This is a genomic window from Ruminiclostridium papyrosolvens DSM 2782 (assembly GCF_029318685.1).
GTDB classification, from domain to species: domain Bacteria; phylum Bacillota; class Clostridia; order Acetivibrionales; family DSM-1351; genus Ruminiclostridium; species Ruminiclostridium papyrosolvens.
Window position 1 is genome coordinate 2,400,343 of the sequence record NZ_CP119677.1, and the last position, 57,671, is coordinate 2,458,013.

The 57,671-nt window shown below is 36.3% G+C and carries 40 protein-coding genes, 2 pseudogenes and 1 riboswitch (2 of these 43 only partly in view); of the genes and pseudogenes, 20 read left to right on the forward strand and 22 right to left on the reverse strand.

Annotated elements, in window-relative coordinates:
• From P0092_RS11070 to P0092_RS11135, 14 genes are all read left to right on the forward strand, one after another.
• Window positions 1–6,391, forward strand: the 3' portion of a protein-coding gene (locus P0092_RS11070) for a non-ribosomal peptide synthetase (protein ID WP_004619488.1). Its footprint begins 1,379 nt before the window's first position; the window shows 6,391 of its 7,770 coding nt (coding positions 1,380–7,770); the start codon falls outside the window, past its left edge; its stop codon occupies window positions 6,389–6,391.
• 14 nt (window positions 6,392–6,405) lie between these two features.
• Window positions 6,406–7,491 carry a Gfo/Idh/MocA family oxidoreductase gene (locus P0092_RS11075; RefSeq protein ID WP_004619486.1) on the forward strand — a complete coding sequence of 362 codons (1,086 nt, stop codon included), beginning with the start codon at window positions 6,406–6,408 and terminating at the stop codon, window positions 7,489–7,491.
• Window position 7,492: 1 nt separating this feature from the next.
• Window positions 7,493–8,974 carry a condensation domain-containing protein gene (locus P0092_RS11080; RefSeq protein WP_004619483.1) on the forward strand — a complete coding sequence of 494 codons (1,482 nt, stop codon included), beginning with the start codon at window positions 7,493–7,495 and terminating at the stop codon, window positions 8,972–8,974.
• Window positions 8,975–8,991: 17 nt separating this feature from the next.
• Complete coding sequence (locus P0092_RS11085; protein WP_004619482.1) at window positions 8,992–11,868, forward strand: amino acid adenylation domain-containing protein; 2,877 nt, start codon at window positions 8,992–8,994, stop codon at window positions 11,866–11,868.
• Entirely contained in the window at window positions 11,865–12,965 is a 1,101-nt protein-coding gene (locus tag P0092_RS11090) for a saccharopine dehydrogenase NADP-binding domain-containing protein (RefSeq protein WP_004619479.1), read from the forward strand. Before P0092_RS11085 ends, P0092_RS11090 begins: the two co-directional genes overlap by 4 nt.
• A 21-nt stretch (window positions 12,966–12,986) precedes the next feature.
• Window positions 12,987–18,467 carry a non-ribosomal peptide synthetase gene (locus tag P0092_RS11095; RefSeq protein WP_004619478.1) on the forward strand — a complete coding sequence of 1,827 codons (5,481 nt, stop codon included), beginning with the start codon at window positions 12,987–12,989 and terminating at the stop codon, window positions 18,465–18,467.
• Between the two features lie 29 nt (window positions 18,468–18,496).
• A complete protein-coding gene (locus P0092_RS11100) occupies window positions 18,497–20,668 on the forward strand; it encodes a bifunctional Gfo/Idh/MocA family oxidoreductase/class I SAM-dependent methyltransferase (RefSeq protein WP_004619476.1) in 2,172 nt (723 codons plus the stop codon).
• Between the two features lie 87 nt (window positions 20,669–20,755).
• A complete protein-coding gene (locus P0092_RS11105; RefSeq protein ID WP_004619474.1) occupies window positions 20,756–21,373 on the forward strand; it encodes a TetR/AcrR family transcriptional regulator in 618 nt (205 codons plus the stop codon).
• 106 nt (window positions 21,374–21,479) lie between these two features.
• Complete coding sequence (locus tag P0092_RS11110; protein ID WP_004619473.1) at window positions 21,480–23,237, forward strand: ABC transporter ATP-binding protein; 1,758 nt, start codon at window positions 21,480–21,482, stop codon at window positions 23,235–23,237.
• Window positions 23,234–24,964 (forward strand): ABC transporter ATP-binding protein, encoded by a 1,731-nt coding sequence (locus tag P0092_RS11115; protein ID WP_004619471.1) that lies wholly within the window; start codon window positions 23,234–23,236, stop codon window positions 24,962–24,964. The genes P0092_RS11110 and P0092_RS11115 overlap by 4 nt, the downstream gene beginning before the upstream one ends.
• Before the next feature lie 39 nt (window positions 24,965–25,003).
• Window positions 25,004–25,585: an MptD family putative ECF transporter S component gene (locus P0092_RS11120; RefSeq protein ID WP_004619468.1), complete on the forward strand. Its 582-nt coding sequence runs from the start codon at window positions 25,004–25,006 to the stop codon at window positions 25,583–25,585.
• A complete protein-coding gene (locus tag P0092_RS11125) occupies window positions 25,585–26,319 on the forward strand; it encodes an energy-coupling factor transporter transmembrane component T (protein ID WP_004619467.1) in 735 nt (244 codons plus the stop codon). Before P0092_RS11120 ends, P0092_RS11125 begins: the two co-directional genes overlap by 1 nt.
• Window positions 26,320–26,334: 15 nt before the next feature.
• Window positions 26,335–27,816 (forward strand): ABC transporter ATP-binding protein, encoded by a 1,482-nt coding sequence (locus P0092_RS11130; protein ID WP_004619465.1) that lies wholly within the window; start codon window positions 26,335–26,337, stop codon window positions 27,814–27,816.
• A 44-nt stretch (window positions 27,817–27,860) separates the two neighbouring features.
• Complete coding sequence (locus P0092_RS11135) at window positions 27,861–29,276, forward strand: MATE family efflux transporter (RefSeq protein ID WP_004619463.1); 1,416 nt, start codon at window positions 27,861–27,863, stop codon at window positions 29,274–29,276.
• Between the two features lie 53 nt (window positions 29,277–29,329).
• Here the strand turns inward: P0092_RS11135 and P0092_RS11140 are convergent, their stop codons facing one another.
• Entirely contained in the window at window positions 29,330–30,343 is a 1,014-nt protein-coding gene (locus P0092_RS11140) for a helix-turn-helix domain-containing protein (RefSeq protein ID WP_004619461.1), read from the reverse strand.
• 189 nt (window positions 30,344–30,532) lie between these two features.
• Between P0092_RS11140 and P0092_RS11145 the strand changes: the two genes are divergently transcribed.
• On the forward strand, window positions 30,533–31,885 hold the full coding sequence (locus P0092_RS11145; protein WP_004619460.1) for a salicylate synthase: 1,353 nt from the start codon (window positions 30,533–30,535) through the stop codon (window positions 31,883–31,885).
• Window positions 31,886–31,893: 8 nt separating this feature from the next.
• On the opposite strand, the gene P0092_RS11150 is transcribed toward P0092_RS11145, so the two are convergent.
• Window positions 31,894–32,286 carry a metal-dependent transcriptional regulator gene (locus tag P0092_RS11150; RefSeq protein WP_004619458.1) on the reverse strand — a complete coding sequence of 131 codons (393 nt, stop codon included), beginning with the start codon at window positions 32,284–32,286 and terminating at the stop codon, window positions 31,894–31,896.
• Window positions 32,287–32,728: 442 nt separating this feature from the next.
• Between P0092_RS11150 and P0092_RS11155 the strand changes: the two genes are divergently transcribed.
• Window positions 32,729–33,442 (forward strand): NAD(P)/FAD-dependent oxidoreductase, encoded by a 714-nt coding sequence (locus P0092_RS11155; protein ID WP_004619456.1) that lies wholly within the window; start codon window positions 32,729–32,731, stop codon window positions 33,440–33,442.
• Window positions 33,417–33,773 (forward strand): hypothetical protein, encoded by a 357-nt coding sequence (locus P0092_RS11160; protein ID WP_131451625.1) that lies wholly within the window; start codon window positions 33,417–33,419, stop codon window positions 33,771–33,773. The genes P0092_RS11155 and P0092_RS11160 overlap by 26 nt, the downstream gene beginning before the upstream one ends.
• 239 nt (window positions 33,774–34,012) lie before the next feature.
• Here the strand turns inward: P0092_RS11160 and P0092_RS11165 are convergent, their stop codons facing one another.
• Window positions 34,013–35,137, reverse strand: coding sequence for a 4Fe-4S binding protein (locus P0092_RS11165; RefSeq protein ID WP_004619451.1), 1,125 nt, complete (start codon window positions 35,135–35,137; stop codon window positions 34,013–34,015).
• A 302-nt stretch (window positions 35,138–35,439) separates the two neighbouring features.
• On the opposite strand from P0092_RS11165, the gene P0092_RS11170 reads away from it, so the two are divergent.
• Entirely contained in the window at window positions 35,440–37,110 is a 1,671-nt protein-coding gene (locus tag P0092_RS11170; protein ID WP_051132012.1) for an S-layer homology domain-containing protein, read from the forward strand.
• A 2-nt stretch (window positions 37,111–37,112) separates the two neighbouring features.
• Here P0092_RS11170 and P0092_RS11175 read toward each other — a convergent pair whose 3' ends face one another.
• From P0092_RS11175 to P0092_RS11195, 5 genes are all read right to left on the reverse strand, one after another.
• Complete coding sequence (locus P0092_RS11175; protein ID WP_004619447.1) at window positions 37,113–37,832, reverse strand: response regulator; 720 nt, start codon at window positions 37,830–37,832, stop codon at window positions 37,113–37,115.
• A 9-nt stretch (window positions 37,833–37,841) separates the two neighbouring features.
• On the reverse strand, window positions 37,842–39,554 hold the full coding sequence (locus P0092_RS11180; RefSeq protein WP_004619445.1) for a methyl-accepting chemotaxis protein: 1,713 nt from the start codon (window positions 39,552–39,554) through the stop codon (window positions 37,842–37,844).
• Window positions 39,555–39,576: 22 nt separating this feature from the next.
• Window positions 39,577–40,470, reverse strand: a complete 894-nt coding sequence (pstA, locus tag P0092_RS11185) for a phosphate ABC transporter permease PstA (RefSeq protein WP_004619443.1) — start codon at window positions 40,468–40,470, stop codon at window positions 39,577–39,579.
• Window positions 40,470–41,387, reverse strand: coding sequence for a phosphate ABC transporter permease subunit PstC (gene pstC, locus P0092_RS11190; RefSeq protein ID WP_004619441.1), 918 nt, complete (start codon window positions 41,385–41,387; stop codon window positions 40,470–40,472). The genes pstA and pstC overlap by 1 nt, the downstream gene beginning before the upstream one ends.
• 78 nt (window positions 41,388–41,465) lie before the next feature.
• Complete coding sequence (locus P0092_RS11195) at window positions 41,466–42,341, reverse strand: phosphate ABC transporter substrate-binding protein (protein ID WP_004619439.1); 876 nt, start codon at window positions 42,339–42,341, stop codon at window positions 41,466–41,468.
• 149 nt (window positions 42,342–42,490) lie between these two features.
• Between P0092_RS11195 and P0092_RS22130 the strand changes: the two are divergent.
• Window positions 42,491–42,598, forward strand: a pseudogene (locus P0092_RS22130) (group II intron maturase-specific domain-containing protein); the annotation flags it as partial.
• A 149-nt stretch (window positions 42,599–42,747) separates the two neighbouring features.
• Here the strand turns inward: P0092_RS22130 and P0092_RS11205 are convergent.
• The 11 genes from P0092_RS11205 to P0092_RS11255 form a co-directional block, all read right to left on the reverse strand.
• Window positions 42,748–44,328: a ClC family H(+)/Cl(-) exchange transporter gene (locus tag P0092_RS11205; RefSeq protein ID WP_004619437.1), complete on the reverse strand. Its 1,581-nt coding sequence runs from the start codon at window positions 44,326–44,328 to the stop codon at window positions 42,748–42,750.
• 175 nt (window positions 44,329–44,503) lie between these two features.
• Entirely contained in the window at window positions 44,504–45,088 is a 585-nt protein-coding gene (locus P0092_RS11210) for a TetR/AcrR family transcriptional regulator (protein ID WP_004619435.1), read from the reverse strand.
• A 240-nt stretch (window positions 45,089–45,328) separates the two neighbouring features.
• Window positions 45,329–45,655, reverse strand: a complete 327-nt coding sequence (locus P0092_RS11215; RefSeq protein ID WP_004619433.1) for a cyclic-di-AMP receptor — start codon at window positions 45,653–45,655, stop codon at window positions 45,329–45,331.
• 11 nt (window positions 45,656–45,666) lie between these two features.
• The gene (ablB, locus tag P0092_RS11220) at window positions 45,667–46,527 is read right to left on the reverse strand and encodes a putative beta-lysine N-acetyltransferase (protein ID WP_004619431.1); all 861 of its coding nucleotides are present in this window, start codon (window positions 46,525–46,527) and stop codon (window positions 45,667–45,669) included.
• Window positions 46,508–47,785, reverse strand: coding sequence for a lysine 2,3-aminomutase (gene kamA, locus P0092_RS11225; RefSeq protein ID WP_004619429.1), 1,278 nt, complete (start codon window positions 47,783–47,785; stop codon window positions 46,508–46,510). The genes ablB and kamA overlap by 20 nt, the downstream gene beginning before the upstream one ends.
• A 34-nt stretch (window positions 47,786–47,819) precedes the next feature.
• Entirely contained in the window at window positions 47,820–48,542 is a 723-nt protein-coding gene (locus P0092_RS11230; protein ID WP_040758881.1) for an amino acid ABC transporter ATP-binding protein, read from the reverse strand.
• 16 nt (window positions 48,543–48,558) lie between these two features.
• The gene (locus tag P0092_RS11235) at window positions 48,559–49,215 is read right to left on the reverse strand and encodes an amino acid ABC transporter permease (RefSeq protein WP_004619425.1); all 657 of its coding nucleotides are present in this window, start codon (window positions 49,213–49,215) and stop codon (window positions 48,559–48,561) included.
• A gap of 16 nt (window positions 49,216–49,231) precedes the next feature.
• Window positions 49,232–50,059: a transporter substrate-binding domain-containing protein gene (locus P0092_RS11240; RefSeq protein WP_004619424.1), complete on the reverse strand. Its 828-nt coding sequence runs from the start codon at window positions 50,057–50,059 to the stop codon at window positions 49,232–49,234.
• A 113-nt stretch (window positions 50,060–50,172) separates the two neighbouring features.
• Window positions 50,173–50,303, reverse strand: a riboswitch (cyclic di-AMP (ydaO/yuaA leader).
• Between the two features lie 14 nt (window positions 50,304–50,317).
• A complete protein-coding gene (locus tag P0092_RS11245) occupies window positions 50,318–50,938 on the reverse strand; it encodes a GGDEF domain-containing protein (protein WP_004619422.1) in 621 nt (206 codons plus the stop codon).
• Between the two features lie 312 nt (window positions 50,939–51,250).
• A complete protein-coding gene (locus P0092_RS11250) occupies window positions 51,251–52,153 on the reverse strand; it encodes a permease (protein WP_004619420.1) in 903 nt (300 codons plus the stop codon).
• The gene (locus P0092_RS11255) at window positions 52,146–53,183 is read right to left on the reverse strand and encodes a DUF362 domain-containing protein (RefSeq protein ID WP_004619419.1); all 1,038 of its coding nucleotides are present in this window, start codon (window positions 53,181–53,183) and stop codon (window positions 52,146–52,148) included. The genes P0092_RS11250 and P0092_RS11255 overlap by 8 nt, the downstream gene beginning before the upstream one ends.
• 208 nt (window positions 53,184–53,391) lie before the next feature.
• Between P0092_RS11255 and P0092_RS22135 the strand changes: the two are divergent.
• Window positions 53,392–53,649: pseudogene (locus P0092_RS22135) on the forward strand (S-layer homology domain-containing protein); the annotation flags it as partial.
• A gap of 458 nt (window positions 53,650–54,107) precedes the next feature.
• On the opposite strand, the gene P0092_RS11260 reads toward P0092_RS22135, so the two are convergent.
• From P0092_RS11260 to P0092_RS11270, 3 genes are all read right to left on the reverse strand, one after another.
• Entirely contained in the window at window positions 54,108–55,073 is a 966-nt protein-coding gene (locus P0092_RS11260; RefSeq protein WP_004619418.1) for a helix-turn-helix transcriptional regulator, read from the reverse strand.
• A 118-nt stretch (window positions 55,074–55,191) separates the two neighbouring features.
• Window positions 55,192–56,610 (reverse strand): dockerin type I domain-containing protein, encoded by a 1,419-nt coding sequence (locus tag P0092_RS11265; protein ID WP_004619417.1) that lies wholly within the window; start codon window positions 56,608–56,610, stop codon window positions 55,192–55,194.
• 231 nt (window positions 56,611–56,841) lie between these two features.
• Window positions 56,842–57,671: the 3' portion of a TIR domain-containing protein gene (locus tag P0092_RS11270; RefSeq protein ID WP_004619415.1), read on the reverse strand. Its footprint extends 133 nt past the window's final position; only the last 830 of its 963 coding nucleotides appear in the window; the start codon falls outside the window, past its right edge; the stop codon is at window positions 56,842–56,844.

Sequence of the window (57,671 nt, forward strand, 5' to 3'; positions counted from 1 at the left end):
GAGTTTAGGCGCTTTTAGCTACATGGTTTCCCAAACTCCACAGGTTTATATAGATTTTCAGACCTATGAATGGGAAAATGGCTTGATGCTTATTTGGGATTCTGTAGACGAGTTATTTTCTGAGCATTTGTTGGAGGATATGTTTGAAGGCTTTGAGTCTTTAATTAAGAGCTTGATACACAGGGCTTCTTGGGAGGAGACAAGGGAATTACTTACAAACTGTCAGTTGCAACGCAGAGAAGAGGCTTTTAATATACCGATTATAGAAAACACACAATGCCTTCATACCGGATTTTTTATACAGGCATTAAAAAATCCCAACAATATTGCCTTGATAGACAGCGGGTCAAATAAAGAGCTTACATATGGAGAACTTGCTGAAAAAGCACTGTCCGTTGCAGCTTATTTGACGGAACATGGCATTAAAGACGGTGAAACGGTTGCAGTTACATTGCCCAGAGGTATAAATCAAGTAATAGCAATTATTGGAATACTGGCGGCAGGAAATTGCTATGTTCCCGTCAGCCTGGGTCAACCCCATAGCAGAAGAGTGTTAATTCACAATAAACTGGATATTACCTATATAATTACTGATACAGAAAATAAGCACCTGCTCCAATGGTCCGAGGACAGCAATTTAATGCAAATGGAAGAACTCCTTTCTTATAAGCCTTTGAATAATTGTATAAAAACCTCACCTGAACAAAGCGCATATATAATACTGACCTCCGGTACCACGGGAGAACCAAAGGGAGTAGAAATAAGTCACGCCAGCGCATGGAATACCATTTCAGATATTAATAATAAATATGAGGTGGGATGCAAGGATAGAGTACTTGCGGTATCTGCACTGGATTTTGATTTATCTGTATTTGATGTGTTCGGGCTTCTTGGGGCAGGGGGTGCTGTGGTACTGCTTCCAGAGGAAGAACAAAAAAATCCTTCTTATTGGTTGAAGCAACTGGAAAGATATAAAGTTACAATGTGGAATTCAGTTCCCGTTCTTTTTGATATGTTGTTGATTTCAGCCAAGAGTGAAGCTATAGGACTTTTGCCCTTGCGGTTGGTATTGCTTTCAGGAGACTGGATTGGGTTAGAACTCCCTGAAAGAATGGAGCAATATACAAAGAATTGCAGAATGGTAGCTATGGGAGGGGCAACGGAGGCTTCTATCTGGTCAAACTATTTTGATATAACCTTGCCAATACCTTCATCATGGGTATCAATCCCATACGGAAAAGCTTTATTACATCAGTCTTACAGGATTATTGACAAGAAAGGGCGAGACTGCCCGGATTGGGTGGAAGGTGAGCTGTGGATTGGCGGAGGTGGTGTTGCAAAAGGGTATAGAGGTGATTATCAGCTTACGCAAGAGCGTTTTGTTACGGATGGAGGTATTCGCTGGTATAAAACAGGCGATATGGGCAGGTTTTGGCCTGACGGAACAATTGAGTTTCTGGGGCGCAGAGACTTTCAGGTGAAAATCAGAGGACATCGTATTGAGCTGGAGGAAATCGAGACAGCGATAAAGCAGCATCCTGCCGTTCATAGTGCCGTAGTGGTTGCTGTAGGAGAGACACAAGGAACTAAATATCTAAAAGGATATTTGGTGCCCGATAGAGAGAAAAGGTCTTTATTATTTGAGAAAATCGGAAGCAGCACTTCAGGTAATACCTTATGGAAATCAATTCAACAGATACCTGTAGCAGTAGGGAGAGGTACGGAAAAAGTAAATATCAATGCTCTATACAGTGATATAGACAATCTTGCGGCACAAACAATGCTCAATATATTAACACATTTAGGAGCATGGAGGTGGGAGGGAGAAAGTCACAGCTTCAATTCTTTTTTTGACAAATTTAATATTGAACTCAGGTATAAAACCTTCCTTGAAAGCTGGCTGGATGCTTTAGTTACCGCAAAGCTAATCAGAATAGAAAACCGGCAGTACTTTTCTAATGTCAATAAGGAAACCTTTATGAAGCCCATGGATAATTCCGGCTGGTATAGTGAGATAGTTACGGTTACACAATATTTGAATGATTTGGAACACTATGGAGCAAAAATGCTGACAGGGAAAATCAGTCCTTTAGAGGTGTTTTATTCAAAACATATTCCGTTATCATTAACCGGGTTGACTGAAATATTACCCGGCAATATTGCAAATTCCGAAACTCTGGAAAGAGTGATAAAGGAAGTAATAAAAACAGGAGCAAAAGATAAGCCAGTAAAGGTATTGGAATTTGGGACAAGAAATATATCAGCAACAAAAATCCTTCTCAATTACTTGTATGGAGAAGCAGTCAGCTATACCTATGCCGACACCTCAAAATTTTTCTTGGAGGAAGCAGAAAATAGTTTATCAGATTATAAAGCAATTCAATATACTGTTGCAGACTTTAATAAGGACATTTCAGAACATGGATTATCAGAGCATTCCTTTGACTGTGTCATAGCAATTAATTCACTGCATCGAACAAAAAATCTGGATGATACCTTAATGAGAATATCAAAGCTGTTAGCACCAAACGGAATAGCTATTATTTCTGAAATGACTATAAACAGCTCTCTTCATCAGGTGACAGCAGGATTTTTGGAAGATGGCTTTACACATTTTGAAGATGAAAGAAGGCAGGAAAGAGTACCCTTTATATCTACTGAACAATGGCTTGAAAAGCTGAATAAAGGACACTTCAAAAATGTAGCTCTTTTTCCGGAAGCACAGAAGGAGAGGACTCACGGACTGCTGTTGGTGGCACAAGTCAGCAATGAGGCAGAAAGGTTTGCTCCTTGGAAACTGGAAAAATACTTGCAGGATAAGCTGCCTGAATATATGATTCCAAAAACATATGAGTTATTAACTGAAATGCCTTCAACAATGAATGGAAAGATAGATAGAAAGGCTCTGGCAGTACAGGAAAAATCAAGACAACATAAAAAGAATACGACAAAACCAACAACAGAAATACAAAGAAAAGTATCGGATTTTTGGAGTCAGATATTTTCAATAGAAGAAATTGATTTATATGATAATTATTTTGAACTGGGTGGCGATTCTTTAATCGCAACAAAGCTTGCAGCCATGCTTCGTGAGGAGTTTAAAATTGATATTTCTTTGGGAACCGTATTTAATAAGCCAACTGTATTCAAATTGGCAGAAGCCATTGAAAGCAGCTTAAAGGAAGCTAAAGACTTGAAACCTGTTGAAAGTTTGTTGCCGGATATTATTCCAAATCCCCAAGATACCTACCTTCCCTTTCCACTTACAGACGTTCAATATGCGTATTGGATTGGCAGAAGCGGTATATATGAACTGGGTGGAGTTGCCACACATTGCTATTTTGAACTTGAGGGACAAAACCTTGAAATGGATAGGTTAAATCAGTCTTTAAATAAGCTAATTAAATACCATGCTATGATGAGGGTTGTTATTCTTTCAGACGGAAGACAACAGATATTAGAAGATGTACCTCAGTATACAATTCAGGTAATGGATATAACCAAGGAAACAGGCAAGGTTGCAAGCATGTACATGGAAAAGTTGCGGGAGCATATGTCCCATCAGGTGTTATCAACAGAGAACTGGCCGCTTTTTGAGATTAAAGCAACCTGCTTTGAAGAAAATAAGGTACGTTTACATATAAGCTTTGATAACCTGATTTTTGACGGCTGGAGTATGTTCCATCTTTTAAGTGAATGGGCAAAATTATATAAGGACAGTGATAAGCTGCTTCCGGATTTACAACTGACCTTTCGTGATTATGTTTTAGGACTTGAGAATATAAAAAGCACCGAATTATATGAGAACTCAAAAAAATATTGGCAAGAACGTATTGAAACCTTGCCTTGTGCACCCGAACTGCCTTTGGCAAAGAATGCCGGAGAAATAGCAGAACAAAGATTCCACCGCCGTTCTTACAAATTGGAAAAGTCAGCTTGGGACAGCTTGAAAATTAAAGCAAAGGAATATGGCATAACACCCTCTGTTTTATTGATTTCTGCCTATGCGGAAACCTTGCGGCGCTGGAGCAAAAATTCAACTTTTAGTATTAATTTAACACAGTTCAGCAGAATTCCAATGCATAAAGAAGTTTATCAAGTGGTGGGTGATTTTACTACTCTAACCTTATTGGAGATTAATTCAGAAGGCTGTAATAATTTCCTTGAGAGGACTCAAAAACTCCAGAAGCAATTGCTGTCCGACCTTGATAATTCATATTTCAATGGAATAGAGGTGCAAAGGGAATTAGCAAAAAATAATGGTGGTACCAGAGTAGGTATGCCTGTGGTATTTACAAGCGGATTGGGTATAGACCAGTGGAATGAAGGGGAATGGCTTGGAAAGCTTGTCTATAACATCTCCCAGACACCACAGGTTTGGTTGGATCATCAAGTGGTGGAACAGGACGGAGCACTTTGCTTGTTCTGGGATTCAGTGGACGAGTTGTTTTATGAAGGAATGCTTGATGAAATGTTTGAAGCATATAGCAGCCTTGTTGAAAAGCTGGCAACAGAGGAGCAGCTTTGGACGGCTGCTGTAAAAAGCTGCATAGACATAAAAATATCAGATAAGAGAATCAAAGCAAATCAGACAGACTATGACATATCAAATGAGACCTTGGACAGCTTATTGCTCAAGTCTGCTGAAAAATTTCCTGAAAAAACTGCTGTAATTTCAGAAGCAAAATCTCTGAGTTATTCAGAATTAGTAAGATACGCCTCTATAGCGGCAGGTTGGCTGAAAAAGCAGAAAGCCAAAGGTACCAAGGTGGCAATTGTAATGGAAAAGGGCTGGGAGCAAATAGTAGCAGTATATGCAGCCCTATTTGCAGAAGCTGTCTATGTCCCCATTGATGCTGATAATCCCATAGAAAGAATTAAACAACTCTTAAATAACGCAGAAGCGAATATAATTCTCAGCCAATCCCGGATATTAGAAAAGCATCCGTCACTGCTGGGTAACAAATGCATGGCAATAGATACTATGGAAGAAACAAGCAACGTTGAAGTTATAAGGAAGTCCAGTAACAGACCGGATTCAATAGCTTATATTATTTATACTTCCGGCTCGACGGGTACTCCAAAGGGGGTTGTAATAGACCATAGGGGAGCCGTTAATACCATTCTTGATATAAACAGACGCTTTGCCATAGATAGTACGGATACAATTTTAGCACTTTCAAATCTCAATTTTGACCTTTCTGTTTATGATATATTCGGAGTTCTGGCAGTTGGCGGTACAGTGGTACTTCCAAACCCGGAGAAAGTTAAAGAACCCTCTCATTGGGTGGAGTTAATAAATAGAGAAAAAGTAACAGTTTGGAATACTGTTCCAATGTTTATGCAAATGCTGGTTGAGTTTATTGACAATCGAAGGCTTGTTGCAGAACAATCTTTGAGAGTTGTACTGCTGAGCGGTGATTGGATTCCCCTTGAGCTTCCGAATAAAATCAAAAAATGCTTCGCAAATGGAAAAGTTATTTGTCTTGGAGGAGCAACAGAAGCATCTATATGGTCAAACTATTTTGAAGTTAAGGAGCTTGAAGCTGATTGGAAAAGCATCCCTTATGGCTGGCCTTTAAGTAATCAGAAATATTATGTACTAAATGATGCCATGGAGGACTGTCCTACATGGGCAGTAGGAAAGCTTTATATTGGGGGAATGGGAGTAGCAAAAGAGTATTTAAATGATAGGGCAAAAACTGAGGAGAAATTTCCAAAGCATCCGGTAACAGGTGAGAGACTATATTGTACTGATGATTTAGGACGATATAAATCAGACGGCTCTATTGAGTTTCTGGGAAGAGAAGATTTTCAGGTGAAAATCAGCGGATATAGAATTGAGTTGGGAGAAATTGAGGCGGCAGCAAAAGAATATACCGGAATAAAAGAAGCCATTGCTACCACTGTGGTTAATTCTGACAAAAGCTTGAGATTAGTGCTTTTTGTCACATTGAACAGTGAGGGTAATACATCATATAAAGAGGAGGAATTGATTTCTTTACTTAGAGATAAAATCCCGAGTTATATGATACCGGCTTTAATTATTGAGACAGCTTCTATTCCTTTGACAAGTAACGGAAAGGTTGACGGTGCAAAGCTCAAAGCATTGGCAGCAGAAAAAATGGATAATAAAAATCCAACGAGTAAATTAATAATGCCCCAAACTGATTTCCAAAAAACCATATGGGAATTGTGGCGAAATATTTTGGACTGTGAAAGTCTGGGGATAGATGAAAGTTTTTTTGAATTAGGTGGAAATTCACTGCAAGTTATCCATCTGACCAATGACTTGAATGAAAAGTATAAAAAGGATGTAAGCATTGAAACAATTTTCCAAAATCCCACAGTCAGAACCTTGGCAGAGGCTATTCAAAAATCACTCGACTAAAATGAGGGCTTATAATGGAGAGAAAGTTACGTACGATTGTTTGCGGAAGTACCTTCGGACAGTTTTACCTTGAGGCACTGAAGCTGCAAGAAAATGAATTTGAGGTAGTAGGCTTGCTTGCAAAAGGCAGTGAACGCTCAAAAAAGTGTGCCTCAAACTATAATGTAAAACTATATTCAGAAGTTGATGAGCTTCCAGACGATATTGATTTGGCATGTGTGGTTCTAAGGTCAAGTGTTCTTGGGGGATGTGGCACAGACTTAACAATTAAGCTTATGGAGAGAGGGATTCATGTTATTCAGGAGCACCCTCTCCATCCTAAGGATTTGGAAAAATGTTATCGTCTGGCGAAAAAAAATAATGTATTTTTTCAGACAGGAAACTTATATGCCAATTTGCCCGAAGTAAAAAAATTTATTGAATGTGCAAAGGCTGTAAATCAAATCCAGAAGCCTGCCTACATTAATGCAGCTTTTGCCGCTCAGGTATCGTATCCTGCCGTTGAAATACTGATGTATGCAATGCCGTCCATACGTGATTGGGAGGTACATTGTGTTAATAAAGACAGTGGCCCCTTTCATATACTTACGGGCTTGCTTGGCTCAACTCCCGTTACGTTGGAAATACACAATGAAGTGTATCCCAAGGACCCTGATAACCATATGTATTTACTTCACAATATTGTTATTGTATACGAATGCGGAAGGCTTACTCTTGAGGATACCTTTGGCCCTACTCTCTGGAATCCCCGTTTGCACGTATCTGTAGATATGTATGAGCGTGGACAGTTACATGGTGAGTTCCCAGATTACATGCTTGAAAACACATCTGAAATACTGGGGGATTATGTACACCTGAGCTTTAAGGATACTCTTACAAAGCTCTGGCCAAAAGCAATACTTGAGGATTTAATGAGTATAAGAGAATGTATCTGCAAAGGAAAAAGCTCTGCCAAAAAAGCTCAGCAGGAAATACTGTGTGCAAAGCAATGGAGTGAAATTACCAAGAGCTTGGGCTATGCAGACATAATCAGTAATTGTGTCCACAATTCAGTACCGTCGGAGATGTTTAAGGAACTTGTATCAAAATATGGAGGATAATGTGATTAATGAAATACAAGATTTGCTGCAATTATGCAAAGACACCGGAATTACAATATGGGTAGAAAATAATAAATTGAAATACCGTGCTGAAAAGGACAAAATTGATAATGACTTATTAAAAAAGCTAAAAGAGGAAAAAGAAAATATAATACGACATTTGAAGGAGAATGATAACAAAACAGTTTTGGATGGTTTCAGACTGACACCAATACAAAATGCCTATCTGATAGGCCACTCCTCCGACTATGAGCTTGGCAATATAAACGCTCATTATTATACAGAATACAGCTGTAACAACATTGATGAAAAGAAGCTGCAGAGGTCAATCAATGAAGTCATAAAAAACAATGAAGCTCTGAGAACAGTAATACATCCATCAGGCGTCCAACAGGTAATTTCTGATGTACCTGAATTTGAGCTAAAGACAGTTAAGCTTGACAGTGAAGCAACATTAAATGAGGTTAGAAAAGCATGGTACCATCACAGGTACCAGTTGGGAAACTGGCCTATGTTTCATTTTCAGGTAAGCAAGAGAGACAATGACGCAGATATTTTACACTTTAGTTTTGACTGTATTATATTAGATGCCTGGAGCGCTCAAAAGCTGCTGTTTGATATATTTAAAATATACAAAGAAGAGACGGTATCGTGGCCCGCCTTTACCTTCAGAGAATATTTGCAGCAAGAAACAAGTTATTTAAAGGAAGATAAAAGTTGGGCTAAGGCGGAGGAATACTGGGAGGAGAAGTTAAAAATTATTCCCGAGTGTCCTAAGTTACCCTTCAAAAAGCAATTGAGTTTAATAGAAAAGCCACATTTCAATAGGATATCTTACAAATTTACTTTAAATGAAACCGAAAAGCTGTATGCAAAACTCAAAAAATATCAATTTACACCATCAGCATTGGTTTGCACCGTTTTTATGAAGGTATTGGCATATTTCAGCAGCAATAAGAACTTGACTGTAAACCTGACCCTGTTTAATCGCCTTCCTCTGAATAGGGAAATCTCAAAAGTACTTGGGGACTTTACCAATATTGGTCTCGCTTCGTATTTCCATAATGAGAATATACATTTTTTAGAGGAAGTTAAAATGATACAGCAGCAATTCTGGAAATTAATTCAATATAGGAACTATGACGGAACCAGATTACTGAAAAAGCTGTCTGCAAACAAGCTTGGAAAGGCTGTTATGCCTGTAGTATTTACAAGTATGCTGCAAGGTAAGCTTGAGTTTGACGAAGCTTCTGATTTCAGAGAAGTATATGCAATAAGCCAAACACCTCAGGTGGTATTGGACCATCAGGCAAGAGATGATAATGGAGGCTTGGCGTTATCCTGGGATTACGTTTCTGATGCCTTTGACTATGGAGAGCTTAAAAATATGTTTGAAATATATATTGAGCAAATAAAAGGACTGATAGAAAGCGACTGCTGGGATACGCCTGTATTTATCAAAGAAAACCGTGAACATTCATAAGTTGGAGGTATGAAGAAATGACAATAACCGATTTTCTTCCGGAATCGCAAAAAGAAATACGTGAGAGAATTAATGATACATATATTGATTTGGAATATAAGTGCTTACACGAGGAATTTTATGAAAATGCATTAAATAATAATACTTCAACAGCATTGATTTGGCGCCAAGACGGTAAAAGACATGAAATGTCCTATGGAGAATTAAAAGACAGTTCTTTGAAGGTAGCAAAAATGTTAATTTCTCAAGGAGTAAAAAAAGGAGATTTGGTTTCGGTAATTTTACCAAAAGGTATTGAGCAAATAATAGCGGTACTGGGGATTCTTTCTGCGGGTGCCGCCTATGTACCTGTGGGAATTAATCATCCTACAGAAAGAAAAAGGAAAATACTTGAATCGGGTAGGATACAATACATACTAACAAATAGAGATGAAAAAAAGAATTTGTCTCAAATTGAGGTTGTAAATCCTATAGCAATTGAGGACAGAGATAATTTTGAAAGCTTGGAATCACCTGTGCTAATGCCTGTAGAAGCAACCACTTATGTGATATTCACTTCAGGAACAACAGGAACGCCAAAGGGTGTAATTATTACTCACAAATCCGCCTACAACACCATCTATGACATAAATAGAAGATTTGAAATTTCAGATAAGGATTGCATTATTGCAGTATCCGAGTTGGATTTTGATTTGTCTGTATACGACATTTTTGGTTTGCTTAGCGCAGGTGGAAAGCTGGTAGTACTTAACGAAGAGAATAAGAAGGAAGCCTCGGAATGGAACAGGTTGGTACAGGACTATGGAGTTACCATATGGAATACTGTGCCTACGTTGTTTGATATGTTTTTAACAGCCAGTGAGTCGGAAGGTAAAAGCCTGCCATTTACAAAGGTTTTTCTTTCCGGTGACTGGATAAAAATAAATTTGTTTTCACGGCTAAAAGCTTTGAATGCTGATTGCAGATTCATTTCTCTTGGAGGAGCTACTGAGGCAGCAATATGGTCAAATTACTATGAAGTATTAGAGATAGAAGAAAACTGGAAATCAATTCCTTATGGAGCTCCCTTAAGCAATCAGTGCCTTCGTGTAGTGGACAAGAATGGTTTCGACTGTCCCGATTATGAAGGCGGAGAGCTATGGATAGGTGGATTGGGAGTTGCAGAAGGGTATTTAAACCAAGAAGCCTTAACAAAAGAGAAATTTTTAACAGAAGGCGGTACAAGGTGGTATAAAACAGGAGATATGGCCAGATATAGAAGTGACGGCGTACTTGAATTTTTAGGGCGAATGGATACTCAGGTAAAAATAAATGGCTTTAGAATTGAACTGGAAGAAATAGAAAAGGTATTAAATAAATATGATGGCATAAGTGAGGCAGTTATAGCACTTGCCGAAGATAATGGCAGTAAAAAGCTTGTGGCAGCAATAGTACCTGAGTTATACAAAAAAGAAAATGAGAACCAAAAGCAGCAAGTAATTCAGGAAGAGTATACGCACACTTTAGGGGATAACAAGCTAAAAGAACGTATTGAAACAGTGGAACGCTTTTTACTAAAAATCCTTGTGGCAGAGGATTTATTCATTAATGAGATTGATGAGAAAACAAGTAATGTAGTGAATATATGGACTGATTGGTTAATACAACGTGAAGTGTTTGAAAACCATGGAGATAAACTTATACAAGGAAAGAGATACAGTGAAGTACTTAGCAATGAAGAAGCAGAGCAAACAGAAGTTGGTGAACGATTATTTAAGCATATTGATTTATTTAAAGCAATTTTAAAGGGTGAAAAAGAAGTAGTTGTGCTTCTTGAATACGAGGATATTTTACCCGAAGCATTGGCAATGCAAGGAACTGAAACAATATTTTGTATTGAAAAAATTATTGAGGAAATAAAAAAGAAAGTAAATAGTAAGCAGCGGACAAAAGTTGCTGTTTTAGGAGCCAGAACCGGCATAGCAGCAGAGAGATTAATACATCGTTTGGGAGAAGGCATTGAAATTACCCTATTTGATACTTCGGCAGGAATGCTTTCGGCAGCTCAAAAAAGGCTGTGCAGTTACGGAAGACATATTGATTATGAATTAGTTACAGAAGGCTTTGTAAACAGGAAACACTTGTATGGTTATGATTTTGTTGTGGCTGTTAATACCTTACACCAATACCTAAATCCAATGCATGGAATATTGGAGGCTTCAATATTATTAACTACTAATGGAAGCTTATTAGCTGTTGAGTACGAGGATTTAGACCCTATGGCATTAGTTGTATCAACGCTGCTGGAAAATGGCTTTCCCGATTTTACAATGGGAAGAAGCAGAAAGAACAATCCTTTGTTGACAAAAGAAGAATGGCTAAAAGCGTTTTCTGTTTCAAAGTTTAGTGAAGTGTATGTCAGCACATTTTCAGATACGTCAGTAAAATATATTAATGCAAAAATGTTCGGTGAAAAAAACAATGTTTCTGAGGCTTTTATACAACAATATTTAAAGGAGCAGCTACCCCATTACATGGTGCCTGAAAAAGTTGAAGTATTACCGTGGCTTCCTTTAAGCCCCAATGGCAAGGTTGACAGGAAAAAAATCGCACAGCTTTTGAGTTCAAAAAAAGTCATTGAAAATACAGAGGTTTGCTATACGGGAATGGAAAAGGAAATAGCTGAAATATGGAGTGGCTTTTTCCGCTGTAACTGTATAGGAAGAGAACAAAGTTTTTTTGAACTTGGTGGGGACAGTTTACTGGCTACAAGATTTTTAACTGATATAAAGCAAAGCTATAAGATAGAAATCTCACTTAGGGATATGTTTAATAATCCAAAGCTTTGCCAAACAGCAGAGCTAATAAAGGATAAGCTCGAAGCAGTGTCCTCTATGGTGGAGGGAGAGTTATGATTGGTATCTTTGGCGGATATGGAGACATCGGATTAAACGCTGCTAAGCTGCTTTCAACGAGCCTAAAGGAAGAAATAAGAATTGGTGGAAGAAATGCAGATACGCTCCCCAAGGATATAAAAGAAGAATTTAAAAACACACATTGGGTTCAGGTAGACATAAATAATAACGAGAGTATAAAAGCATTTATTACAGGTTGCAGGATTATTGTAAATTGCACAGGTCAATCTGGCAGTGCTTCATTTAGTTTGGCGGAGTATGCCAAAAATATTAATTCTTCATATATAGATGTAGGGGCCAATGAGAAATTAAAGACACTTAAAAATATATCCGATGATGTCTCAATAATTTACGAAGCAGGAAGCATACCGGGACTGTCAAGAATAGTGCCGGGATATCTGGCAAAAGAATTTGATTCTGTAGAGGAATTGGAATTCTATTATGCAGCCTTGGGTAAATTTACTCCCACAGCTGCTAAAGAATATTTAGAGGGCTTATTTGATACAAGAAACAAACCTATGATGGAGTGGAAAAATGGAAAAGCTCAGCCCTATGATATCAATAATTCTGTTCTCAAGACCTTACCCTTCTCCAAGGAGGAGTTAAGAATACTTCCATACTTTGATAAAGAATCGGAGCTTATAGCAAAGGGATTAAACCTGAAGCAGGGACAGTGGTATATGAGTACAGCCGGTAATCAAACTATTAAGGTATTGGAAAAGGCAAGATTTAATTATTTACATAATACAAGTGATGTAATACAGAATTTATGTGCTGCTGCTCAAATTGATTGTCAAAGCAGGGAGCCATATGCCGGGTTTGTTATTCAGATGAAGGGATTAATTAATGGAGAGAGTACAACAAAAACACTTATTTTAAAATGTGACAGTCCTTCACAATTAACCGCCCTTGCTGTTGCCTCCACAGTGCTTGCTGTTTCAAAGGGATTATTCAAGTCAGGAGTGCAGGCCATGGGAGAATGCATGAAGGTGAAGGAGTATATAAAGCTTATGACAGAGCTGAATAAAGCTTTGACACTTGATATACAGACATCAGGCATTAATGAATTGTTTAAAGAAATAGAGGGGGAAATATAAATATTAATGGAGGACAAGCCAATGAAATTAATCAATGCAAAAGATATTTTGGATTATTATAAAAAAATAGGTATAGAGCTATGGAGTGAAGCCGGAAAGTTAAAATATAAAGCTCCCCAAATGTCCTTATCAGAGGAACATATTAAGGTGCTGAAAGAAAACAAGGAAGAGCTTCTTGATTATCTGGAAAATAAGAAAGAGGATATAGCAATAACTATAGACAGAAATTCCAGATACGAAGCCTTTCCTATGAACGATGTTCAAACGGCCTATCTCCTTGGGAGAAAGAATACCTTTGAGTATAGCGGAGTAGCCTGCCATGTTTATTTTGAGGTAAATTATGATAAATTAAATATAGAGAAAGTAAGAAAGACTTGGGATTTGTTAGTCTCAAGACATGATATGTTAAGAGCTGTTATGAATGAGAATGGATATCAGCAAATCTTAGAAGCAGTACCGGAGCTTGATATACCCTATATTGATATAACAGAAGATAGTTTAAAGGATAATGAAGAAATTCAATCTCTCAGAAAGGAAATGAGCCATAGAATATATGAATTAGGCAAGTGGCCAATGTTTGGCATTGCTGTTTCAAAGCATAATAGAGGGGCTACTCTGCATTTTTCAATGGAATTTTTAGTTGCTGACTGGACAAGCATATGGTTACTATTATCTGAGTTTGAAGCTTTGTATTTTAGTTTGGATAAAGTACTTCCTGATTTTCAATTGAGCTTTAGAGATTATATCTTAGCAGAGCGCAGGCTAAAAACTTCTGATGCTTATGAAACTGATAAAGCTTATTGGATAAAGCAGATTGAACAATTTCCTGCAGCGCCTGAACTTCCGCTGAAAATATCAATGGATATAAATGATAAGCCTGCTTTTAAAAGAATTCTTATGAAAATGGATATTGATAAATGGCTGTCCTTTAAAAGCAATGCGCAAAAATGCGGAATTACGCCTACAGTTGCCGTATTGGCGGTCTATGCCGAGGTTATTGAGCGTTGGAGCAATAATAAAGAATTTTTAATTAACTTAACAGTTCTAAATCGTATGCCCTTACATGAGGATATTAACAAGCTTGTGGGAGACTTCACAACGGTAAGCCTTCTTGCTGTTGATGCCGGTAAAAGCAATGAGTTTACCGAATTTGCCAAGAGCATAAACAGTAAATTATTTGAAGATCTTGATCATAGGCTGTATTCCGGTATTGAAGTTATTAGAGAGTTGGCAAGAAAACGAAACCAGCCTTCTTTAATGCCAATTGTTTTTACCAGTGCCATAGGATTAATTGACAGTAATAATCAATTATTGGGTAAGGTAGAGGGCTTTGGAATTTCTCAAACTCCACAGGTTTTTATAGATTGTCAGGCAATGGATGGTAACTTTGGATTACAGATAAATTGGGATATAAGAGAGGGCATTTTTCCTGATGGAATGATTGCAGATATGTTTCAAGCCTTTGAGGAAAAAATCTATAGGCTGTCAGCAGGGCTGGAGGAATGGAGCAATAACATGGGAATTGATATTCCACAATGGCAAGTACGGGAGAGGGCAGAAGCAAATGCTACAAAAACAGCTTTACCAAAAGGGTTTTTGTATTCAAAATTTTTAGAACAGGTTAAAATTAGGCCAAATGACATAGCGGTTGACGACGGAGAAGGTCAGTTTACATATAAAGAACTTGATAGCTTGGCAAAGGCTATCGCTTATGAGATTGTAAAGCACGGCGGGAATAAGCAGGATAAAATTGCGGTGGTTATGGATAAAAGCAGATATCAGGTAGCTGCTGTTTTAGGGATTCTATACATGGGAGGTGTATATGTTCCCGTTGATGCCAAGCAGGCTGGGTTACGAAGAAATACAATTCTGGATAACTTGGGGAGTAATATTGTGCTGACGTTATCTTGTAATAACAACATATACACCGAAAATATCTGTACTTTAGAGGTAGATAGGATTATTCGTCCAAATGATTTTGAAGTTGCAGAAAACCAAATTGAAAATCCTGCATATATTATATATACCTCGGGTTCAACAGGACTTCCCAAAGGAGTAGTGATTTCACATAAGGCTGCGGTAAATACAATTGAAGACATAAATAAAAAATTTCAGGTTAAGAGTTCAGACAAAATATTGGCATTATCTCAGTTGAATTTTGATTTATCTGTTTATGACATATTTGGTATGTTGTCAGTTGGCGGTACAATAATTTATCCAAAAAATGAACATTATTTAAACCCGTCCTACTGGGCTGATTTGATTGTAAAACATAATATTACAATTTGGAACAGTGTCCCTGCTCTTATGAAAATGCTGCTGACACAGTTGCAGACAGAGACTTCTAAAAGAGAAATGCCTTTGAGACTGGTACTGCTTTCGGGCGACTGGATACCCTTAAATATGCCTGAACAATTAGCGCAGCAGATATCCGAAATAGAAGTAATATGCTTAGGAGGCGCTACAGAAGCTTCCATATGGTCAATTTTTCACAGTTTCACGGAAATAAAGCCCCATTGGAGCAGTATTCCTTACGGAAAGCCTCTGTCTAATCAAAGCTTTCGAATATTAGATAAAAACTATAGAGATTGTCCCGTATGGGTAGCAGGATATATATATATTGCAGGTGCCGGTTTGGCAGAAGGCTACTATCAGGATACAGAATTGACTGAAGCAAAGTTTTTTAAGCATCCTTTTGATGGACAAAGAATATATAAAACAGGAGATATGGGAAGATATCTTCCGGGTGGAGAGATTGAGTTTCTAGGGAGAGCAGACTATCAAATAAAGCTCAATGGACACAGAATTGAATTAGGGGAAATTGAAAGTGCAATTAATAAGCATCCTTCTGTATCAGCAGCAGTAGCTTTTGTTGATGAAGGCAAAAATGAATTATGTGCCGTTATAGAGCCTGCTACAATTGAGGACTACAGTGAAGCCATGGCTGACCTGAAATTTAATGAACTGACCTCCAATATAGAGGCAGAAGTCGGTTATATAGCAGATAAACTGGAAAGTGTGAATCTGGAGGAGATAACGGAACTAAGAAATAAAGCCTCCTTGATTTCCTTGCTTTATGCTTTTCAAAACCTTGGCTTTTTGGATACAGATAAATACTATGATATAGAAGATTTTAAAAAACATAAAGATATTCAGGAGAAATACCACTGGTTGATTATGCCTTGGCTATCAAGCCTTACAGTTGCCGGACTTATAAGTCAGAATGAAAGAGGCTTATACAGAGCAGAGCTACAGGTTACGGAAGAACAGCAAAGAGAATTATGGGAAAGGCTTCACAGCAGTTGGAGTGAAGAGCTGGGCAGCATCGAAATAATAGATTACATAAGAATAAATGCTCAAAAGCTTGCAGAAATATTAAGGGGAAATGTAGACCCTTTAAGCTTGCTGTACACGGAAGTAGATACAAGCTATACAAGAGCCCTATATATTGATAATACTATGGCAACCTATTTGAATAAATGTATTGGCCAGTTTGCAAAAAAGATAGCAGCAGAAAACCCGGACAGAAAGCTCAGAATACTTGAGATAGGTGCAGGCTCCGGAGCTACCACCGAGCATGTCATAAGTAGCTTGGAGGGTTATGCTTTTGAATATTACTTTACCGATGTTACAAAGTATTTTTTTGCCAATGCAAAAAAGGAATTTGGTGAAAAAGAAGAAGTAATTATAAAGTCATTTGATATAGACCGGGATTATCTGGAGCAGGGTTTTGCACCAAACAGCTTTGATATAGTTATTGGTGCTTATGTCTTGGAAAATGCAAAGGATATTGAAGAAAGCCTTAAAAGAATTGAAGCTTTACTTATGCCTCAAGGCTACTTGCTGTTTTCTGCACCTTTTAGAGATGAAGAATGGCTTCTTGTTTCACAGGCATTAATGATGACACTTCCCGAGGATAATTTGAGAGATAAAGTTGCTTTCATGAAACAGGAGACTTGGTTGAACATATTGAAACAACATGGAGATAATGAAGCTGTGAAAGTAATCCCTGAAAAAAATTCAAGATTATCCTGTCTGGGACTTAATTTATTTATTAAACAATTTAAAAGAGAACGAGAAAAAATAAATACTGAGGATATAAAACAACATATTTCTTTATACCTGCCTGATTATATGAAGCCCAAATCAGTATACTTTCTGGACAATATTCCCCTGACTTCAAATGGTAAAATTGATAGAAATAAAGCCCAAAAAGCTATAAATATAGCTTCAAATCAAGATGTAGACATGGATAATACAGACTTAATTGATAACGAATTGGAGCGAGTATTAAGTAATGTATGGTGTGAGGCATTGAAACTTGAGAAAATAGGGAAAAACCAAAATTTTTATGACTTTGGTGCAGACTCTTTGATTATGGCTCAAGCAGCAACAAAAATCAGAAATAATATGAGTTTAGAAATTCCTTTTGAAGCAATATTACGTCAAATGCTGAATCAGCCGACAATATATGATTTGGTAAAATATATATCCCAAGAAAAAAATAAGACTACAACAGAAAATCCGGCAGATGTTAAGCTCGATGATACTAATAATAGGGAGGGTAGTTTTGCATATCTGCAACGCTACGGAGGAGCGGCAGATAAAAGAACACGTGTGATGCTTCATGGAGTATTGGGCTCTGTAGATTGTTACAGATTTCTTGCACCGGAGTTGGTTTCACAGGAGCAGGGTGAAGTACTTGGCATAGGAATATCAGATTTGGATAAATATTGCAGCTTGCTTCCTTCAGAAACAGTAGATTTTTTAGCTGACCACTATACTAAATTGTTGCTTGAAAGAAAGGTAAATAAGCTGCAGCTCATTGGTTACAGCTTCAGTGGAGTAATTGCCGTTGAAATGGCAAAACGTCTGACAGAAAATGGCGTTGAGGTTGAGGATGTAGTAATCATTGATGGCGGTTCTATGCCCGTGGATATTCAAGAGGAATTAATGTATGAATTGTTATTTATAGACAATATTCATGTAACATTATCAGATTTAGGCTTTAGCAACAATGAACTACTGGAAAAAGCATTCGAAAAAATCATGAAGGATGATAAAAAGACAATATCAATACATGATTTTGAGGTTGTTTTAAATGATACTTCAGCAGATTCTTCATTAAATATATTGAATAATTTGAAAAATAGTACCCAAAAAGAACGATTTGAAATATATGAAAAATTAACTGAAAAAAACACAGGTAATATAATACCTGCTCCTGTGATAGCTAAACTGTATCCAATCTTTAAACAATCATTTTGCGCTTTACAGGTTATACCTGATGCATATTTTGGTGATATCAGATACTTTTCTTCAAAAGAAAAAGAGGGGATTTTCAAATATTTCAAAGTATTATTAAAGGACTGGGAAAACGTGTGCCTTGGTGATTTCACCCTTGAGGAAATTGAAGGCAATCATTATACCTGTATTGAAGAAAGGGAGAATGCTATTGAATTAGCAAAATTAATCGGAAGTATATATGAAGTTCAGGATTAAATAGATAAGCAAAGAAAGGTAAATGTTTTATGAAGCAATTAAAAGTTATGGTTTGTGGAGCTGCTTCAGGGCAATGTTGTCTTGAAGCAGTGGCAAGCTGCTCTGAAAGGTTTGTCTTGGCGGGATTTTATCGACTAAAGGACAAAAGTGTAGAAAGGCACAGTGAGCTTTGTGAAGTCAGCCTCTATTCTGATGTTGACGAAGTACCTGAGGGTGTTGATATTACCTATATAGCTGACGAAGATAACTTTTCAAGTGAAGAAAAAGCAACCCTTGCAATAAAGCTGCTTGAGAAAGGAATTAGTGTAATACTTGAACAACCAATTCAATATAAGGATTTAGTTGCTTGCTTGCAAGCAGCAAAAACAAAGAAGCTGATTTTTATAGTAAATGACATAAACGACCATCTAAAGGCTACAAATGTTTTTATAGACAGCTGTAAGCAGCTTTTGGATAAACAAAAGCCGTTATATATAGATGCTGCGTTGGATAGGGACAACATATATTCATTTTTTCATATGTTACTAAAGGCGTTGCCGGTAACCAGACCCTTTGAAATTATTTCAGTAGCCAAAGAACTCAAGGAGATAACTGTTGTGTCGGCGAAAATAGCCCAGATACCTATGCTTTTGAGAATTTATAATCATGGCATTAATAATGCTGAAAAGCATTTCCTTCAACTGTCACAACGGGTTTCAATAGGAGTAGAAGGCGGGAATTTGCTGCTGGCAGGAGCTAATGGCCCTATTATTTGGGAAACAAGTATACCTGATATTAAAAAGGAAAGCAATTTAAAGGACAGTGGATGTTCGGGATATTTATTTGAGAATAACACAGAAGTTATATGGAAAAGCGATACTCAAAGCTATAAGCAAATATTTTTTAGTGCTTGGACAGCTTCACTTGTTCAAACTTTACATAATATGGGAAACCTAATACAAGAAAAATCAAATATAAATACTCAAATTCAGTCAGAGTTACTTTGTGCAAGCTACTGGAGCAAGTTAATATCACATATTGATGAGAAAAAAGAAACAATACACTTAAATTACCTCCAGTTTCCCGCAGCATTATTAAGAAAAACTACAGACCAAGATGCAAATAAATTAATGGATAGTATTGACGAAGAATATCTGACTTATTGTGTTTCAAAGCGTGATAATACAATTTATGAGACTATGTTAAATTTCTTTCAAAAAAATGATTTGTTTATAAGGCCTGAGGTAATGCACAGCAGTAAAGAAGTAATTGAAGCTCTAAATACAGAAGCGGGTCAGGAGCATGTTTTACTGCGTTGGCTAAAGGTTTTGACTGAAAAGAAGCTTCTTAAAAAGGTAGATGATAAATATTGTTGTGAGAAGAGAATTACTGATGAAATGTTAAATATGGCATGGAATGAGGTGGCATATCTATGGAACTATAAATTGGGTTCTCCGCAGACAACAGAGTATTTAATGCATAATATCGAGAAGCTTCCTTATTTAATCAACGGGGAACAAAAAGCAACCTTTCTTTTATTTCCCGAGGGGAATCTGGACTACGCAAATGCACTTTACAAAGAAACTCTTATACTGAAGCATTTAAACAGTATTATAGCAGAGACAGTAATCAGAATAGGAAATAATATTTTCAGCAAAGAAAACTCCCCTTCTCTAAAGATTTTAGAGATTGGAGCGGGTACAGGTGCAACAACAGATATAGTTTTAGAGCAGATGCATAAAATGTCCTGGAATAATAAGCGGGAATACATGTTTACCGACGTTTCCACCTTGTTTTTGCAAAATGCAAAGGAGCGTTATAGGAATTTTGAAGGAATGCAGTTCCAAACAATTAATATAGATAAAGATTTTAAAGCACAAGGTCTGGAAAGCGAAAGTACTAATATAATTATATCAGTAGGTGTTTTAAATAATGCATACAATACAGACAGAACGATAGCTCAATTGTTAAATCTCCTGTCTCAGGGAGGGTGGCTCTTGATTATTGAACCCGTTATCGAAGTTCCGGAAATATTGATATCTCAAGCTTTTATGATGACACCGCCGGAGGATGACAGAGTAAACAGTGATTCAACCTTTATGAGCAAAGAGCAGTGGAGAGAAGTGTTTAGCCGGGCAGGGGCAACAGAGATAATTGAGTTTCCCGAAGACGGCAACTATTTAAATTTACTGGGGCAAAAGCTTTTTATGGTAAAAAAATGAAAAAGTATTGACACTTTTATCCTTTTGGAATATACTCATAACAGTGTTATGAAACACTGTTATGAAATAACCGAAAGGAGTGTTTGCATGGCTAAGCAAATTGCAGGGGTATATGAAAGGGTTCTTGAATGTGCAAAAGTTGAGTTTTTAGAAAAAGGCTTTAAAGAAGCCTCCCTGCGGACAATTGCGAAAAACGCAAATACAAGTACAGGTTCAATATATACACGTTTTGAAGACAAAGGGAGCCTGTTTACCGATTTGGTTTCACCTGTTATTGAGGGGCTGAAAATATGGTTTTGGAAAGAGCAGGAGGAGTTTCATCAATGTACTGATTCAGCAAAGAAAGCGAATTCTTTTGAATATTCAAAAGACAAGATTAATGACTTTGTTGATTATATATATGACAATTTTGATGTATTTAAGCTTTTGATTACCTGCTCAGAGGGAACAGCTTTTTCAGACTTTGTTCATGATATTGTTGAGATAGATGTTGAATATACAATCAAATTCATTGAGTCAACAGGCAATGATGCTTTTACGTCAGGCAGGGCAACCACAGAGCTTTTGCATATTCTCTCCAGTTCTTTTTATTCAGGTGTATTTGAAACAGTTATTCATGATATGTCCAGAGAACATGCACATATTTACGTTATGTATTTACAGCAGATTTTTCAGTACGGATGGGCAAATATACTAAAATTTTAAGTGATTTTATGGGATTTATATAGTCCCATATTTTTATCATAAAAAGTTAGAATATACTAACACTTAAAGTTAGATTATTCTAACAAAGAAAGGAGAATATAATATTATGGAAACAGAGCAAAAGCAAAGCTCATTTTCCCGTCTTAAAGACTTAGCACAGCCCTATAAAGGGAAATATATCGCTTCAATCCTTTTAGCAATTGCAGGTATTGCAGCAGGTCTCGTTCCTTATTTTGCAGTGACACAAATTATAATAAATTTGGTGACTGGAAAAAGGGAATTGTCTATTTATCTAATGTACTCTATTGTTACTGCGGTTGGCTACATTGCAAAGACCGTTTTTTCAAACTGGTCTACATCACTATCCCATACAGCAACCTTTCTTACATTGAAGAGTATTCGTAAGAAGCTTATTTCAAAGCTTTCAAAAATGCCCATGGGTATATTATTAGATACGCCCTCCGGTCAATTCAAGGATACTATTGTTGACAGGGTAGAAAGCCTTGAAACTCCGTTGGCACATTTATTGCCTGAGATGACTGCGAACATACTTGTTCCTATACTTATGCTTGCATATCTTTTTATTCTTGACTGGCGTATGGCACTTGTTTCATTAATCACATTGCCAATAGGAATGCTCTTTATGATGAGAATTATGAAGACTTATCCCAAACAGTATGAAGGTTCTGTGAAAACCAGTAAAAACATGAGTAATGCTGTTGTAGAGTATGTAAACGGAATAGAGGTTATTAAAGCATTTAATCAAAGTGCTAATTCTTACAGGAAGTATACAGATGCTGTATGCCGTAATGCAGATTATTTTTACAAATGGATGAAAAGCTGTCAGTGGCCAATGGCGGCATACACAGCTATTTGTCCGGCAGTACTTATAACGGTATTGCCTGTGGGATTTATGTTTTTTTCAGGTGGAAGCATAGCTGTTCATGAATTAATTACAATCATCATACTGTCACTTGGAATAGTAGGCCCTATTCTAGCGGCTTCAAGTTTTACTGATAGTCTTGCCATGATTGGTACAGTTGTAGAACAGATAACGGATATACTGGAAAGCCCTGAGCTGCTGCGGCCAACTAAAAGGGTAAAGCTTAAAAATATGAGTATAACCTTAAAGAATGTATCCTTCTCATATCATGCTGAAATTAATAAGCAAGCACTGAAAAATATTAATCTTGCAATTCTCCCCGGAACAGTAACAGCTCTTGTAGGGCCTTCCGGCAGCGGAAAGTCAACCATTACAAAGCTGATTGCCGGATTTTGGGATGTAACCAAAGGGGAGATTGAGCTTGGAGGTTTCAACCTTGAAACTATTCCTCAATATCAGCTTTCAGAGCAAATTGCATATGTATCTCAGGATAATTACTTATTTGATGACACAATAAGGGAGAATATCCGAATGGGGTGCAAAACGGCTACTGATGAACAGGTAGAGAAGGCAGCAAAGGATGCAGGGTGTGATTCATTTATCAGAGGTCTTGAGCAGGGGTATGACACAAGGGTTGGCGGTGCAGGCGGTCATCTCTCGGGAGGAGAACGTCAGAGAATTGCAATTGCAAGGGCAATGCTAAAGAATGCTCCTATAGTTATTCTTGATGAAGCAACGGCTTACATTGACCCTGAAAATGAAGCTATAATTCAAAAGGCTGTGGGCAAGCTTGTAGCCGGGAAAACACTGATTATTATTGCTCACAGACTGTCTACTATTATAAATTCAGATCAAATTATCGTTATGAAGGATGGATGTGTTTCTGCAAAAGGCACACACGAAGAACTTTTGTATAAATCATCAATCTATCAGGAAATGTGGCAGGCCCACATTGGTGTTAAGGATGGTGAAGCAGTATGATTAGTGTATTTAAAAAAGTATGGCTGTTTTCAGGATGTGAACAAAGCAATATCAAGAAATCAGTTATTTTAGGCTTTTTCAATGCCATATTCAATACTTTACAGGTTGGCGCAATTTATGTTGTTTTGAAAGCACTAATAGAGAATAATTCTTCAGTAAGTGTAGCAGGGCAAGCCTTCGGTTTGATGTTTGCAAGTATTTTGGGAAAAATCGTTACCCAGTATTATTCACAGCTTCAGAGAACACATGCAGGTTATTTTATGGTTGCAGACAAACGGATATATATTGGCAATAAGTTGAAATTAGTTCCAATGGGATTTTTCAATAGAAACAGCCTTGGTAATATTACTGCAATAGCAACAACAATACTGAGTGATGTAGAAAATACTGCTCCGGTGGTTTTGGTTACAACACTTGGAGGTTTCTTAAATGCAATAGTATTTTCAATTGTAATACTATTATTTGACTGGAGAATCGGGTTAATAGTATTGGCAGGTATGTTAGTTTTTCTAGGTATTACTGCACTGATGGAAAAAAAATCACGTAAGGATGCTCCACAGCGTCAGGTTGCACAAGGGTTATTGGTAGAATCCGTTCTTGAAACCATACAGGGAATGAGTGTGGTGAAAGCCTTTAATCTTGACTCAGAGAAAAATAAAAAGGTTGATAAAGCAATTTATAAAAGCTGTGATAAAAATATGACCTTAGAAAAGGCTATGACACCTTATATTGCTTTACAGCAGACGGTTCTTAACCTATTTAGTGTCTTAATAATGCTGGCAGCTATTATGCTATACCTAAATGGAGCCATGTCTCTGGTAAATTGTCTTATGATGCAAATTGTTTCATTTATTGTATATGAACATTTAAAATCTGCCGGAAGCGGAACGGCAATGCTGCGTTTAACGGAAACTTCCATTGACCGCGCAAATGATATTGATTCTGTTCCGATTATGGATGAGGGAGGAAGGTCAATTACTCCAACTAAGCATGATATTGAATTTGAGAATGTCAGTTTTGCATATGAAAAACGCTTGGTGCTGAATAATATCAGCTTCAGGATACCTGAGAAGACTATGACTGCCATAGTAGGGCCTTCGGGTTCGGGAAAAACAACCCTGTGTAACCTGATTGCAAGGTTCTGGGATGCAGATACAGGTAAAGTTTTTATTGGTGAACATAATGTCAAGGAATATACGCTGAACAGCTTGCTGGCAAATGTAAGCATGGTATTTCAAAATGTATATTTATTTGCAGATACCATCGAGAATAATATTAAGTTCGGTAAACCGGATGCTACACATGAAGAAGTAGTTACTGCTGCCAAAAAAGCGTGCTGTGATGACTTTATATCAGCTTTGCCGGAGGGATACAATACAATGATTGGAGAAGGCGGGGCTTCTCTCTCAGGAGGCGAAAAGCAACGTATTTCAATAGCCAGAGCAATGCTTAAAGATGCTCCTATTGTAATATTTGATGAAGCAACTGCAAATGTAGATCCTGAAAATGAAGAACGGCTTCAATTGGCAATAGAAACACTTACACATAATAAGACTATTATTATGATTGCTCATCGCTTAAAAACAGTACGAAATGCGGATCAGATTCTTGTATTGAAGGATGGAGAAATTGTTCAAAACGGTGTTCACAATGAATTAATCCGCCAGAAGGGAATTTATGCAGACTTTGTCAGCGGACGAAAATCTGCAATCGGATGGAAAATCTAAACAAACAATCTGTAAATATAAAAAAGGAGTTAAATCAATATGGATAAAAAGTTAAATGTAAAAGACCTCATTAATATAGGAATTTTCTCAATATTATATTTTATTTTCTTCTTCATTTGCGGCATGTTAGGCTATATACCGGTATTTGTAATCTTACTTCCTCTGTTATTAGGCATATTTAATGGAATACCTTTTATACTTTTCGTAACAAAAACCGGAAAATTTGGTGCTATAACAATTATGGGTACCCTTGAAGGTCTATTATGCTTTTTCTGCGGGCAAAGCTGGATTTCAATTGTTTTTGGAGTAGTTTTCGGATTTCTTTCAGACTTGATTTTTAAGGCCGAAAATTACAATAGCTGGAGAAACACTGTGCTGGGGTATTGTGTATTTAATCTATGGATTATAGGTTCAATGCTTCCAATGTGGATTATGCGGGATGTTTTCTTTGAACATTCAAAGTCAATAAACAGTGAAGAGTATCTGTCCGCAGTTATGACACTGACTTCAAATTGGATGCTTCCCGTAGTAGTAATACTTAGTATTGTGGGTGCAATTATAGGGGCAAATCTTGGACGAAAAACCTTGAAGAAGCATTTCCAGAGAGCGGGGATTGTTTAATGCAGCCACAACTTTTTTCAAATTCATATGTACATACAGCCCTGAGACTTGATCCGCGTACAAAGCTATATCTGTTGGTAATATTCAGCATTGTTATGGTGGATGGCGGAACGACAGGCATTTTGTCTTACGCCAAACCAATTCTTGCTGCTATTCCGTTCCTTCTTTTGCTTACAGCGGGAAGAAGGAACGTGGCTTTGACATACGCTGCGATTTTTAGCTTGTCATGGTTGTTTAGCATATACGAAATTAATTTTTTAAACGGTATGATAAACATCCTGCTATCATTATTTGCACGGCTGGGTATCCGTTGGTTTCCCTGTGCTGTTATGGGCTATTACCTTTTGGTATCAACCCATGTAAGTGAATTTGTGGCAGCAATGGAAAGAATGCATGTAACTCAGAAAATTACAATTCCTCTATCGGTTATGTTTCGATTTTTTCCAACAGTACAAGAAGAATACCGTTCCATCAGAGATGCCATGAATATGCGTGGTATAGGCATTAGAAACTTTTTTAGTAATCCAACGGCTATGCTTGAATATCAAATGGTTCCGCTGATGATGTCAGTTGTTACTATTGGCAATGAACTATCTGCTGCAGCACTTACAAGAGGTCTTTATGGAACCGTCAAACGTACAAGTATATGCAAAATTGGTTTTGCCTTTTGGGACTTAATATTTTTTTTATTAGCAACATCAGTTTTTATAGCTTTTATCATTTCTAAGCTGTAGTAGAAGGAGGGCAAAATGATTGAACTAAAGAATATATCCTTCTCCTATTCACAGGGAGCACAGGAAAAAGGACTGAAAGATATTAATTTGACAATTGATACAGGTGAGGTGATTTTAATCTGCGGAGAGTCCGGCTGCGGAAAAACATCTCTGACCCGTCTTATAAATGGTTTGATTCCTCACTATTATGAAGGAAAGCTTACGGGGGAGATACTCATTGACGGAAAAAAAATCAATGAGTTACCCTTATATGAAACAGCAAAGCTTGTAGGTTCTGTTTTTCAGAATCCACGTACTCAGTTTTTTAATGTTGATACTACCAGCGAAATAGCTTTTGGTGCGGAAAACATGGGGATGTCTATAAATGAAATTGAAAACAGAATGGGAGCTATTATTGATGAATTTAATATTAGCAGCTTAATGGGAAGGAATATTTTTAAACTTTCGGGAGGTGAGAAGCAAAAAATTGCTTGCGCCTCCGTATCTGTATGTGATGCACCAATACTTGTACTGGATGAGCCGTCTTCTAATCTTGATACTGTTGCTATTGAAGATTTACGCAGGCTGATTCGTATTTGGAAGGAAAAAGGTAAAACCATTATCATTGCAGAGCATAGACTATATTTTTTGATGGAGCTTGCTGACCGCATTATATATATGAAAGAAGGGAGCATAAAAAAAGAGTTCAGAGTTGATGAATTGACTGCACTTTCTGCAGAGGAAACCACCAAAATGGGTCTTCGCTCCTTGACCATGGAATGCTTTTCTAAAATGAAACAAAAAAATCAGCTCCATCTGGAAAATCTTGCATTGTCTAAATTTACTTATTGCTATAAACATGCTAAAAATCCATCAATAGACATAAATAATCTTGTTGTTCCCAAGGGTGCCATAGTGGCGGTGATAGGCAATAATGGGGCAGGAAAATCTACCTTTGCCAGATGCTTATGCGGTTTGGAAAAACAGTGCAAAGGGACAATAAATGTTTGCGGGAAGGAGCTGAACTCTAAGAAGAGATTAAAGAATTGCTACATGGTAATGCAGGATGTAAATCATCAACTTTTTAGCGAAAGTGTTTTTGAAGAAGTATTGTTAAGTATGGAAAATGAGAACGAAACGCAAGCAGAACAGATTCTTGACAGCTTGGATTTGCTGTCTGTGAAGGAACTTCACCCCATGTCACTTTCCGGGGGACAAAAGCAACGAGTTGCTATAGCAAGTGCCGTTGCAAGTGATAAGGACATACTGCTTTTTGACGAACCAACAAGCGGACTTGATTTGCGTCATATGCATGAGGTATCGGAGAATCTGAAAAAGCTTAACCACCAAGGGAAAACACTGTTCATTATAACACATGACTTGGAATTAATTTTAGAGTGCTGCAATCATGTTCTGCATATTGAAAAAGGAAAAGTTATTAATAATTACTTATTAAATCATGAAGGGGAAAAGCAATTGAAAGAGTTTTTTCATAATGAAGTGGTTAGAAAGGATTAATTAATATAAAAAATTTTATCAAATAAATAAAAGGAGGCTTGTAAATGAATGAAAATCTAAATGAGCAGAATGACAGGCAGAAGCAATTCATACTTTCAGGCAATATGTGGAAGATTATGGTAAACCTTTCTTGGCCTGCTATCGTTGCAATGGTGCTTTATGGTCTGAACTCAGTTATAGATGCTATCTTTGTAGGACATTTTATAGGAGAGACTGCCATGGCAGGTGTCAGTGTTGCATATCCTCTTTCACAAATCAGTGTTGCATTGGGTTCTTTAGTAGGGGTAGGGGCAGGCTCAGTATTAAGTATAGCTTTGGGTGCTCAAGATAAAAAAACTCAAAGCAGATTATTTGGAAACATAAATCTGATATCTCTTGTTGTAACTGTATTTTATATAATAATTGGACTGGTATTTTCAACTGAGTTAATTAAGATAATGGGTGGAACCGGGGAAGCTCTTGCTTTAGGTGACAGATATTTTAGAGTTACCGTAATCGGTTCTTTTTTCTGGATATATGGGTTAGCGGGAAATATGGTTGTTCGTGCCGAAGGAAAAATGAAGACGGCAGCAGTAATGATGGGTGCCGGTCTGGTGGTTAATGTCATTGCAAACTACATTTTTATAGTAATTTTAGGTTTTGGAGTTGAGGGTTCAGCTTGGGGGGCAAACATAGGAATGTTTGTATATACCTTAGTAGGCTGGATATATTTTGGCAAAGGTTTTGCAACTTTTAAATCAAAGGTGTTTGCAGTTCATTGGGACAAAAAAATAGGTACCTCTATAATAAGGCTGGGAATGTCCTCCTTGATTATGAGCATAATGACTTTAGTTCAGGCTGTTTTTGTTTTTAATGCGTTGTCAAAATATGGAACAACAGCAGATATAGCATTCTATGGAGTGGTTTATAGAGTTTTCACCTTCTTGCTTACACCAATTTTTGGACTTATGCGTGCGCTGCAGCCGATAATAGGTATCAATTACGGTGCAAAACAGCATGGGCGTGTTATCCGCTCCTATAAGGTGTTTGCGTATGCGTCTATGCTATTAACCTTACCTTTCTGGATAATTTCAATGCTTTTCCCTGAAAGCATCTTAAAGCTGATGCTAAAATCGCCTGTGTTTACATCCGGAGAGATTAACAACTTTAGAATTTATATGGCTATATTGCCACTATTATCAGTTATTTTTATGGCAATGACCCTATTCCCATCTATAGATAAAGGAAAGCCTGCAGCAATTATAGGAATTGCCAGACAATTTGTTTTCTATGTGCCGGTTATGCTATTTCTGCCAAAGGCAATCGGAGTTAATGGAATTTATTACGGTTCATTTGCCATTGATGCAGTAATTGTACTATGGACTATGTTAATGGTAAAGAAGGAGTTTAGCAGGCTCAGGCAGATAGATAGCAATGATGATAAGAATTCCTTTACTTTTTTAAAGGCAAAAGATATTTAAAGAACTTTACATAAATAGGGGTCTAGCTTCCGGGTGAGATTCTAGACTCTTATTTATTGAAAATTAAGCTCATCTAATGGCTTATATGGGGAGTAACTGTTGTATGAAGATAATTTCCGATATTCATTAGGTAATAAGCCTGTATTTTTACGAAAAATTTCTGAAAAGCTGCCTGCTTTTTTGTAACCTATGCTTTGAGATATTTGGCTTATGCTCAAATCTGTACTAGAAAGAAGATATTCGGCCTTTTTTAAACGCTTATTCAGTATATAGTCTGAAATTGTACAGTTATAGACTGCTTTAAAGGTATATTTCAGCTTAGTGGTCCCCATACATGCGATTTTAGACAAAGCATCCAGCTTGATTTCAAGAGGGAAATGCTTGTCTATATATTTTGTGACAGATACTAAACTTTCAAAATCCTGTGGAGCTACTCTTTTTGCAGAGCTTGACGAAGCTGTTGCATTAATTTTTTGTACAATCATAGAGATTGCTTCCATAACTTTGCTTTCGTAGTATAGTTTTGCAGATATCCCGCTGAATCGGCAGTTTTTTATCTGATTTAATAAATATATTAATTCAGGAAAATCAGGTACACTATCAAGATTTGAAAAGGCTTTGGCTAAGTTTTTATATTGCTGAGAATTTTTTGCATGAATATATTCCTTGCAGTATTCAGGCGTGACTATGAGACTAATGCAGCGGACAGGAATATTTTTATGGAAGATGCATTTATAGGGGTTATTATTACAGAAGTGACCTTTTAAGCAGGGTGCAGCGAATTTGTAATATGGCTCAAATTCTGTACCTGATATGGATTCATAGTAGCTCAGACTTAAATAATTTCCGTTGGGGTATTCAATAAACAGGTCTTCGTACAACACAAAATCCAGAACAGATATCAAGAAAATATTCTTGTAGGAATAAAACCAATAATGTCCCTTTCCTTTATCCGGTAACAGGGTAAAACAGCTACCTTCACAATTAAAATAATAACTATTTAAATCTCGATAGAAACCATTCTTATTTAACAAAGCTTCGTGTATTTCATTTTTTATATGGCTCATTCAGTTACCTCCCATACCGTAAGTGGACAACAATATGCCCTTCAAGGACGAAATAGCAATTGCTCCATTGACTGAAAGTTTAATTAATGTGTAATATAAGATATAAGTTAGAGTATTCTAACAATCTTAGTTAATTATAGCAACGTTTTACTTATTATGCAAGTTGAATATTGGGAGGATAAAACAATAATGAAAAATAATAGTTATTTTGAAAGCACGATAGAATTTCATGGAGATACTTATTTTATTGCAGCACAGATAATTGACAAGGAACTTTTTGAAAACTATCTCTTTTATGAAAACAATGAAGATTTCTCTTTGGGTATCGGAATTTATAGTTTACTAACTGTTGATTCAGAATATACAACAATAAATATAAACGGTGATACACAATGTTTTAAAAATGCTGTTCTTAGTGAAACTATTCATAAGGCTTTTTCATTAGTTACGCTTAAAGACTGGCGTGCCTATGGAGTTGCGAATTTCGGACTTGCAAGATATAATCACAATTTGCCTCTTTTATCAGAGGATAAGAATCTATTAAAACTATTTATACCTGAAATAGAAGTGAGATTTAGCAAAAGCAAAATCATTTTAAGGGCAATAAGTGAAGATAAACTTCAAGAGATTGATGTTTTAATCAGAAATATATTGAATGATACCAATAGCGAAAGTAGTCTGGCTAAAAGAGTTGCAGCTCAGAAGCTGGAAGTACCTGAAGCTGATACATATAATTCCCATGTGTATATGGAATTAGTAGCTAAGGCAGTGAAAGAAATTAATGAAAGAAGATATCAAAAAGTAATTTTATCCAGAAAAATACCTCTTAATCAGGAAATAGATATGGTTGCCAGTTTTATTGCAGGAAGAAAAGTCAACTCTCCTGCAAGGTCATTTATACTTAGCATAGATGGTCTAACTGCAACAGGCTTTAGCCCCGAAACAGTGGTTGAAGTTGATGCTAACGGATGGGTAAGTACTCTGCCTCTTGCAGGAACTCGTTCTTGCGGATGCAGCGGGGAAGAGCAGAAGAAGCTAAAAGAAGAACTGATTAATGATACAAAAGAAATTGCTGAACATGCTGTTTCGGTTAAGCTGGCTTTTGAAGAAATGAGCTGTGCTTGCGAACCTGAAACCATTGCAGTAAGTGATTTTATGTCCATTGCTAATAGAGGAACGGTTCAGCATATCGCATCAAAACTGCGTGGAAAGCTCAAAGCCGGCTATAACTCCTGGCATGCATTTAATAGTCTTTTTCCTGCGGTAACTGCTTCGGGAATTCCTAAAAGTGAATCTATTGAAGCAATAGGCAGATTGGAGCCTGTTCCAAGAAATCTTTACAGTGGTTGCGTAATGACTGTGGACAGTGATGGAGCAATGGATGCTGCCCTTGTTTTGAGGACTATCTATCAAAAAGACAAAACTGCTTGGCTTCACGCAGGAGCCGGAATAGTAAAGATGTCTAAACCAATTAGAGAGCTTGAAGAAACCAGAGAGAAACTAAGCAGCTTTTCTAAGAATCTTTTATCACTTAAACAGTGAAATATGGTTTAATCCTTCTGGGGCTTATTTTTATCAGAATTTAACAACTTTTGCATAGCAGTAATTGAGTCATTACTTATAACATGCTCAATAGCACAAGCATCACTTTCTGCAATTGAAGGGGATATTTTTAGTATATTTATTAAGAATTGTTGAATTACATGGTGCTTTATTGAAGTTTGCTCAGCGAATTTTAAGCCCTCAGGAGTTAAAAACACTTCCTTATACTTCTCATTAGTAATCAGGCCTTTTTCTGCAAGACTGGACATAGCGCTATGTGTACTAGCTTTTGTAACACCCAGACGTGAAGCGATATCTGATACTCTTGCTCCATTTCCTGAACTTGATAGTTCATATATTGCTTCAAGATAGTTTTCCATAGTAAATGTTAGTTTTGCCATGAATACTCCTTTGTATTTTAGATTTTCAGCAACTATTGTAATATTTATAGTATAGCTTACAATCCTGCAAAAATAAAGTATACGTTATTTTTGCAGGATTACTGCTGTGACTTATAGGGATAAATTTGCCGTAAATGTGGTAAGTTCATTTTTACAGATGAACTAATAAGAAATTAGTTGCAATTTATGATATTTATGTCGTAGGTTGCAGCTTTTTTATTTGCATTACGATTAATTTCCACAAATAATTTTGTAGTGACATAATTTAAAATGGAATCAGATAGTCAAAAAACCACGAATTATATCCGCATAAGCAAGATTTTCAACCAAATCGACGGAGCTTATTGAAAATATAGAAAGACTTAGTTAACATATAAGCGGTTATTACAGCTTGCGGCGTTTAATAACGCCTGTTTAAAATAAAATAGATGAGGAAATCAATATGTATGATGTGGCCATTATTGGAACTGGACCTGCCGGATTATCCGCAGCATTGAATTTAAAAATTCATCAGAAAAAGTTTATATGGATTGGAACAAAGAACTTAAGCGAGAAGGTGGAGAAGGCAGAACTTATCTTAAATTACCCCGGCTTAGCAGCTGTATCGGGAGAAAAACTCATGCGTGCTTACCGAAAGCAGATTGAAGATATGGGAATTGAAATTGCAGAGTACATGGTAAATGCTGTTATGCCATTATCAGGTCATTACGCCATTATGGCAGGCAGTGAGTACTACGAGGCACAGTCTGTTATTCTTGCAACAGGAATGGCAAATGTAGCATCCATAAAGGGGGAATTAGGCTTTATAGGTAAAGGCCTAAGTTACTGTGCAACCTGTGATGGAATGCTTTATCGTAATAGAACAATCGGAATTGTATGCAACAATAAACGCTTTGAACATGAGATTAAGTATTTGGCGGAAATTGCGAAGAAAGTCTATCTATTTCCGGCATATAAAGATTGCAGTATTGACCTCCCAAATGTGGAAATAATCAGCGCTATTGAGGAGATTTGTGGTGAGAAGCGAGTAGCTTCTATAAATTTAAAGAATGGCCATATATTAGAAGTAGATGGTGTATTTATATTTCGTAATTCAATAGCAATTAAAACACTACTGCCGGGGCTTATGCTTGAGGACAGAGGCAGTTCCATCTAGCGAGAAGATCGAGTATTATGAAATTTCGGAAGAGGAAGCATCCAAATGCCATATGGTAATGGGGCAGATTATTTCAAACTGGCAAGACCGCAAGAAAGTAATGGCAACACAAATTATAGGGGACTACCTGTCAGGCTCAAACCATATAATTTCAAGAAAAAATCATCAAACAAATAATTCTATTCCCAGTGGGAGCCCAACAAAATACTCTAAAAAGCAATTAAGTGAAGCACTTCAAATGCGGGATCGTTACACTTACCAAGAGATTGCTAATATCACAGGAATATGCAAAAGGACTCTGTTAAGAGCAAGTAAAAAGATGCAAATTTAAAAAATAAAAATTGAATATATATTTATTTTTGATATATATAAAGTATATTTATGCTTTTTCTATAACTTTACGATTTTATTTAGTTATAGAAAATATGGTACTATGCTATTTAAGTGGGTTTTTTAATTTTATATAACTTTTTTCATTATGATACTCATATAAAAAATTACTCCCAATTACGCGAAATTAAAATTTCGTGTAATTGGGGGGAATTTCTAAATCCATTATAGACAAAACTCTTAATTGCTAGACTTAGTCTTTTCTTTGATTTTATCTAATTCATAATCAGGAACTATTTTACTTATACTCTTCATAGTTGTTTCAGGAGGTACAGTTTCAGGAATTTCAAATTTTTTATAGAATTCCTCCAATTTTGTTTTGGTAGCTTTAGCAGCCTCTGTAATCGTCATATAGCCCTTGACTTCATCAAAAGTTATGCTTTCACCAGATTTTATCTGCTCAGGTAAAAGCTGATACACACCCATTTTTTGAAAAGCAAAGATTGAGCCCCAAAACACTACCATTACTAAAGCAATTGCAACCAAAGGCTTCACAGATTTTTTTTGTACTTTACTATATAATGTGCCTGATTTTGGACAATTTAGTACACAGGTTTGACAATTAATACACTCTGCACTTTTAACTTCCTTAGAATTTTGCACATCAATATTCATAGGACATACCTTATTACACTTACCGCAGTTGATGCAAATATTCTCATTTCGAACTAGTTTGAAAGGACTTATTTTGCCAATTATACCGTATAAAGCTCCCATTGGGCATAAATATTTACAAAAGAACCTATCATAAAGAAAAGACCCTATTAGTATTACAACAAGCAAAATTAAGCCTACTGCTGATTCGCTCCATACACTTTCCAACCCTTCCGGTAAATGTGCATAGGCTGACCAGGGATCATAAGGAGACATCCATAATCCTGCTGTTTTCCAGGCATAAAAAACTGTAACAATTAAGACGATATATTTCAGATATCTCAATGGTTTATCAATTTTAGAAGGTATGATAAATTTTTTCCTGAAAATTTTCTGTCCCATTTTTGAAACAAGTTCTTGGATAGCTCCAAATGGACATATCAAGCCACAGAAGCTACGTCTGAAAAGGATTGAAACTACAAGAGTTATAACAAAAAGTATCATGGTTCCCGCAAATATCTTGCTTATAAAGCTTCCTGTTGCAAATAACTGAAACAGGCTTTCAAGTCCGCCAAATGGACATAAAGCATGAATTGATGGCGATTTGCCTCCGCCTTTCACTATATGGAGGTACCCGGCTATGGTAATCAATACAGCAAATAATGTTAACAGACCTAATCGTAAATACATTACCAGTTTATAGTTCTTCAACTTAATCACTCCCCCAAAAATATATTCTAATTTAGTTCAACAGATTTATTTCCTCATTTACACACTCCTTGTCAGATTAGTTTTAAATAATTTCATGGGTTCATTATAAATTGCATATGTGTCAAATGTTTGACAAAAATGCGAAACAAATATGTTATTTTTGTTACTACAAAAAATTAATAACAATTACAATAGAATTACAATCTGTTTAAGTTTTTTTTATTAAAGACAAATATCAATCTGAATATAGTATTATTTTAACTAGGAAATATTTGAGAAATTACTTACATAAGGGGCGTAAAATGAAAAATAATATCTTTAAGGATAACTATTACTACTTATGCAAAAAATTAGTAATATGTTTTTCTGTTTTATCAATTATGTTGACTATGATGACTTTAAGTAACAACAATTCGTCTGCAGCTTCCATTTTATTAAACGACATTCAGAATCACTGGGCAGAAAAAGATATAGAAAAGGCAGTTGATTCTGGTTATGTCAAAGGATATACTGATTCTACATTCAAGCCGGACATGCCTGTGACTAGGGCAGAATGTGTTTCAATGCTGAACTCTGCTTTTGGTGTAACGACAAAGGAAAGCACTGCACATTTTACTGATGTAAGCACTAAGGACTGGTTTGCAGCAAATGTGTGGACTGCAGCAAATGCATCCTATATGAGCGGATACCCGGATAATACATTCAGACCATATAACTTTATAACACGGGAACAATGTGCCATGGCTATATTTAACCTTACAAAAATTAACGCGAATAGTAAAAAAGTATTTCAAGACGACGGTCAAATTGCCAATTGGTCAAGAAATGCGGTAACTGCTCTTGCTTCCGCAGGGATAATATCAGGTTATAATGATGGTAAATTTTACCCTGCTAAAAATGTAACACGTGCTCAAGCAGTTGTTATGATAAATAATGCAAAAAGCTATTTATCAAAAATGTCTGAGAATACGTCACCTCCCCAGAAGGATTCAGAAAATATTGAAATTACTCCGGTCAGGAGTTCAATTGTAGTAACAGGCAGTATAGTCAATATTCGTGCTAATCCAGGTACTTCGTACTCTGTTATAGGACAAGTCAAATCAGGAGACATTTTAGAGGCAAACGGATTGTCAAATAACTGGTATAGGGTCTTGTTCAACGGTTCTACAGGTTGGATTACCGCTCAATATGTAAAAGAAACTTCTGAAACCAGTAGAGGAGGTTACGGGAGAGATAATCAAAATAATTCATCACAGACTGATAATAACAATGAGCAAAACATGCAAAATGTAACAAATTATGTATTAATATGGAAGCTTTCGCAATCTGAGTCAGGAAATATTGATGCTCTTATAGAAAAGGCAAAAACACTGCGTATAGGTTATGTAATAAAAACTCATGATGGCAGTGCATGGTGGCAGGAGCAAGCTGATGCAATCAAAAAGTTTAAAGCTGCAGGTATTCCGTGTGGTGCATGGGGATATTGCTATGGAAATCATTTGCAGGATGAAATAAACAATGTACAGAAAAGCTTTGAGGCCGGCGCATCTTTTTATATAGCAGATGTTGAAAAAGAATATGAAAATGTAAATATGAGGGATAAAGCACAACAGTTTATGTCGGCTATTTCCCAGTTAGGTCCTGTTGATTATACCTCCTATGCTTATCCTACCTACCATAGTGCATTACCTTTTGACATTTTTAATCAATATGCAAGGTATGCCATGCCACAGTCTTACTGGAAGCTTATAGGAGACTCTCCTCAAGAGTGCTATGATAGGTCCGTAAAGGAATATAAAGCTACAGGCGCAAAAAATATCGCTCTTATGGGTATGATTTGCGATAATGTTGCTGTTTCTGAAATTAAGGAATTTCAGAAATTGTGTTTGAACAATAATTCCCCTATATTTTGGTGGGACTATCAGGAGGCATCGCCAGAGATGCTTAATGCTATTGGTATTGACAGCTTTTAGACTCAGCCGACTTTATCATCAACTTTTTTATCAATAAATCTGTAACCAGATTTACGTATACTTTCAATATATAAGTGTTTATTGTCTAACACATCTAATTTTTTACGGAGATATCTGATATGGACATCGAGGGTTCTGCTGTCATTGTATCGGTCAGAACCCCATATCTGTTTTATAATGTAATTTCTGTTAAGAACCTTTCCCTTATTGATTATCATAAACATTAAGAGTTCAAACTCTTTTTGAGGAAACTTTATTGAAATATTTCCGTTGCTGACAGTCCTTCCTTGTATGTCAAATATTAAATTATTAAGTTTTATATTATCCAGTTCTTTAGCTCTATTAAACCGTGTCCTCCTCCAGATTGCTTTAATTCTTGAATGCAGTTCTCTAATACTGAACGGCTTAACCATATAGTCATCGGCTCCAACCTCTAATCCTAAAAGAACATCAAATTCGTCCTTTTTTTCAGTTAAAAATATTATTGGAATATCTCTTGTATTACATTCCTGTCTTAACTTACGACATACTTCAAGGCCATCTATTCCATGTAGATTTATATCCATTATTACGAAATCAGGCTTTAGCTTGATACAATTAATTACAAGTTTATCCCCATTGTCAAATACCTTCACATCAAAATTATACGATTCCAGATTTTGCTTTAGTAACTGTAATGCATCATTATACATATCAGCAATATATATGAGCTTGTCTTTCATGCCAACACCTCAATCAGTAGAGAATAATTTTTTTAACTGTTCGAATTTTGCTGCTACACTTAAAATATTTTCGGAATTAACAATCACACTGCCCGATATGCTGTGATGTTTTTCAACCTCTGCAGCAACTTCCTGAGAACTCGCTGCCATCTGGTTAATTATACTTAAGATTTTATCAGAGTTTATTTCAAACTGTTTTATGTTTTCTGATATATGATTGGCTTTATATGAGATGTCTTTTACATTTTTATGTGTTTCTGATACTTTATTCAAAATATCATTAAATGTAATATCAGTCACATTTGCCATTTCGCTTCCTTTATAGGATACATTCCTGCCATGTTCAGCTATTTTGAGTACAGCATCCATATTGGTTTTTATATCCTTAACTATTTCTTCTACTTCTATTGCTGATACAGCTGAACTATATGCCAGATTTTGAATTTCGTGGGCAACCACCATAAAACCTTGGCCTGTTTCACCGGCTCTGGCTGCTTCTATTGAAGCATTTAATGAAAGAAGCTTTGTCTGACCTGAAATATTCTTAATTGTACTTGTAACTTTATGGATTTCATTAGATTTGTTATCTAAAATATTAACAAAATCAACTATTTGCTTTGAGACCAACTCTATTTCGCCCATATATCCGTTTAATTCCTTTATAGTTTTCAAGCCCTCTAATACTGAATTTATCATAAGCTGACTCAGTTCGGCAGTCAGGTTAACTTTTTGAATGACTTTTTCAATGGTTTTAATTAGTTGTGTTGCAGACTCAGCTATTTGAGTTGCAAAGGAATTTTGCTCCTCATATTTATTGGACATTTTATGTGTAAGTTCACGAATATAAGAAGTACTACAATCTGTTATTTTAGAAATTTGATTTAATTCAATACTGGAGGCATTTAACTCTCCTATAGAAGTTCCTATTTCACCCAGTAATTTTTGGAAGTTAGCAAGCATCAAATTTAAACTATTGGAGAGATTTGAAATCTCAGGTCCGCCATGACTGGCTGATGAACGCACAGACAAAGCTCCATTTCCGGCGGCAACAACTGTGTTGCTGATTTTTTTTATTGAATTGATAATTCCACGGGTTCCAAGCATATTAAGTCCAAAAGCCAGAAAGATACATATAACTCCGGAGATTAGCGAAATAAACTGTAGCTTATATAGTAGTTTGAGATATGAAGCTTTTTTTACGGACACGGCGTATACCCAATCTTTTTCTAAAATATAGCCGAATGCGACTGTAACATCATTTCCGTCAAGTTTTATCTTCATACTTCCCCTTTTCTCTTTAATAGCGGATTTTAACAAATTATCCGGCAAATTAGCTTTTTTATCTGTCTTTCTATTGGTGTTAGTTATGTCAACAAATGTTCCATCAGCATGTAACAAATAAATATCGGTATCATACCCTGCTCTCTTATAACTGGAAAGTTCTGATGTTAAGACATAATTTAGCTTTCGGGAAAATTCCTTAGAACTGTATGCACTGTTTAATAGTGAAATTTGATTTGCTATAGAACGTACAGAATTATTCAACTGGTTTGATATCATATTCTCAAGGTTGTCTTTTCCTACAGTATAAGTAACTCCTGTAACTATTGCGATTGCTGCAGTAATTAAAATTAAAAATAATGCCAATATTCTTGTTCTTATTTTTACTGCACTTAAGTTAAATCTATTGAATCTTATTGTGGATAGGTATTTCTTTTTCATTCACCAAACCACCAACCTTATATTAGTTTTTTCTTCCGGCAAATTTTGTACTTAGAACTCTTCCCAAAAATCTGGATACGATATTAAAGATAAACACAAAAATTATTAAAATTGCCGAAGCACCGTCTGCTATTTGCCTTGCATCTGGAGCAAGGCCTTCTGAATTGACTTTCCATATATAAACTGCAAGAGTTTCAGCCGGTCTGAAAGGATTTAAAGGGGATCTTATGTGAAATGGATTCCAATCATCAAAATTCAGATTAGGACTACTCATACCTGCGGTATATAATAGTGCTGCTGCTTCACCGAAAACCCTTCCTGATGTCATAATCAAACCTGTTACTAAGGCTGGTAAAGCAGTAGGTATAATTACTTTATAAATAGTTTGCCAATGTGTAGCTCCCATTGCAAGGCTGGCTTCTTTCACTGTATCTGGAACATTTCGTATTGCATCCTCACTAATTCTGGTTATAACAGGTAAATTCAGCACTGCAACCGCCAAAGCACCTGAAAATAAAGTATACCCCCACCCTGTCATACTAACAAAAACAAGTAACCCAAATAAACCAATTACAATAGAAGGAAGAGATGCTAGTGCCTCAATACAAAAACGTATAATATCAGTGACTTTTCCCGGTTTGGAATATTCTGACAAGTATACACCTGCTGCCAGTCCTATAGGAACAGTAATTATCATAGAAAGGAATACAATGTACAATGAATTAAACAACTGAGGACCTATTCCTCCGCCTTCTTTCATAAATACGGGTGAAGATATAATAAAATGTAAATTTAGTCGCTCCCTGCCTTGGTAAAGTAAATAACCTACAAAGGATAAAAGCAGTAGTATGATTCCGGAAGCTATTATATATAAAACTACCGTTGCCAACCTGTCTGCTGTTTTTGATTTTAGCACTACTTACTCACCCCTTTTTTTCCGATTTTATGAATTAGTATAATAAACAAAAATGACATTATTAACAGTAGCAGTGCCATGGACCACAGTGCATTGTTCCATACGGTTCCCATAGCGGTATTACCCATATCCATTGTAATTATGCTGGTCATGTTTACAGTGGAATCTACAATTGAGTGAGGAATACGTATTGTATTACCTAAAACCATTTGAACTGCAAGAGCTTCCCCAAAAGCACGGGCAAGTCCCAGCACGACCCCCGTCAGTATTCCGGGCATTGCAGAAGGTAATATTATCTTCCAAATTGTTTGCCACCTTGTAGCTCCAATAGATAACGAAGCTTCATAATAATCTCTGGATATTGCTCTGATTGCATCAGCCGATACGCTTGCAATTGTAGGGAATATCATAATGCTTAAAACCAGAGAGCCTGCAAGCAAACTGAATCCTAGCCCTCCAAAGTTAGCTCTTATCAGGGGAACCAATACACTTAATCCAACCCAACCATAGACAACAGAAGGTATTCCTGTAAATACTTCAATAGCGGGCTGTAATAATTTTTTCCCTAATTTAGGAGATATCTCAGTCATAAAAATTGCTATTGATACACTTAAAGGTGTACTAATAATAAGTGCAAGAAGGGAAACTGAAACAGAGCCTACAATAAAAATCAAAGTACCTATTGCAGGACCACCCTTTGAAACACCTCTGTCAGGTTTCCATACTGTTGAAAACAAAAATTCAATAGGTGAATAGTGATTATTAAAAAACGTCGCCAACCCTTTTGTTGCAATAAATGTAACAAGACATATTGTTAATATAATAAGAAATATCCCAAAAAAAGTTACAGTATACTTCCCCAAAAGTTCATGTTCTAAATAATATAACTTAGAATTCTTATATTTTTCTTTTAACATAATTTTGTCATCCTTAAATTAGGGTAAAAGGAAGCTGGAGAGTAAACTCAACCAGATTCCTTTAGTAAATACCAGTATCTATTTATCCCTTGATATTTTCATATCACTGTTTGGTATATATCCCATTTCAGAAATTGAAGAAGTAAAATCACTGCTTGTCATGTAATCAATAAAGGCTTTTACCGCACCTGTAGGTTTTCCCTTGGTATACATGTGCTCGTAAGACCATATAGGATACTTACCGCTGGTAATATTCTCTACTGTGGCTTCGACACCTTCATATTTTAGAGTTTTTACACTTTTGTCAATATAAGATAGTGCAAGATATGATATTGCTCCATCTGTTTCTGCTACAGCCTTCTTAACTGTACCTGATTGATCTTCTGTAAGTGCTTTACCTTCTGCTTCTTCAGCGCCATCTAAAGCATATTTTTTAAATGTTGCTCTTGTTCCTGATGAACTTGGTCTATTAATAATTACAACCTTCATATCATCTCCGCCGACATCTTTCCAGTTTGTTATTTTACCTGAAAATATATCAATCAACTGTTGCTTTGTTAAGTTGTCAACTTTAATCTTAGGATTTACAACAGTTGCAAAACCTACAACACAAACTTTGTGGTCCACCAATGCTTTTGCTTTATCCTCAGGGAGCTTTTCGGCAGCATACACATCAGAGTTACCTATATCAGCTCCACCTTCGGATACCTGCTTAAGTCCTGTTCCGCTACCTCCACCCTGCACTTGTATATTTGCATCCTTATTTTTATCCATGAACATTTGTGCTGCCTTTTCTGCTAAAGGCTGAAGTGCTGATGACCCCACTGCAGTAACAGAACCGGAAATATCAGAACCTGTGTCGGTTTCATTTTTCGTTCCGCATCCGGCTAAGGCAGCGGTTAAACTGATAGCTAATACCATTGATAACGTTATAGATTTTATGAGTTTATTCATATCCTATAGACCCTCCTGTATAGAAGTAATTTTTTATTACAGTAATCATTTTATATATTTTTGTTTAAATACAAATTAAAGAAACGTTAATAAGAGGTTAATGTTTCTTTAATTATGTGCACCCAGCATGGGCGCAATCTCCCGGGTGTAAACAGAAAGCATGGGATTATGCAAACACGAGAAAAGGCTATTGGAGAATATCCAACAGCCCAATCCTATCCAAATCACTTAATAATGATACTTTAAAGAAATTCTGATTATTATAGACAAGTTACAGCGTAAAAGTTAACAGCTGCCGAAAATTTAGTCAGAAAATTAAATCTTGGGCAGCCGTTGTCATGAGATGTCTCTCTTTAAAATTTGATTGTTTCTGAAGAAAGGGTTATAGCAAGGTTGTTTATGACTTTTACTCACAGTGGCCAATTATCTTTGCAAAAGAATCATTGATTTTTGATACTTTGTCATCATTTGTGAGAACAATTAAATAATCACCGGCATATAGAGCTGTATCTCCCTTTGGAATTATTTCTTGCTCCCCCCTTTTGACTGCAACCAGCAAACAATGGGACGGCCATTTTATGTCTTTTATTACTTTTCCATCAAGTTCTGAACCCATGCAAATTGCGAATTCCAAAATAGATTTATGCTTATAGCTCCCGATGGCAACTTTTCTACCCTGTTTTCGTAAAATTCTTTCAAGCAAGGACTCATAAATAGGCTTTGAGCCTAAAAGATCAGCAACTATATAAGCAGTAATTGATACTATGGCAAGGGATAAGAGATGATTAAAAGAGCCCGTCATTTCAGTTATAAGAATTATTCCTGTTATAGGTGCTCTTACAACTGCTGTAAAATAACCTGCCATAGCCAGAATTATAAAGCTATTGATATATATATTTTCAAAATGAAATAAATATACTGCCAAAAATCCATATATACTTCCTATTAATGCCCCAATCGAAAGTAATGGTAAAAAAATTCCTCCAGGAGCTCCTGAACCATAGCTTACCATTGTAAATAAAAACTTAGCTAACAATAACATCAAGAGAAACAGTATAGGAGAGCCGCCATTTGCTAAAAGAGATGTAATCAACTCATGACCTCCACCTAGCACCTGTGGCAGTACCAATCCTAATAATATAGAAATTATCATGGGTATAATAATATGAAACTCTTTTGGAATCCTTCTCAATTTTGAATATAAGGTTTGGAACATGAGTATTGACTTGTTAAATAGCCCTCCCAATGCGCCCAATACTACACCTAAAACAATTATATAAAAGTAAGACTTTAGAGGTAAAGCATTTAAAGTTTTAAAATTTAAAACAGGTTTTAAACCAAAAAAGCCGCTTGATACATAATCTGCTGATAATGCCGCCGCCAGTGATGATAGTAACACTAATGGCGAGAAATTTTTATGAACTTCCTCCAAAGCAAACATTACTCCCGCTAACGGTGCATTGAATGCAGCTGCAAGACCGGCACTTGCCCCACTTGTTATAAGATATTTTTCTTCCAGTTTTATTCTTTTAAATATTTTGCTGAAACCTTGTCCTATAGCAGCTCCCAATTGGACGGACGGACCTTCCCTCCCCAAAGACAGACCTGAACCAATAGCCAAAACCCCACCAAAAAACTTACCAAGAATTACCTTCCACCAACTCATTTTTAGCTTTCTTAGTAACACTCCCTCGACCTGAGGAATACCGCTGCCACTAACCATTGGTTCAGCTTTAATTATTTTCCCTACTATAAAGCCAACGATTACTAATACACCTACCCATATTGGTATCAGATATGGTTTTATTAATAAAACTCCATATATATATTTAATGAACTCCATGGATTTTTCTAAAGAAAATCGATATAAAATAATCAATAACCCTGTCAAAATACCAACTGCTATACCCTCAAATACAAGTTTTAATCTGAAACTATGCCAATGAAATAAAGTATTATATGTATTGTGCTTGTTATCTTCTTTCATAATTTTAAGTAAGAACGTACGTTACCCGTACAAGTCTTACTTAAGATTCACTCCCTTTCTTGTTACAATTAAAATACACGTATGTTTCTAAGTTTGCATAATAAGACTAACTAACTTTAATTATGTCCCTGTTCTTAATTAATACAACAATTCAAACTGCATTTTACCTTCATATTTATACAAGTTCATATCTATGTAAAATATCATTGACAAGCGTCTCACGTTCTCCTATATCCAGACCTAAAAGGATTTGTATCATAAATCCATCAAGTAGTGCTACAAAATTCCTTGCCTTTAATTTTGGATTAGACGCTCCAGCTTCGCAGAAAAGTAACTCTAAATCACTAAATAGGTCATTATATACATTGGTTATGTCTATTGATAAGACATGCTGTAGTTCTGTATTGGAAAGAATCTGAAGGATTAACATACATCCTTCTTTTTTCTCTTGGTACACTTTAATCATTTCCGATATTATACTTCTTAATTTTTCTAAAGGCTGCAAATAATCATTATGGAGAATTCTTGAACTTGCTAATTTTATTTCTATAAATTCCTGCATAAATGCGTTTTTATATAGGTTTTCCTTAGTTTGAAAATACCAAAAAACTATCCCCTGACTTATACCAAGTTCCTTAGCAATTTCAGATACATTAGTACCTTGATATCCTTTTTCAGAAAAATGTTTTATTGCGACTCGCAATATACTCTCTTTCCGAGCTTGCGTTAAAACTTCATTCTTTCGTTTGTTTCTGGACATATAACGCCTTCTTTTACATATTATTTGACTGATAACTCAATCAATTATACGATGTATCCAAATTATATGCAAATAATTATTTAGCTTTTTATAAGCAAATTATATTCAAATACACAGTTAACTTGAGTTAAACGGGGTTTTTGCGCTCTTTTTCAAAAGATGACTAAAAAGAAAGAATGGTATATCAGTATCCCTATGCTGGAATTATTGATATACCATTTTTTATATAAGTCCGTATACTTAGAACTTCTCCATTTTTTCAACATTAATAACAAATATAGTTGAACCACCAACACTTACCTCTGTTCCAACGGTAGCGAAAATTCCCGGAAGTGCTCCATGGGTTGTAGTTTGAACATACTGCGTTCGTCTTTTGGAATTTGCTTTAATAATCTCTAAAACAGGTTCCAGCTCTTCATCATTTATGCCAATAAGTAAAGTTGTATTACCAGTCCTAAGAAATGAGCCGGTTGAGCAAAGTTTAGTTACGTAATAACCACTGTTGTTAAGTTCTTCAATAACAGTATACGAATCATCATCATGTACTATGGAAAAGATTAATTTCATCTTAATTCCCCCTAAATATTTTTAACCCATATATTCATATCCTCGTACCTTCCGCATATATGGCAGTTATTTATAAGTCTACCTCTATAACGATAGTTTAGTTTGCTTAAGGACTTATTTATACCCGGATTAATGGCTCTTGCCAGGCTGTAAAAGGATTTGAATCCTTTATTGGTAAGCTCCTGCTCAAGGGACTCTATAATGGAAGTTAATAAACCTTTTCCACGGTAGTCCGGCTGAGTTGCGCAATCGGTTATTTCTGCGTTCATATTTAACAAATCCAACTCTGCTGATGCAATACTTATGATTTTGCCATTTTCAACTGCAACCTTAAATATGGTTTGTCTGTTAATAATTTTACTCAGATAAACTTCATTAAAAATGGGCGTCGGATATGTTGAAAATACGCTTGAGAATAATCTGGCCATCTCAGGTATATCATTACTTTCAGCTCGTCTTATTGTATACTTAATCGTATCTGTCGGACGGGAATTTGTGGAATATAAAGTAGTATTCTCAAGAATTTCATTTTCTTTTTGAATGAAATCTGATATTTCACGCTCTTTGTCAATAAAGTAAGATACACAATATGCATCTTCACCGTCAAAAAATCCGTTTATTAACCCCTCAACTTTAAAATGCAAATTTCTAAAGGTATCAAGGTTTTTAATTCTGCAATTTGTTATTACTTTGCCAAGTTCAATTTCTTTTGCGAAATCTAATATATTTAGTATCTCTCTGGTCGAAATATTATCATAGTCCAGGATTTTAAGTCTTTTATTAATCTGGTCTATAAATATTTTAACTTTATCTATGTTGCTGTAGTAAATAAGTTGATTATTTTCATGTAATTTATGATTTAATAGTGTCATGAAATTGTTCCCTTCTGTTTATTCTAATATTGTTTCTAGGAATAAGACAAATTTCCTTTTCTTGAAATAGTTTTTCTAATCCCCTGCATGCGCTTTCCTTATACTTGTCGCATAAACCACATTCGTGACATTGGTGTGTTTTATCCTGCGGCTCTGTATAACTGCATATTACTCCTTCAAAATTCCTTAATATAACTTTATCATTTGATTGTGATAATAAATATTGAGGGTTTACAGGAATTTTACCGCCGCCGCCTGGAGCATCAATAACAAAGGTTGGAACTGCAAAACCTGATGTATGACCTCTTAGCATTTCTATTATTTCAACCCCGACTGTCACCGGAGTCCTGAAATGTTCAATTCCCTCTGAAAGGTCACATTGGTAAAGATAATATGGTCTTACTCTTGACTTCACAAGTCCTTGGACCAAATTTTTCATAATGTAGGGACAATCATTTATATTGCTGAGTAATACAGATTGATTACCAAGGGGAATACCGGCATCTGACAACATTTCACATGCTTTAATTGCCTCAGGGGTCAGTTCATTCGGATGGTTGAATTGAGTATTAATCCATAAAGGATGGTATTTTTTTAGCATATTACATAATTCAGGGGTAATTCTTTGAGGCATGACGACAGGTACTCTTGTGCCAATACGAATTACTTCTACGTGATTTATTGCTTTTAAGCTTTTGAGTATATATTCAAGACGTTCATTCGATATACATAAGGCATCTCCACCGGACAGAATAACGTCTCTTATTTGCTTTGTGTTCTTTATATATTCAATTGCTTTATTAACATTAGTAATAGAAAGCTCTTTATCGTCGTTTCCGGCAAATCTTCTCCTTGTACAGTGTCGGCAATACATTGAGCACTGATCGGTAACAAGAAGCAATGCTCTGTCCGGATACCTATGGGTTAGTCCATTAACAGGACTATCTATTCCTTCGTGCAGTGGATCACTGCTATCACATGTTGATATATATGTTTCATTAATTGTAGGTACGGCTTGCTTTCTTATGGGGCAAGCCGGGTCTTCCGGATTCATTAATGTTACATAGTAAGGAGTTATTGCCATTCGTAGCTTTTTCAGACACTTCTCTATTCCCCTTATTTCCTCAACAGTTAAGTTTACTACCTGTTCCAATTGAGTAATCGTTGTTATTCTATTGGCAAGCTGCCATCGCCAATCATTCCATTCATACTCGGTTACGTTCTTCCACATAGGTATGTCCTTATAATTTCTTTGCATCAAATCTCTCCCTTCATTTCCTTAGATGCTAAGTCTATAGAATTTTACTTAGAAATGTTTGAGTTCTTTCATTCTGTGGATTAGTAAATATATGATCAGGAGTTCCTTCTTCGAGGATTTTACCATCATCCATAAAAATCACTCTATCGGATACTTCTCTTGCAAAGCCCATTTCGTGACTCACAATAATCATTGTCATTCCTTCAAGTGCCAATTCTTTCATTACATTGAGTACTTCTCCAACCAACTCCGGATCAAGGGCTGAAGTTGGTTCGTCAAATAAGATCATTTGAGGTTTCATGGCCAAGGTACGTGCAATTGCAACTCTTTGTTTCTGACCGCCTGACAGCATAGCCGGATAAGCATCCTTTTTGTCAATTAACCCCACCTTTTCAAGAAGCCCCAAGGCCTCGGGAATAGCTATCTGTTTATTTTCACCTTTAACTTGGACAGGTCCTTCTATAATATTTCCCAGGACTGTTTTATGAGGAAATAAATTGAAGTGCTGAAAAACCATACCAACATTTTGACGCATTTTATTTATTGTTCGTTCTTTGTTTTCAATTCGTACCCCATTTATATTAATTACACCTTTTTGTTTTTTTTCCAGAAAATTAATACATCTCAGTAATGTACTTTTTCCTGAGCCGCTGGGCCCGATTATTACTACTACCTCGCCTTCTTCCACCGATAGATTTATTCCTTTTAATATTTCATGTTTTCCAAAACTCTTGTGTAGATTCTTTACTTCCAGCATCATGTTTATCTCACTCCTATCTGTCACTAACGGCTAGTCTTTTCTCAAGTTTATGCACGAAGAATCCAAGTATTGAGGTCATTATAAAATAATAAATTCCAGCAATTAAAAAGTACTCCATAAAACGGAATGTAGAAGAACCCATCTGTTGAGATTTAAGTAATAACTCTTTTACTGTTACTGCACTAGCAAGTGAGGAATCTTTTGTCGCAATTATAAATTGGTTTCCCAATGGTGGAACAGCTCGCTTTAAAGCCTGAGGAAGTATAATACGGTACATAGCCCTAAATTTACTCATTCCAATAGACCGGGCAGCTTCAAACTGCCCTCTGTCTATTGATTTAATTGCGCCTCGGAATATTTCTGATATATATGCCCCATTGTGGAGACCAAAAGCAATTATTGCAGAAGGATATGCGGAAAGATTAACAATATCAGTTAACCCATAATATACAATGAATAATTGTAATAATATAGGCGTGCCTCTGACCAAATTAACGTAAAAAGTTGCTGGATAATATATAAGCTTTATTTTAGAAATTCTGCACATTGACGTTAAAAGTCCAATTACCAAACCGACTATTATGGCTGCAGCTGTTATTTTTAGTGTTTCAAATGCCGCAGGTAAAAATATCGGAAATTTTTCAATTAGTATGCTCCAATCGTATTTCAATAAATTATCCTCCTGCCTATTTCAAATCGTCCGGACTGTTTATTTTTGAATCATTCCTTACAATTAATTGTGCACCTGAATAATAGTAAGGGTCTGTGAAGTCAACTACTTCAGAACGGTCCTTACTTATAGCCATACTACCAAAAATACCGTCATAGCGTTTACTCCTCAGGCCTTCAAGTATTCCGCTCCAATCGGTGGTAATGGGTTCGTAGCTGACCCCCAGTCGCTTTGCTACTTCTTTTCCAATATCGACATCGAAGCCCGTAAGTTCTTCTTTATCATTGAAGTAATTAAATGGAGGATAACCTCCGCTCATTGCAAATTTTATTTTTCCCGCCTTCTTAACTCTATCCAGACTATCATCAGTTGCAGGTTTTTCATTGGGGATTGTTGGTTTATAATCAACTCCATCAAGGATATTAATGTCGAAATATTTTTTACTGATTTTTTCATATGTACCATCAGAAATTATTTCATTTAATACTTTGTTTATAGCCTGTCTCAGGGCATCGTCCTTCTGATTAATTGCAACCGCAATGGTTTCTTTATATAATAAATCTCCTGCAAGTTTTAGATTTTTATAGCCGCCGTCTCTTATACCGATTGTTCCAACCATTCGGTCTGTTATTACTCCATCAATTCTTCCGTTGGACAATTCCCAAAGAGTCAATGTATCATCCTTGTAAAGCTTTACTTCCTTAACTTTAGTCAGCTTTCTAGCTTGTTCTTCAAAGGTTGTTCCGGTAACCACTCCAATATTTACTCCTTTACTTCCACATCCTGCCAGCAATATAAGTATTAGTATTACCGGGAAAATAGATTTCAATTTGTTTCTAAACATTAACTGCGCCTCCCCAAATTAAATTTTCTTAAAAATAAAAAAACACTATGAAAGAGTTATCCATAGCGCATAAAAGGGTGTACCTAATAAAAGGTACAACTAATGCATATTAATCACCTTCTCTTTCAATGCTTACGAGATTAGCTGACGGGTTCGGTTTGAAAGATTACCCTACCTTAACTACGGACTCACCCCAAATAATTGGTTCTCCCGTTCCATTCTATGGATTAAGCAAAATTTATATATTAAGTTTTAATATTACTTACTATATTTTTTAAATAAATCATCCAAGGCTTCACGTAACAAAAAAGCTTCTGTTTTTTCTTTTTCTTTTGACAATCCTGCCAGTCTGTCAACCTGTGTTTTAGTAAAGTAACTTGATTTCAAAACCATACTTTCTGCTTCTGACAAGCAGACTCTATTCTTTCCAAGCTTTTTTGCCCTGAACATTGCACTATCAGCAACCCTGAAAAGTTCAACTGCGTTTTTGGCATCTCGTGGATAACTGGCTATACCACAGCTTATAGTAATATAAACATTCTCTATTTTATTGGAATCACTCAGCGGAAACATATTGTCCGAAAGATATCGTCTTATTTCTTCCATTTCCATAAAACTTCTTTCTGCACCTTTTTTAACAAGAAGAAAGTTAAATTCATCTCCATGACGAGTAACTAAATCCATACCTGTAAGGTTTTGTGTAAATATAGACACAAGTTTTTCAATAACCTTGTCTCCTATTTTATACCCATATATTTTATTTATACTTTCAAAATTATCAATATCTGCTACAGCAATACTAAAGGGTCCATCAGCATTTGAAATAAACTCTTGAACCTTTTCAATAAACTTTTCTTTTGAAACTATATTGTTATCCATATATATTATCTCCCTTATATATTATCATATCAAACTTACATATATATGTAAACACAATAATGTATTATTAATATATGAACATTATAATCTAAATGTTCGTTTTTAGTCTATGTTTACAAATCTCTTAATATTACGATGGAGAAACAATATAGATATCATATTAAAAGGAGTCTTAATCTTTTACCATAAAAAACGCAGGATACAAGACACGATATAATTCAAATTTTTGGTGTTATGGAAACATCTGTTCGAGGGAACATATCAAAGACTTTTTTGGGTGTTTTTTGAAAACGCCGGTTATTCTAAACGCTATTAAATTCCAATATTTAATAAGAATCCAATTAAAAGTGCATAAATTATAACATATGCTAAATACAGCACAAACCGTCTGGTACCCAATACAATTTTCACAGCACCCAAATTGGTTATTTTTGTGGCTGGCCCTGTAATCATGAAAGCTGCTGCAGATCCCATGCTCATACCGTCAAATAACCACTGCCGCAAAAGCGGTATTGTTCCTCCTCCGCACATGTAAAGCGGAACACCTATTGTAGCTGCTATCAGTACACCAAATCCCTTGTTGCTACCAAATAAATTAGCAAATGCATCTGCCGGTACATATCTCTGAAACAGCGCGGATAATAATATTCCCAGAAGAAAGTACAGACCGGTTGCTTTCACATTTCTTCCAAAATTTTTAAGGAAACGTAGTAGAATGTTGGCATCTGTATCATGGCTCTTCATTTCAGAAAAACCGCTGAAATTAAAAAATGATTTTTCTCTGTAGAATAACTTTATTAGCAACCCTGCCATAAATCCACATAGTAAGCAGGCGATAATTCGTACAATCAATGCCTTAGTTCCCAATGCTGCACTATAAATAATCAGCTGAGGATTTAACAAAATCGATGACATCATAAAAGCAGCCAGCCAGTCGTCTCTCATACCCTTCTCTGAAAAGGAAGCGGCAATTGGAATTGTTCCATACATGCAAAGCGGAGAGATTATCCCAAGACAACAGGCAAGGAAAATGCCTAATACCCCAAGCCTCTTATTCTGCAAGCCACTGAACAGCCGATGTATCCGTTCCTTACCAAACACCGACACCGCAGACCCTATGAGCATGCCTAACAGCCAATATGTAAAAATCTGTTCCAATTGTACACTAAAGTAATAGAATAAATATATAAACTCACGCTGCAGTATATCAATCATTAATATTCACCAATTTATAAGTGCGACAACCAAGACCTATTTTCTCTGCGTATTCCAACGTATGTAATCCATTCAAATCTTCAATTCTTTCTTTGAGGGATTCACTGCCTTTTGCAGCATATACAAGATCTATACATGCCTTATCCAGCGCTACCGGGTCAGTGGATGCAAGTATTCCGATATCAGCAATCTCCGGTTTTGCCGGATTGCCGTTACAGTCACAATCTATGCTAAGATTATTCATCACATTGATGTAAACAATATTCCTTCCGTTTCCCAAGCTGTCAGAAACTGCCTTACCAGCCTCACCCATAGATTCCAGAAAGGCATCCTGATTTTGTCCATATATACTTGAATTACTATTGCCGGCTGTATGGATCAGACATTTTCCTTCCCTCGAACCAAGACCTATTGAAATATTCTTAATAGCACCTCCAAATCCGGCCATTTCATGTCCTTTAAAATGAGATAATACAAGATATGAATTATAATTGGAAAAGTGTGCTCCTACAAGATCTTCTTTCAGATGGGCTCCCCCTGATATCGGCAGCCTCATTGAACCGTCGGCATCCAAAATATCTACCTTTGCAATCGCGGTAAAGCCATGATCCTTCGCGACCTGCATATGCATGGCTGTACTGATTCGGGAGCCTCCATACGCTGTATTACATTCCACAATTGTACCCTTGACTGACTGCACCAGTTCTTTAATCAATTTCGGCTTGAGATAGTTACTAGCCGGCGGCTCACCTGTGCTGAGCTTCACTGCAACATTACCTTTCGGTGTCCAGTCCAGCGCCTTATAAGCAGCTATTAAACCCTTGGAGCTGATGTCAGGAGTCATATACACGATTGGGGTTTCTCTCTTTGAATGGGTTACTGATGGAGTTGATGGTGAGGTTGATGATAAGGTTGACGATGAGGTTACCACAGCAACTTCATTAACACTTTCCTTAGCATTACTGCATGCTACGAGGCAAGGCATAATTACAATGCTTAAAACAATACCTATCATACTTTTAATATTCATATTTCTTATCCTCCCACTTTTTCAATACTATAAATCAGAAGCAATATCAAATACATGAAATTTATTCCAAAATTTACTTTAACATACAATTCTAACCCAAGTCAATTGCTGTATCAAATTGAGCAATTTATTCCAATTTTTTGCACAATATTACCTTTAGAGTGACTTATAATCTTCATAGGGAAATTCTTCATATTTCACTGATGTAAACAGTAAGGACTGGTTTGTAGCAAAAGTATGGACTGCAGCAAATGCATCCTATATGAGCGGATACCCTGATAATTCATTCAGACCATATAACTTTATATCACAAGAACAATGTGCAATGGCTATATTCAACATTAGTTATAAATGTTCAGTTCGTGTTAGGATTTTATGTAATTTCGGAAGTATTGTACAAATGCGGTCCGCTCCATCCTCGTTATGGGTGGAGCGCTCGGTCAAATACATGGGTACTGTGGGATAGAGCTGGTGTATACTGGATAAAAGCGAGCAGTCCGCAACTGAATTGTAATCATGAAAGCCTATGCCGTCTATTGCTGCAAAAGCCGATTTATCGGACAATTCGGACAATATTGTAGAAATGTAATTTATGGTGAAGCTTCCGCCGTCGAAGGACGGTTTAATATTACTATTATTTTATTTATGTATATTCGTCTCTATCCTTTTAATAAAATAGAATAATACCTGTGCAATATTTTACCATAATTTGTCCCAATTTGGTAATAACAAATAGTTATATCAGAAAAGTCATATAAATTAAAAAAAGCCGTGAAGGCGACTTTTTTAATAAACATTTTGGTAATTAACATAATGCAGTCCGGATAAGTTGCACAATAATTGTTTCAGTGTTTTCTCAGGTACAACAAAATTCCAAGTTAATCTGTCCTATAACTTGGAATTTTGTTGTATCCTATTTAGTTATTACTTCCTCACCGGTCTGACATACTTAAAAAACCGTTCCGGATTATGATAAAAGTAAATTATTCTACCGGGAGAAGTATCAAAGCAGTAATCAGTGCCTGCAAAATCAAAAGTTGCCATTGCCTTTTCAATCTTTTCTTCTACACTACGATTTTCCTGCTCATAGTCGAAAGGTCCGTGTTCAAAAACAATATACTCGGCCTCGGGAACATCAATCATAAGCATTTGCGGAGGTACTTCGCCTTTATAATTAAAAGGAAGTCGTACACCGTAACACTCTGAACGTGGAATACCCCAGTCACAAAGCCTGCCCTCAGGGTCATTTATGTACGCCATAATCTGACCGCTGCTGCTGTTCGGTTCGCTCCCGCCATCGTCATCCAATTTGCCCTTGATACTATCGAGTAAGCCGCAAATTGTGTCGCAGTCCTGTCCCGGAATAAGATCTTGCTTTTGCCAAAAATCCCAATACCCGTTACTCTCATAGTTTTTAATATGTAAAAATTTGTGTGCGGGTATGGTTACAAAATATATTTTTATATCATCTGTAGATTTCATCATGCCAATCTCTCCTAATCCTAAAAAGTAGCGGTCGAAAGGGTTTATTTTTGTACGAAGAACGACAGGGGTAGGCTTCTTTCGGTACTCATTAGGAGCTACACCATAGGTTGCTTTAAAAGCTCTGGTAAAAGCTTCATGCGATGAAAAGCCATAATCAAACGCAATATCTAAAAGGCTTTTTTCACTATCCCGAACCTCCTTTAGTGCGAAGGCTAATTTTCTATGCCGAAGATAATCCCTGAATTGCATACCCGATATTTCTTTGAATTTTCTCGTTGCATAAAATTCGGAATAACCCAGTCTTCTAGACAAAAAGCGTAGTGTCAAGGCTTCATCATTATAATTTTTAATACATTTGTCAATTTCATCAACAATTATTTGAATTTGTTTGTGCCACTCGTACATTGTTTAGTACACCCCGTTTCAACCACCCTAGACATATTATAAATAATTAGAGAGAGCACTGCTTGATTTTACTTGCTGTTATTTTATTTTCTATTTAAGCTTTGCATAATCCTCTTAATTATTTCTGGGCAGGAAACTTAGTAATAATCCCCAGTAAATATTGCTTGCTTAATGAAAAATCCAGTGCAGTTATTTGACCGTCTCCGTCAACATCAGCAGCAAGTTTGCCGTTTGAATGAGGAAAATCCGAAATCTGACCCAGAAGATACCGTTTAATTAAAGAATAGTCCAGTGCATCAATCACGCCATTTCCATCAACATCACCATACATTATATCCGTATTTGCAGAGCTTGTCTGAACTTTTAATACCACCGCACCATGGGACGGTACATTGGCGGTATACCCGGTGTCAAAGGTTCCGCAATCCTTATGCTCCCAAAGATCACGAACCTTTACAGAGCCATCGGAAAGCTTAATATCTTTCCAGTTAACTGTAATATCTGACGAAACGCCTCCTCGGTTCAAAAGGATAACTGCCTTTGTGGTACCGTCTGTCCCCAGAGGCTTGCACCATACTTCAAGATCTCCGGAAGCACTTACCTTGGTACCTTGAACGCCGGCAGCATCTTGGTCAATAGCGATGACTTCTTTGTTGGTAAGAATGTCTTTTGTAGTACCAGTCATATTCCGTAAATCATTTCCTGCAATAAGTGGAGCTGCCATCAAACACCACATACTAAAATGCGCTTTGTATTCTGTATCTGTCATATTACCATTACCAACCTCCAACATATCCGGATCATTCCAATGGCCCGGGCCTGCATAAGAGGCTGACTTGGAGTTTTCATCAATAATTTTTGCAACACTTCCCCAGTTGTCACTAATATCTCCTGTAGTTCTCCAGGAATTACCACAATCTACTATCCATGGCCCTGCAAAATACCAACAGCATATGCTGTAAAAAATCGGCCTGCCTGTTTTCAAAAGAGCACTCTGCATTTTTTCGTAGCCTGCTTGCAGGTTACTGTCTGAAGCACAATTATCATATTTCAAATAATCTACGCCCCACTCAGCAAATGTATTTGCATCCTGTTCCTCATACCCCTGACTTCCACTCTGTGGAACGTTGCAGCAAGTAGTCACTCCCCTGTCACCATAAATTCCAAACTTTAGTCCTTTTGCATGAATATAATCTCCCAAAGCTTTCATACCGTTAGGAAAACGTTTTGGGTCAGGAATAAGCTTTCCATTTACATCACGGGCAGGGTTTGCCATCCAATTGTCATCAAGGTTGACATACTCATAGCCTGCATCCTTCATTCCTGTAGAAACCATAGCATCTGCAATTTGCTTAATCTTATCTTCATTGATGTCACCTCCGAAGATGTTCCAGCTGTTCCACCCCATTGGTGGTGTCAAACCCAGATTGTTGTTCAGAGCCAGCGCTTGATTGCCATTTTGGAAAGCTGACGGGAATGGTGAAATAAGCGCCGCTGTCAAAATTCCTAAGGCGATAAGGCGTTTGATTTTTTTCATTAAAATACCCTCCCTAAAATAAACTTTAAATTCATTTGATATGTATGCTTGTTATAATGAGACTTCGTATAAATTAATAATATTTTACCATATTTTATTTAAAATGGTAAAATACGAGCTAATATTTAATATAAATTGAAAAAAGCCGCAATGCGACTTTTTTCTTATAATTATAAAGGTATTATTCTGAAACATATCTTTAGAACTGCCAAGAGGTTCTTAAAACTATGCTTAGGCAAGCGACTTATGTCTAATAATAATATCGCTTACTATATCGTCTGTTGAAACTTCATTTGTATCTATGTAGCCGTCAATTGTGCCAAAAACACCGTCAACTGCTCCCTGCCCACATTTGACAAACATAATCCTATCGTCTGCAACTTTTTGGTTCAAAAGGTCACGAATTGCCCTCCACTCAATGCCACACCACTTCTTTTCTTGGTAATCGGCACATATGAATACCACAATCAAATCAGAATGGTCATGATACAATTTCTGAAGATGCGTATCAAGATTGGGGCGTGCAAACTCCGCACGATGATATCTATCGTAAAGAATCTGTTCTTTACTAAAAATCTCTACTAACTTTTCAGCTATTTCCTCAACTTTATCGCGATGTTCACCGGGAAATGAGAAGGCAACTTTAAAGCGCCTTAAATTAGGGATATCAGCTTTCATATTTACATTTTTTTCCTCTCTGATATTTTTAAATACTTGTGTTAATTCATCGTACATTGATGCCAAACCTTCATATGTATAATTTTTAACAGAGGCAACTTTTGCTTCTTCTTCCTCTAATTTAAAAATTCTAGATACAATTGTATCACACTCATCATCAAGCATGGGATATTGATTGATTAAATCAACGTATCTGTTTATGTATGACAGTGTTTGACCGTCCAATCTGCGCCATTTATTAACTGATTTTTTGCTAATCGCTTCTTGTAACCATTCCTTCAACGAATCATCCTCTGTATTTCTAACAAGACTATCTAAATAGCTTTTTGCTTCATTAAAGCGCTTCTGTGTTTTCCTGCCCCTTCTCAAGTACTCTAGCTCTT

Bases quoted from the DNA above. Each gene is read 5' to 3' on its own strand.
- P0092_RS11085 (WP_004619482.1), top strand. From the start codon at position 8,992: ATGACAATAACCGATTTTCTTCCGGAATCGCAAAAAGAAATACGTGAG.
- P0092_RS11260 (WP_004619418.1), bottom strand. From the start codon at position 55,073: ATGTACGAGTGGCACAAACAAATTCAAATAATTGTTGATGAAATTGAC.
- P0092_RS11255 (WP_004619419.1), bottom strand. From the start codon at position 53,183: ATGAATATTAAAAGTATGATAGGTATTGTTTTAAGCATTGTAATTATG.
- P0092_RS11120 (WP_004619468.1), top strand. From the start codon at position 25,004: ATGGATAAAAAGTTAAATGTAAAAGACCTCATTAATATAGGAATTTTC.
- P0092_RS11130 (WP_004619465.1), top strand. From the start codon at position 26,335: ATGATTGAACTAAAGAATATATCCTTCTCCTATTCACAGGGAGCACAG.
- P0092_RS11245 (WP_004619422.1), bottom strand. From the start codon at position 50,938: ATGGATAACAATATAGTTTCAAAAGAAAAGTTTATTGAAAAGGTTCAA.
- P0092_RS11150 (WP_004619458.1), bottom strand. From the start codon at position 32,286: ATGGCAAAACTAACATTTACTATGGAAAACTATCTTGAAGCAATATAT.
- P0092_RS11155 (WP_004619456.1), top strand. From the start codon at position 32,729: ATGTATGATGTGGCCATTATTGGAACTGGACCTGCCGGATTATCCGCA.
- P0092_RS11090 (WP_004619479.1), top strand. From the start codon at position 11,865: ATGATTGGTATCTTTGGCGGATATGGAGACATCGGATTAAACGCTGCT.
- kamA (WP_004619429.1), bottom strand. From the start codon at position 47,785: ATGCAAAGAAATTATAAGGACATACCTATGTGGAAGAACGTAACCGAG.
- P0092_RS11240 (WP_004619424.1), bottom strand. From the start codon at position 50,059: ATGTTTAGAAACAAATTGAAATCTATTTTCCCGGTAATACTAATACTT.
- P0092_RS11140 (WP_004619461.1), bottom strand. From the start codon at position 30,343: ATGAGCCATATAAAAAATGAAATACACGAAGCTTTGTTAAATAAGAAT.
- P0092_RS11100 (WP_004619476.1), top strand. From the start codon at position 18,497: ATGAAGCAATTAAAAGTTATGGTTTGTGGAGCTGCTTCAGGGCAATGT.
- P0092_RS11105 (WP_004619474.1), top strand. From the start codon at position 20,756: ATGGCTAAGCAAATTGCAGGGGTATATGAAAGGGTTCTTGAATGTGCA.
- P0092_RS11205 (WP_004619437.1), bottom strand. From the start codon at position 44,328: ATGAAAGAAGATAACAAGCACAATACATATAATACTTTATTTCATTGG.
- P0092_RS11095 (WP_004619478.1), top strand. From the start codon at position 12,987: ATGAAATTAATCAATGCAAAAGATATTTTGGATTATTATAAAAAAATA.
- P0092_RS11210 (WP_004619435.1), bottom strand. From the start codon at position 45,088: ATGTCCAGAAACAAACGAAAGAATGAAGTTTTAACGCAAGCTCGGAAA.
- P0092_RS11250 (WP_004619420.1), bottom strand. From the start codon at position 52,153: ATGATTGATATACTGCAGCGTGAGTTTATATATTTATTCTATTACTTT.
- P0092_RS11145 (WP_004619460.1), top strand. From the start codon at position 30,533: ATGAAAAATAATAGTTATTTTGAAAGCACGATAGAATTTCATGGAGAT.
- P0092_RS11110 (WP_004619473.1), top strand. From the start codon at position 21,480: ATGGAAACAGAGCAAAAGCAAAGCTCATTTTCCCGTCTTAAAGACTTA.
- P0092_RS11115 (WP_004619471.1), top strand. From the start codon at position 23,234: ATGATTAGTGTATTTAAAAAAGTATGGCTGTTTTCAGGATGTGAACAA.
- pstC (WP_004619441.1), bottom strand. From the start codon at position 41,387: ATGTTAAAAGAAAAATATAAGAATTCTAAGTTATATTATTTAGAACAT.
- P0092_RS11125 (WP_004619467.1), top strand. From the start codon at position 25,585: ATGCAGCCACAACTTTTTTCAAATTCATATGTACATACAGCCCTGAGA.
- P0092_RS11180 (WP_004619445.1), bottom strand. From the start codon at position 39,554: ATGAAAAAGAAATACCTATCCACAATAAGATTCAATAGATTTAACTTA.
- P0092_RS11215 (WP_004619433.1), bottom strand. From the start codon at position 45,655: ATGAAATTAATCTTTTCCATAGTACATGATGATGATTCGTATACTGTT.
- P0092_RS11265 (WP_004619417.1), bottom strand. From the start codon at position 56,610: ATGAAAAAAATCAAACGCCTTATCGCCTTAGGAATTTTGACAGCGGCG.
- ablB (WP_004619431.1), bottom strand. From the start codon at position 46,527: ATGACACTATTAAATCATAAATTACATGAAAATAATCAACTTATTTAC.
- P0092_RS11135 (WP_004619463.1), top strand. From the start codon at position 27,861: ATGAATGAAAATCTAAATGAGCAGAATGACAGGCAGAAGCAATTCATA.
- P0092_RS11175 (WP_004619447.1), bottom strand. From the start codon at position 37,832: ATGAAAGACAAGCTCATATATATTGCTGATATGTATAATGATGCATTA.
- P0092_RS11170 (WP_051132012.1), top strand. From the start codon at position 35,440: ATGAAAAATAATATCTTTAAGGATAACTATTACTACTTATGCAAAAAA.
- P0092_RS11230 (WP_040758881.1), bottom strand. From the start codon at position 48,542: ATGCTGGAAGTAAAGAATCTACACAAGAGTTTTGGAAAACATGAAATA.
- P0092_RS11075 (WP_004619486.1), top strand. From the start codon at position 6,406: ATGGAGAGAAAGTTACGTACGATTGTTTGCGGAAGTACCTTCGGACAG.
- P0092_RS11195 (WP_004619439.1), bottom strand. From the start codon at position 42,341: ATGAATAAACTCATAAAATCTATAACGTTATCAATGGTATTAGCTATC.